General features: G+C 67.5%; 40 protein-coding genes and 1 pseudogene. 33 read left to right on the top strand and 8 right to left on the bottom strand.

Annotated elements, in window-relative coordinates:
* The first annotated feature begins 549 nt into the window (after positions 1-549).
* Positions 550-2,568 carry a DUF7507 domain-containing protein gene (locus EGM46_RS11015; protein ID WP_164512877.1) on the top strand — a complete coding sequence of 673 codons (2,019 nt, stop codon included), beginning with the start codon at positions 550-552 and terminating at the stop codon, positions 2,566-2,568.
* 465 nt (positions 2,569-3,033) lie between these two features.
* On the opposite strand, the gene EGM46_RS11020 is transcribed toward EGM46_RS11015, so the two are convergent.
* The gene (locus EGM46_RS11020) at positions 3,034-4,602 is read right to left on the bottom strand and encodes an SLC13 family permease (protein WP_125100202.1); all 1,569 of its coding nucleotides are present in this window, start codon (positions 4,600-4,602) and stop codon (positions 3,034-3,036) included.
* A gap of 161 nt (positions 4,603-4,763) precedes the next feature.
* On the opposite strand from EGM46_RS11020, the gene EGM46_RS11025 reads away from it, so the two are divergent.
* The 21 genes from EGM46_RS11025 (at position 4,764) to EGM46_RS11130 (ending at position 26,768) form a co-directional block, all read left to right on the top strand.
* A complete protein-coding gene (locus EGM46_RS11025) occupies positions 4,764-6,419 on the top strand; it encodes an AbgT family transporter (RefSeq protein ID WP_046453922.1) in 1,656 nt (551 codons plus the stop codon).
* Positions 6,420-6,459: 40 nt separating this feature from the next.
* The gene (locus EGM46_RS11030) at positions 6,460-7,977 is read left to right on the top strand and encodes a leucyl aminopeptidase (protein WP_125100203.1); all 1,518 of its coding nucleotides are present in this window, start codon (positions 6,460-6,462) and stop codon (positions 7,975-7,977) included.
* A gap of 19 nt (positions 7,978-7,996) precedes the next feature.
* Positions 7,997-8,422, top strand: coding sequence for a hypothetical protein (locus EGM46_RS11035; RefSeq protein ID WP_125100204.1), 426 nt, complete (start codon positions 7,997-7,999; stop codon positions 8,420-8,422).
* A gap of 9 nt (positions 8,423-8,431) precedes the next feature.
* Complete coding sequence (locus tag EGM46_RS11040; protein WP_125100205.1) at positions 8,432-8,722, top strand: SHOCT domain-containing protein; 291 nt, start codon at positions 8,432-8,434, stop codon at positions 8,720-8,722.
* Between the two features lie 58 nt (positions 8,723-8,780).
* Complete coding sequence (locus tag EGM46_RS11045; RefSeq protein WP_125100206.1) at positions 8,781-9,182, top strand: SHOCT domain-containing protein; 402 nt, start codon at positions 8,781-8,783, stop codon at positions 9,180-9,182.
* Between the two features lie 938 nt (positions 9,183-10,120).
* Complete coding sequence (locus tag EGM46_RS11055) at positions 10,121-11,836, top strand: leucine-rich repeat domain-containing protein (protein WP_052961215.1); 1,716 nt, start codon at positions 10,121-10,123, stop codon at positions 11,834-11,836.
* 1,182 nt (positions 11,837-13,018) lie between these two features.
* A complete protein-coding gene (locus tag EGM46_RS15205) occupies positions 13,019-13,375 on the top strand; it encodes a helix-turn-helix transcriptional regulator (protein WP_369699845.1) in 357 nt (118 codons plus the stop codon).
* A gap of 308 nt (positions 13,376-13,683) precedes the next feature.
* Positions 13,684-14,796 (top strand): ImmA/IrrE family metallo-endopeptidase, encoded by a 1,113-nt coding sequence (locus EGM46_RS11065; RefSeq protein WP_046456943.1) that lies wholly within the window; start codon positions 13,684-13,686, stop codon positions 14,794-14,796.
* Positions 14,793-15,692 carry a bifunctional DNA primase/polymerase gene (locus tag EGM46_RS11070; RefSeq protein ID WP_125100209.1) on the top strand — a complete coding sequence of 300 codons (900 nt, stop codon included), beginning with the start codon at positions 14,793-14,795 and terminating at the stop codon, positions 15,690-15,692. Before EGM46_RS11065 ends, EGM46_RS11070 begins: the two co-directional genes overlap by 4 nt.
* The gene (locus tag EGM46_RS11075) at positions 15,689-16,459 is read left to right on the top strand and encodes a DUF2637 domain-containing protein (protein WP_125100210.1); all 771 of its coding nucleotides are present in this window, start codon (positions 15,689-15,691) and stop codon (positions 16,457-16,459) included. Before EGM46_RS11070 ends, EGM46_RS11075 begins: the two co-directional genes overlap by 4 nt.
* Positions 16,456-16,944, top strand: coding sequence for a hypothetical protein (locus tag EGM46_RS11080; RefSeq protein WP_052961598.1), 489 nt, complete (start codon positions 16,456-16,458; stop codon positions 16,942-16,944). The genes EGM46_RS11075 and EGM46_RS11080 overlap by 4 nt, the downstream gene beginning before the upstream one ends.
* 93 nt (positions 16,945-17,037) lie before the next feature.
* Positions 17,038-17,922, top strand: coding sequence for a hypothetical protein (locus EGM46_RS11085; protein WP_241156296.1), 885 nt, complete (start codon positions 17,038-17,040; stop codon positions 17,920-17,922).
* Positions 17,909-19,033 (top strand): ParB N-terminal domain-containing protein, encoded by a 1,125-nt coding sequence (locus EGM46_RS11090; protein WP_125100211.1) that lies wholly within the window; start codon positions 17,909-17,911, stop codon positions 19,031-19,033. The genes EGM46_RS11085 and EGM46_RS11090 overlap by 14 nt, the downstream gene beginning before the upstream one ends.
* A 52-nt stretch (positions 19,034-19,085) precedes the next feature.
* On the top strand, positions 19,086-19,748 hold the full coding sequence (locus tag EGM46_RS11095) for a hypothetical protein (RefSeq protein ID WP_125100212.1): 663 nt from the start codon (positions 19,086-19,088) through the stop codon (positions 19,746-19,748).
* A gap of 16 nt (positions 19,749-19,764) precedes the next feature.
* Positions 19,765-20,931 (top strand): M23 family metallopeptidase, encoded by a 1,167-nt coding sequence (locus EGM46_RS11100; RefSeq protein ID WP_241156297.1) that lies wholly within the window; start codon positions 19,765-19,767, stop codon positions 20,929-20,931.
* Positions 20,928-21,194 (top strand): DUF6112 family protein, encoded by a 267-nt coding sequence (locus tag EGM46_RS11105; RefSeq protein WP_125100213.1) that lies wholly within the window; start codon positions 20,928-20,930, stop codon positions 21,192-21,194. The genes EGM46_RS11100 and EGM46_RS11105 overlap by 4 nt, the downstream gene beginning before the upstream one ends.
* Positions 21,195-21,278: 84 nt before the next feature.
* The gene (locus EGM46_RS11110) at positions 21,279-21,551 is read left to right on the top strand and encodes a DUF6112 family protein (protein WP_125100214.1); all 273 of its coding nucleotides are present in this window, start codon (positions 21,279-21,281) and stop codon (positions 21,549-21,551) included.
* A 19-nt stretch (positions 21,552-21,570) separates the two neighbouring features.
* Positions 21,571-22,905 (top strand): conjugal transfer protein TrbL, encoded by a 1,335-nt coding sequence (locus tag EGM46_RS11115; RefSeq protein WP_125100215.1) that lies wholly within the window; start codon positions 21,571-21,573, stop codon positions 22,903-22,905.
* Positions 22,906-22,911: 6 nt separating this feature from the next.
* Positions 22,912-24,369: an SCO6880 family protein gene (locus tag EGM46_RS11120; protein ID WP_125100216.1), complete on the top strand. Its 1,458-nt coding sequence runs from the start codon at positions 22,912-22,914 to the stop codon at positions 24,367-24,369.
* Between the two features lie 81 nt (positions 24,370-24,450).
* Positions 24,451-25,269 (top strand): hypothetical protein, encoded by an 819-nt coding sequence (locus EGM46_RS11125; RefSeq protein ID WP_125100217.1) that lies wholly within the window; start codon positions 24,451-24,453, stop codon positions 25,267-25,269.
* On the top strand, positions 25,266-26,768 hold the full coding sequence (locus EGM46_RS11130) for an ATP-binding protein (RefSeq protein WP_125100218.1): 1,503 nt from the start codon (positions 25,266-25,268) through the stop codon (positions 26,766-26,768). Before EGM46_RS11125 ends, EGM46_RS11130 begins: the two co-directional genes overlap by 4 nt.
* 121 nt (positions 26,769-26,889) lie before the next feature.
* Here EGM46_RS11130 and EGM46_RS11135 read toward each other — a convergent pair.
* Together EGM46_RS11135 and EGM46_RS11140 are read right to left on the bottom strand one after the other, a co-directional pair.
* Positions 26,890-27,390, bottom strand: a pseudogene (locus EGM46_RS11135) (GNAT family N-acetyltransferase); the annotation flags it as partial.
* A complete protein-coding gene (locus tag EGM46_RS11140) occupies positions 27,390-27,743 on the bottom strand; it encodes an ArsR/SmtB family transcription factor (protein ID WP_125100220.1) in 354 nt (117 codons plus the stop codon). The gene EGM46_RS11140 and the pseudogene EGM46_RS11135, both read right to left, overlap by 1 nt.
* Positions 27,744-27,829: 86 nt before the next feature.
* Between EGM46_RS11140 and EGM46_RS11145 the strand changes: the two genes are divergently transcribed.
* The 5 genes from EGM46_RS11145 to EGM46_RS11165 are packed head-to-tail and all read left to right on the top strand — an operon-like array spanning position 27,830 to position 32,316.
* Positions 27,830-29,149, top strand: coding sequence for an NAD(P)-binding domain-containing protein (locus EGM46_RS11145; RefSeq protein ID WP_125100221.1), 1,320 nt, complete (start codon positions 27,830-27,832; stop codon positions 29,147-29,149).
* Positions 29,150-29,197: 48 nt separating this feature from the next.
* Positions 29,198-29,557 (top strand): Cd(II)/Pb(II)-sensing metalloregulatory transcriptional regulator CmtR, encoded by a 360-nt coding sequence (gene cmtR, locus EGM46_RS11150; protein WP_125100222.1) that lies wholly within the window; start codon positions 29,198-29,200, stop codon positions 29,555-29,557.
* Positions 29,554-31,467 (top strand): heavy metal translocating P-type ATPase, encoded by a 1,914-nt coding sequence (locus tag EGM46_RS11155; RefSeq protein ID WP_206427561.1) that lies wholly within the window; start codon positions 29,554-29,556, stop codon positions 31,465-31,467. The genes cmtR and EGM46_RS11155 overlap by 4 nt, the downstream gene beginning before the upstream one ends.
* Complete coding sequence (lspA, locus tag EGM46_RS11160) at positions 31,464-32,018, top strand: signal peptidase II (RefSeq protein WP_125100223.1); 555 nt, start codon at positions 31,464-31,466, stop codon at positions 32,016-32,018. Before EGM46_RS11155 ends, lspA begins: the two co-directional genes overlap by 4 nt.
* Positions 32,008-32,316: a hypothetical protein gene (locus EGM46_RS11165; protein WP_125100224.1), complete on the top strand. Its 309-nt coding sequence runs from the start codon at positions 32,008-32,010 to the stop codon at positions 32,314-32,316. Before lspA ends, EGM46_RS11165 begins: the two co-directional genes overlap by 11 nt.
* A 134-nt stretch (positions 32,317-32,450) precedes the next feature.
* On the opposite strand, the gene EGM46_RS11170 is transcribed toward EGM46_RS11165, so the two are convergent.
* Genes EGM46_RS11170 through trxB form a run of 5 tightly spaced genes read right to left on the bottom strand, consistent with a single transcriptional unit; the run spans position 32,451 to position 36,271 of the window.
* Positions 32,451-32,858 (bottom strand): arsenate reductase ArsC, encoded by a 408-nt coding sequence (locus EGM46_RS11170; protein WP_125100225.1) that lies wholly within the window; start codon positions 32,856-32,858, stop codon positions 32,451-32,453.
* Between the two features lie 11 nt (positions 32,859-32,869).
* Positions 32,870-33,880, bottom strand: a complete 1,011-nt coding sequence (locus tag EGM46_RS11175; protein ID WP_125100226.1) for a metalloregulator ArsR/SmtB family transcription factor — start codon at positions 33,878-33,880, stop codon at positions 32,870-32,872.
* Complete coding sequence (gene arsB, locus EGM46_RS11180; protein WP_125100227.1) at positions 33,877-34,977, bottom strand: ACR3 family arsenite efflux transporter; 1,101 nt, start codon at positions 34,975-34,977, stop codon at positions 33,877-33,879. Before arsB ends, EGM46_RS11175 begins: the two co-directional genes overlap by 4 nt.
* Positions 34,974-35,300 carry a thioredoxin gene (gene trxA, locus EGM46_RS11185; RefSeq protein WP_125100228.1) on the bottom strand — a complete coding sequence of 109 codons (327 nt, stop codon included), beginning with the start codon at positions 35,298-35,300 and terminating at the stop codon, positions 34,974-34,976. Before trxA ends, arsB begins: the two co-directional genes overlap by 4 nt.
* Complete coding sequence (gene trxB / locus EGM46_RS11190; RefSeq protein ID WP_125100229.1) at positions 35,297-36,271, bottom strand: thioredoxin-disulfide reductase; 975 nt, start codon at positions 36,269-36,271, stop codon at positions 35,297-35,299. The genes trxA and trxB overlap by 4 nt, the downstream gene beginning before the upstream one ends.
* A 532-nt stretch (positions 36,272-36,803) precedes the next feature.
* Between trxB and EGM46_RS11195 the strand changes: the two genes are divergently transcribed.
* The 6 genes from EGM46_RS11195 to EGM46_RS11220 all read left to right on the top strand — a co-directional run bounded on the left by EGM46_RS11195 (position 36,804) and on the right by EGM46_RS11220 (position 44,025).
* On the top strand, positions 36,804-39,389 hold the full coding sequence (locus EGM46_RS11195; protein WP_241156298.1) for a hypothetical protein: 2,586 nt from the start codon (positions 36,804-36,806) through the stop codon (positions 39,387-39,389).
* A 125-nt stretch (positions 39,390-39,514) separates the two neighbouring features.
* A complete protein-coding gene (locus EGM46_RS11200; protein WP_241156299.1) occupies positions 39,515-40,519 on the top strand; it encodes a DNA-processing protein DprA in 1,005 nt (334 codons plus the stop codon).
* A 69-nt stretch (positions 40,520-40,588) separates the two neighbouring features.
* Positions 40,589-41,134, top strand: coding sequence for a hypothetical protein (locus tag EGM46_RS11205; protein ID WP_125100231.1), 546 nt, complete (start codon positions 40,589-40,591; stop codon positions 41,132-41,134).
* 26 nt (positions 41,135-41,160) lie between these two features.
* The gene (locus tag EGM46_RS11210; RefSeq protein WP_125100239.1) at positions 41,161-42,936 is read left to right on the top strand and encodes a TraM recognition domain-containing protein; all 1,776 of its coding nucleotides are present in this window, start codon (positions 41,161-41,163) and stop codon (positions 42,934-42,936) included.
* A 43-nt stretch (positions 42,937-42,979) separates the two neighbouring features.
* Positions 42,980-43,441, top strand: a complete 462-nt coding sequence (locus tag EGM46_RS11215; protein WP_125100232.1) for a single-stranded DNA-binding protein — start codon at positions 42,980-42,982, stop codon at positions 43,439-43,441.
* Entirely contained in the window at positions 43,438-44,025 is a 588-nt protein-coding gene (locus EGM46_RS11220) for a hypothetical protein (RefSeq protein WP_125100233.1), read from the top strand. Before EGM46_RS11215 ends, EGM46_RS11220 begins: the two co-directional genes overlap by 4 nt.
* Positions 44,026-44,159 lie beyond the last annotated feature (134 nt).

Consider the following 44,159-nt stretch of genomic DNA (forward strand, 5'->3'; position numbering starts at 1 on the left):
CCCCCCCCCCCCCCCCCCCCGTGCGCGCGTAACTTCCCCATGAGCCTGGGCCATCACAGGATAGGCACCTCGACGTCAGGGAAGAGGGCCTGTGACGATAGTCCGGCCAACCTCAAGCACGAGGCAATGCCATGGCAGCCCTAGCCTCATGCGCCTGAGCGAACTATGATCACTCCAACTAAGCGGCGGTCCGGCGCTGCACACGAGTTCAGCCCTGACTTGAAAGAAGCTACACAGCACATGAAACCCGAACCCTCTATGCCCCGCCGCAAGAAAAGCTTCGTCTCGACCCTGTTGGTCCTCGCTGGAGTTGCACTGGGGCTATCAGTTCCCTCCGCAGCCGCTCAGGCGTCGGTCGTCCTGCCTCTCGAATCCGTGTACTCCGACACGGTCTACGGTTCAGTGCTCTCAGTGGGCAACGGGAGTATGCGATGCCCGACGGCGTCCGATGGAGTCAACCTGCGAGCTGGCACGAGTTTCGAGGCATGCGCCCAAGCACAAGCCGGTACGGTCCCTGCCGGCACCTACACGAACAACAACGACTACTCAATGCGCTGGAACGACACCGACGGGCGAAGCGATACCTTTAACAACTCGTCCGCGCAGTTCACGATCCCGGCCGGAGCTTCGATCAAGTACGCCATGCTCGAATGGGCGGGCCATACGGGAGAGTTCAGGACCTCCGGGGGTACTACCTCATCGATCAGGTCGTGCAACATCGTAGGGCAGCAGTATGCGACGCAATTCCCCACGACAATGCCTTCATCGCCGGCGGCGGCGACTCCAGAGACTCAGTCTCCTGGCATCCAGATCAACGGTTCAGCACCCACCTGGGTGACGCCGCATGTGACCCGCGACACCGGAGCCGGCTGGCCCAACAACAGCGACCGCATGTACACGGGCTGGTCGGACGTGACCGGCTTGCTGGAGAGTTCAGGGCTCTCCGGCGTCACAACAGTGACCGTCTCGAACATCTGGGCACCCGCTGGCGTGAACTGCACCGCAGGCTGGGGCCTCACGGTGGTATGGGCTTTCGACGGCCCCGTTGCCGGGGTCGCCGAATACCAGAACGCCATCAATATCTCTCAGGGACACGTCCGGCAGGGCTCGGCCGATCTTCCCTCTACCGCCGTATTTACCGGATTCGAAGCGGTTTCATCGACCAATAGGCTCGGGCTCGTCGCCTACGAAGGCGATCGAGGCACCGTCGGGGACCGTTTCTCAATCAACGGGACCGATGTTCCTGAGCCGACTGGCTATGGCACCCTCAACGATTTCTTCGTTTCTTCCGCGACCGGAGCAAGTGATCCGGCCTGGGGCGTGAACTTCAGCGTCGACGTGAACGACTTCACGACCAACCTCATCCATGCTGGCGATACGCAGGCGACGCTGGGGTTCCGGACGAATGGAGATGGCTACTGGCTGCAGTCTGCCTGGCTGGAGGCGCCCGTTGCGAGCGTGCACATCGAGAAGACCGCGAATATCTCTAAGGGCAGACCTGGAGACCCGGTGGTCTGGACGATCACCGTATCAAACCCCAGCCCTGCTGAGATCCACGACGTTACTGTTACCGACCCGCAAGAAGCGAGCTGCGACCGCGAGATTCCATCGAGCTTCCTGGTATCCGATAGCTATACCTACACCTGCCAGGGCGTGCTCCCGGAGCAGACTGTGACCAATACCGCTACCGTCACGGCTCGCACCGAACTCGGCACTGAACTCAGCGACGAGGACAGTGCCACGGTCGAGGTCATCCATCCGGCACTGTCGATCACCAAGTCCGCGGACAAGGCCCTGTATCTGGACGGGGAGACGGTGAACTTCGCAATCATCGTTGAGAACACCGGCGACGTCGAACTGAGCGATGTCCATGTCGAGGATCCCAAGGCACCGGGCTGCTCCGCGGAACTTGGAACGCTTGCCGCCGGAGCACAGCACTCCCTCAGCTGCTCTGCGACTGCGCCGATCGCCGGAAACGAGAACACGGCGACGGTCACCGGAACCGACCCGCTCGGGAACACCGTCGCAGAGGACGACACGGCCCCGGCAATTGCCGCGCGTCCCTCGCTCAGAATCGAGAAGTCCGTCTCCCAGCAAGAAGTTCACGTAGGAGACACCGTAACCTTCACGATCAAGGTCACGAACGACGGCAACGTACGCCTCGACCAAGTCGCACTCGAAGACCTCGACGTCACCAGCTGCTCCCAGCAGATCGGTACACTTTCGCCAGGGGAGACGCGCACCAGCACCTGCACGTGGAAGGCTGAGCAGGCCGAGAAGTTCGTCAACACCGCGCACGCCAGCGGAATCGCAATGCGCTGCACCGGTGAAGAGGCGCCGGGGACTTGCACGGAAGAACTTGGGGTCGATCCCCTCGTCCGCGTGGATAGCGCCAGTGTGGCGGCTTCTGAGAAGCCCGCAGTTCCGCCGGGGAACGGGGATGGAAATGGCGCCGACAATCTGAGCGTGACCGGCGGACAAGGCCTGGGCATCTTGGCCGGTCTTGGACTGCTCAGCACAGCAGCAGGTGTTCTCCTCGTGCTGCGCAGAAGAGAGCAGAAGCGATAGCAGCAGGGACCCACGAAGGGCGATCATCGATGGTTGTGGCATCGGTTGAGGACCAACTACGCCACAACCTTCGATCCCACGACATGGCTGGGAACTCATCGATTCCTCAAACTGCTTGGCGCAATGTGAACGACATCTGTAGAGGTTTTCTGCGCAATCAGCAGACGGATCAGGAAGAGGTCTTGCACACCGACTAGTAGCAGGATTGGACTTCTCACTCTTGCGGTCGGTTTCCGGTTGTCTTATCGCGCAAAGCCCTTCTTGCCTTCTCTACCTGCTCGCATGACCTTGGTCTACAAGACTGGGACTACTAGGCAACGCTTTGCGCGGCGAGGAAGGAGACGTTCTCGATCACTTTCGGCTGGGCCATTCGCGTGTTCAGATATGCCCGTCATCGGGCGGCGTTGAGTTTCTTGGAGAGGGTTGCATGAAGAAATGAGGAACTAGGCGGAAGTAGTTGCTCTCTTACGCTCTGAATGGCCAGATGAGGGGCACCCAGAACACAGCGACCGCGAAGAACAGCACCACGAACGGCAGCCCGAACTTCGCGTAGTCGCCGAAGCGGTACTGACCAGGTTGCATCACCATGAGATTCGCCGGAGTCGCGACCGGGGTGAGGAACGCCGCAGCACCTGCCACGGTCAGTCCCATCAGGAACGGCAGCGGTGAGACGTGCATGGCGTCGGCGAGCGCGAGCGCGATGGGGATCATGATCAGCACGGTGGCGGTGTTGCTGATGAGTTGGCCGAGGATCAGCGTGACGATCGCGATCGCGGTGAGCGCCGCGGTGGGGCCGAACCCTCCGACCGCGGTCAGGAGCCAATCGGCGATCAGCTGTGCGGCTCCGGTCGATTGGAATGCGGTCGAGAGCGGGATCATGCCGGCGACGAGCACCACGGTGGTCCACGAGATCGAGCGGTAGGCCTGGGTGGGAGAGACGACCTTCATGAGGATGAGCGCGCATGCCGCGAGCAGGCCGGCGACCGCTGCGGGAACGATTCCGGTGACCAGCAGCACCAGCATCGCGGCGGTGACGACTAGTGTGCGCTTCGCCCCCTGCCCCAGCGGAATGCTGCGGCGAAGCAGATCGGGGCGATCGACCACCAGCACCTCGCGGTCGTCGGAGGTGTGCCGGCTGAGATCGTCCCAGCTGCCGTCGAGCAGCAGCGTGTCCCCCGTCCGCAGCGTCGACTTCGGTCCGTCGAGGTGCTCGTCTCCACGACGCGCGGCGAGGATCACCAGGTCGCCGCTGGGCGTGCACATGCCGGGAAACACGTGCATGCCGATCAGTTGCGAACGCGGTGGGATCACCACCTCGGTCACCCCGCGGCTCGCGCTCACCGCGATGTCGGCGGGTGCCAGGTCGTAGTCGCGGCGCAGCAGTTCCGCGAGCCGCAGCACGTCCATGGGCGCCGACGGCGCGTGCCGCTCAGGCAGCAGTCGCGGGCCGAGCAGCACCACGATCGCCACCGTGCCCGCGAGCAGCGGGAGCCCGGCCAGCGCGAACTCGAAGTAGCCGAACGGTCGCGCGCCGGCATCCGCCGCCGCGTCTGAGACGAGGATGTTCACCGGGGTGCCGGTGAGCGCGAGCATCGATCCGGCGTGCGCCGAGAACGCCAGCGGTAGCAGCATCTGCGACGGCGCGATGCCGGCGCGCATCGCTACTACCACCACCAGAGGCAGGAACGCCGCGACCGAGCCGTTCACGCTGATCAGCGAGGTGATGACCGCCGTGAGCAGGCAGAGCACGACGATCAGCGGCACGCGCCTGGTGCCGGCCCGCGAGACGACCTGCTGGCCGGCCCAGGCGATCACGCCCGAGGACTGGAGCGCTTCGCTAATCACGAAGAGCGAGGCGATGAACAGCACGGTGGGATCCCCGAACCCGGCGAGAGCCTCGCCGAGATCCAGCACGCCAGAGAGGAACAGCGCCAGAGACACCCCGATGGCGATCACGCCCAGCGGAATCCGGTTCGTCACGAATGCGACGACGGCCACCGACAGGATGATGAAGACGATGCCGATCGGATCCATATAAGCGAGCGTAGTCCGCGCGCGGATTCTCGTATAGCTTGGGCAAGGAACAGCGATATGATCTGGCTAGGTTCTCATTGTTGATGGCCCGCCCTCGGAATCTAGTAGGCCTGTTCTTCAGTGGCGTCAGTGTCGTTTTCGCGAGTGTAGGAGTAGTAGACATGAAAGCAGCTGCCAGCGTTGTTCCAGCACCGCGCCAGAAGGGGTTTCTGAACTGGATCGAGCGGGTGGGGAACAAGGTTCCCGACCCGACGATCATGTTCCTGTATCTGATCGGGTTCATCGCCGTGCTCTCGGCGATTCTCAGTTGGGTGGGGGTTTCGGTCTCCGACGAGGTCGCGACTCCGGTGAACACCGATCAGGTCTCGCAGCTGAACGACCAGTTCGGCACGAACTGGCAGATCTACGACACCGCGACGGGCGAGCCCGCCGATGTCCCGAAGTACGTCGTCGAGACCCGTACGTTCGAGGTGAAGAACCTCATCTCGGTCGATGGCCTGCGTTTCTTCTTCACGTCGTTCGTGGACAATTTCGCCGGATTCAGCGTCGTCGCCACCGTACTGATCGCCATGGCGGGCGTGGGCGTCGCCGAGCATGCGGGTCTCATGGGTGCGCTGATCCGCCGCGTGGTGAAGGTCGCTCCGAGGCGCTGGCTCGCCGCCATCCTTCTCTTCGTCGGTGTGCTCTCCTCGGTCGCCACGGATGCCGGCTACCTGATCCTGGTGCCGTTGGCCGCCGCCGCCTTCCTCACCGTCGGCCGTCACCCGCTCGCTGGTCTCGCAGGGGCGTTCGCCGCTGTCGGCGCGGCATTCGGGGCGAACCTCATCATCACTCCGAGTGACAGCATGCTCACCGAGGTGACCAACGGCGTGCTGGCCGCTGCGGGGATGAAGCCGTTGCAGGTCACCCATAATCTCTACTTCGGCATCGTCTCGACGTTCCTACTCACACTCGTCGCACTTCTCGTGACCATGTTCGTCACCGAGAAACGACTCGGCGGCTACGACAAGTCCGAGATGACCGTCGCCGACGATGGCGACAGCATCGACCACGATGCCGAGGCGCGCGGACTGAAGTTCTCCGGCTGGGCCCTGCTCGGTTTCGTCGTCGTGATCCTGGCGCTCACGCTGCCCCCTGGGGCTCCGTTGCGCGCCCCGTCGAACGACGAGATCGTAGGGACTTCGCCGTTCATGGCGAGCCTGGTGTTCATCATCTCGTTGGCCTTCCTGGTCTGCGGAGTCGCCTACGGGGCCGGAGCGAAGACATTGAAGGGCGGTTCGGCTGCCGTCGCCGCGATCGCCAAGACCTTCGGGAGCCTGGGCGGGCTGCTGGTCATGTTCTTGATGATCGCCCAGTTCATCGCCCTCTTCAACTGGACGAATCTACCCACCGTTGCGGCGATCTCCGCCGCGGAGGCGCTTCAGCATGCGAACGTGCCCGCCATCGTCCTTCTGCTCGCGTTCATCCTGGTGATCCTGGTGCTCGACTTCATCCTGCCCGGGCTGGTGCCGAAGTGGGTGATCTTCGCGCCGGTGTTCATCCCCATCTTCGCGTCGCTCGACGTCGCCCCGCAGACGCTGCTCGCCGCCTACCGTGTCGGTGATTCGCCGGTCAACGTGCTCACGCCGCTCATGGTGTATCTGCCGTTCATGGTCACCGTGGCGCAGCGGTACAAGAAAGACGCGGGCATCGGCACGATCATCGCCCTGATGATCCCGTACGCGCTGTGGATGCTGCTGGCATGGACAGCGCTCTACGTCGTCTGGTTCCTCACCGGCATCCCGTGGGGGCCGGGATCGCCCGTGCAAATCGGGTAGCGCTCGTCCTCTCTCCCCTCCCGTGAAAGGAAACCGGATCATGACCCGCAGTCCGAACAAACTCATTCCCGAGGACTTCGCCACCGTTCCCGGTCTGGCCGCGGTAGAAGCGACTCGGATCAGCCTCGGAGACTCCACGTCCGATGTCGACCTCATCGCGGTCGGCATCCCGGAGTCGGGCGACGTACCGGTCCTGATCGGCCTCGAACGCGACGCGCTCGTGGCCGCCGGGTTCGAGGCCAAGCCCGGCCAGACGCTGCTGCTGCCCAGGGCGAGCGGCCCCGACCTGCTGGCCGTCGGCCTCGGCGACTCCTCGGCCGCCACCCCGGCTGAGCTGCGCGATACGGCGGCCGCGGTCGTGCGCGCGGCGGCCTCGCGCGAACGCGTCGGCCTGAGCCTCGACCTGCCGAGCGACGACCGATCGACCGCGATCACCGCGCTGGTGGAGGGCGCGCTGCTCGCCCGCTACCGGTACACCGAACTGAAGAGCGAGCCGAAGCACGCACCCCTCGTGGAGCTGGCGATCGATGACACCTCCGAGGAGGATCGGCCGGCCGTCGAAGCCGCCCGGATCAACGCGCGCGCAGCGGTCGTGGCGCGCGACCTGGCCAATACACCGCCGGGCCACCTCACCGCGACCGATCTCGGCGAGATCGCCGTCGAGCTCGGTCACCGGTTCGGCTTCGACGTCGAGACGTTCGACAAGCAGCAGCTGATCGAGCTCGGCTGCGGTGGCCTGCTCGGCGTCAATCAGGGCTCCGTCGAGGAACCCCGAATGATCGTGCTGCGCTATCGCCCGGAGGACGAGCCGGCCGGCCGGCTCGGGCTCATCGGCAAGGGCATCATGTACGACTCCGGCGGTATCAGTCTGAAGCCGTCCGACCCGATGCACCTGCTCATGAAGATGGACATGGGCGGTGCGGCGGCCGTGCTGGGCGCCTTCACGGGACTGCGGGATGCGGGGGTGCGCGCGGAAGTGCTCGGCTGGCTCATGTGCACCGACAACATGCCCTCCGGCACCTCGTACAAGCTCGGCGACGTGCTCACCGCACGGGGCGGCACCACGATCGAGGTGAAGAACACCGACGCCGAGGGTCGCCTCGTGATGAGCGACGCATTCTCGTTCGCCAACGAGGAGGGGGTCGACGCCATCATCGACATCGCGACCCTCACGGGAGCCGCCCTCGTCTCGCTCGGCGGCCACGTGGCCGCGCTGCTCGGCAACGACGAGCGGGTGATCGACGCAGTGAACCGCTCGTCGAGTTCGACCGACGAGCAGGTGTGGCAGTTGCCTCTGGTGCGCAAGTATCGGAAGCAGCTCGATTCGGACATCGCCGACATCTCGAACCTCGGCGGCCCGTTCGGCGGCACCATCACCGCGGCGCTCTTCCTCGACCATTTCACCGCCGGCACCCCATGGGCGCACCTCGACATCGCGGGCACGATGCAGGTGGACGCCGATGATTCGTGGCGCACCAAGGGCGCGACCGGTTTCGGCGCGCGCCTGCTGCTCGATCTCGCAGGCGACTTCGCCGGCATCCCGGCGAGCTCGGCCTGACCTGGAGAAGGAGAACCATATGTCCGACGCCCAGTACACCGGACCCTTGAACTTCGCGGTGTTCGCGCTCCCGCACGCAGCGCGGCTCGCGGAGATCGCGGCCGAGATTCGTGAGCTCGCCCGCGGAGGCCGGGCCGAGATCCTCGATGTGGAGCTGGTCTCGCGCACCGCCGCCGGCCACGCGCAGCTCGAGTCGCTGCCGCACGACCTCGCCCCCGCCGAGACAGACCTCCTGCGGCCCGACGACCTGACGACGATCGCCGCGGATCTCGGCGATGACGAGATGGCCCTCGTCGTGGTCTACGAGGATCGGACACTCGCCACGGTGGCGGGCAGCGTCTCGGCCGTCGCAGGTCGCGAGCTCTGGTCCGGCGGCATCGACGCCGCGGATCTCGATACCGACAACGCAGATGTCGAGGTCGCCGACCCCGACGCGAAGAACTGAGGGAGCATCATGGGTCTTCTCCGCACCGCCGCTCGCGCATCCGTCGCCGCCCGCGTCGTCGGGAACGTGCAGCGACGCCAGCAGACGCAGTGGGCAGCCCAAGACGCGGCCCGGGCGCAGAGCGCACCGGCGCAGAACGTCCCGGCGCAACCCACGGCCCCGCCCTCAGCGCCGGCAGCCGCACCCGACACGCAGGCCCTCATCGACCAGCTGACCCAACTGGGGCAACTGCGCGATGCCGGGGTGCTCACCCCGGCGGAGTTCGATGCGCAGAAGCAGCGACTCCTGACCTCCAGCTGACCCGACCGCCCGTTTCCGACAAGCAATTCGATCTGCTCTGCAGCGAAAGGAACACCCCATGTCATTCCTCTCCAACATCTGGGACGCCATCTGGTGGATGCTCACGATATTCGTGTTCATCGCCTACCTGATGGCGCTCTTCTCGATCATCGGCGATCTCTTCCGCGATCGGAAGCTGAACGGCTTCGCGAAGGCCGTCTGGCTGCTCTTCCTCGTCTTCCTGCCCTTCCTCACCGCCTTGGTCTACCTCATCGTTCGCGGGCGCGGCATGGGCGAGCGCGCGGCGGCCCAGGCGCAGCAGACGCAGGATGCCGCTGAGTCGTACATCCGCTCGGTGGCGGCCGAGGCCACGCCGACCGATGAGATCGTGCGAGCGAAGCAGTTGCTCGACGCCGGGGCGATCACCGACGAGGAGTACGCGTCGCTCAAGGCGGCCGCGCTCGCCAAGGTCCAGGCGTGAGGCTGGGGCGCGCGGTCTCGCTCGGCGGCCGCGTCCCTCTTCCCGATATCTCCTCGGTGGGAGCCCGCCGCGATCGGCCGCACCTGATCGAAACCGCGCCTTCCCGGATCGGCTGAAGCGCGCCCCGACGCGGAGGGAGAACACCGTGACGTCCACCGGACCCGGGCGAGCCTCTTGGCGGTTCGAGGATCTCGCATCCTCCGCCGGTCATCGTGGACAAGGCCCACCCCGCCGAAGTCATCCGCAAGGGCCTACACGCCCGCGGCATCGAGGCCGTGACCCCGAGAAGAGCAACCAGATCGCCGCCCGCAAATGGCGAGGACGGCGCGGCGTCCGACCACCCGGCCAGGATACCGCCGTGTACAAGCGCCGTGACGTCGTGGAACGCGGCTTCGGCCGGAACAAGCAATGGCGGGCGATCGCCACCCGCTACGACGAACTCACCATAATGTACCGCGCAGCCGCCGTCCTCACTCAGCTATAGGAGATACTCACTAGCCGCCCCTCCTGGAACCAAGACTGAAAGCTCACGTCAGACTGTCGACGAGAATTGGAGCAGACCCCTGGATACTGCGCCCTGGGTACGCAGTCACGGATCCAACAACTGATCATTCTGAATCTCGAACCGATCAGCACGCAAAGCGCTTCCTGCCCCACTCAATCTCACCCATCACCCCGTACTATCGAACTCAATCGTGCCCACGCGGCCACGATGTATGATCTTCTATCAGCGAGCAGGAACATATCCACTATGCACCCTTCAAGACTTCCAGGCCTGTCCGGGCCAGATCGATCAGCGGCAGGAGCCAGGAGCTGGTGGAAACGAGGCCTGGCTCTGGCCGCGGTTGCGTCGGTGCCGGTTGTTTGGCGTAGTTGCTCCCGCCCAGGCAGATCCGGGTGATACCGTGCTCTTTCCAGACGCAAACCTGGAATCCTGCGTGAGGGATGCCCTCGATATCGCTGATCCCGCCCCTGTGACTGAGGGCGATATGGCGACGGTGACTTCACTGATATGCGAAGGGCTCGAGATCGTCGATATCAGTCCCCTTGCTTACGCCACAGGGCTGACAGATCTCTACTTGGGCGAGAACCAGATCGCAGACGTGACTCCGCTTGCGAGCGTAACCAACCTGCTGGTTCTGCAGCTTGGAACCAACCAGGTCACGGATATCGGGCCGCTCGAGGGCCTGACCGACTTGCAATGGGTTGAGCTGGACCACAACCAGATCTCCGATCTGGGCCCGCTGACGGAACTCACAAACCTGGACTATCTCGACGTGTCCAGCAATGCGATCATCGATCTCGGACCGCTCTCCAGCCTCACAGCATTGGACAGCCTGGACGTTTCCGACAACCAGATCTCCGCCATCTCACCGCTGGCCGATCTCACGAGCCTCACCAGCTTGGGCCTGTCACATAAACAGATCGCTGATGTTTCCCCGCTGGAAGAACTGACTGGCCTGACAGCACTCACCCTCGACAACAACCAAATCGCAGACATCGACCCGCTCGCCGGTCTCACCGATCTGGTTGGTCTCGATCTCAGCACCAACCAGATTGTGAGTGTCACTCAGCTCGCGGGTCTCGAGGATCTCGAACAATTGGATCTCGACTACAATCAGATTTCCGATACTACCCCGCTCGCTGGTCTCACGAACTTGGAAGATTTGCATCTTGACGGCAACCAAGTTTCCGACCTGTACCCGCTCGCCGGCCTGTCGAGCCTGGATTTTGCAACCGCCTGGGATCAGCATCCTGCTCGTTCCGCAGTGGTGAACGTTCCTCAGGCAATCGCGGTAATCAATTCTAACCAAGCACTCGTGCCCGTATGGGTGGTGGGCGGCGTCGGTATTCTTTCCGGGACTGACGTAACTTGGACCGAGCCTGGGACCTGGAATCTCGCCTGGAGCGAGACTATCTCGCTTCCCAGCGGAGGAATCAGCATGTTTTCGGGAACAGCCGCCTACACCGTAGTGCCGTTCGCAGAAATCCCCGCGATCACCGGCACGCCAGGGAATGGAGTTGTGGGTACTCCATATAATTTCGCCTTCGCGGTGACTGGGACTCCATCGCCGGAGGTGACCATCACCGACGGGAAGCTGCCGGACGGGCTCACGCTGAGCAATGACGATGTGACTTCCGGCACGCCGACCCAGGTGGGCACCTTCATCTTCACCGTGACCGCGACCAACAGCGAGGGCGAAGCAACGCTTACTGACCAGAGCATCACGGTCGCATCAGCCGAGACTGGTGCGACCGCACCAACCATTGCCGGCAAGCCGGGTGCTGGGGTCGTCGGCGCCTCATACGACTATGCGTTCACCGTCACCGGGAATCCGGTCCCGACTGTGAAAGTCACCGCGGGCGCACTGCCGGACGGTCTTTCACTGAGCAGCACGGGCAGGATCAAAGGCACCCCGACCCAGGCGGGTACCTTCATCTTCACCGTGACCGCGACCAACAGCGAGGGCGAAGCAACGCTCACTAACCGGAGCATGGCGGTCAGCAACGCTGACGCGAAGAACCCTGAAAGCAACCTGCCGACCACCGGCGGCGAAGCGTTCTGGAGTCTGGGAGGGGCCGCGCTCCTGATGCTCCTTGCTGGCGCATCACTGGTGCTCGTTCATGCGAGACGGTCACGCCACGCTAGCTAGAACCGAATGCGAAGCGTTGTGTGGGTGCTCGATCAACTGGCACCCACACAACGCTTTCTTGTGTACTGACCAGATTTGCATTTCAGTCACCTGTAGCTCTCGTCAATTGTCGAATACGCAGTCACGTCTTCTTAAAAAGGGCCATGTGTCTGTGCACGGTTTCGCTCCAATCATCATGAGCCTCATCTTCGGTCTAACGATTGACGCCCCACAGGCGAACGTTTCGCGAGTGGGTTCAGAATCTCGCCAGCGACAGCCTCGCGTCCGAAGCGGTGCCGTCAGTTGTCAGTATTTCCGGAGCATACTTGCGAGCGTCGCCAGCCTGATCATCTCCGGTTTCGAGAGGTCCATATCCAGCGATAGGGCGATGATCCGCTCTCTCGGTATTTTTTTAACCGCTGCGATCTTTGACGGCTTCATCTTACGAATGCTGCTGCTTAAGGACCGTAGATGATCCCACTTGACGCGATCGGGCTTGCCACGCGAAGAACCATACCTGCATCGAGCAGCGCGGCTCGCAGGTGTTGGAGGCCTGCTGGGGATGATCATTGATTGAATCCCTCAGCGTTCATTCTGGTCTTCTCGCGACTGTCGTACGCGGAATTGTCTTGCCGGTGTTCGGGGGGGGGAGCTGACGTGAACCGCACAGCGAACATGGTTCAGCCTCGCCTGCGGGAGCTTGCGCCGCTGCTCGGGCCATTGGCTGCTATCGAGTCGGTGCGGAGCGCACCTGTGGGGCCTGTCGCATTCGGGCACGCGAAGCTGGTGCATGTCATGGCCGGCCAATCCCGTATCGTCACCCCGACCGGTGAGCATTTGCTCACTACGGGTGACGTACTAGTACTTGGTGCCGGAGTATGGTATTCGGCTGTGCCCGCACCTCGGGTGCGAACATGGACGATCTACCTTGACCAAGAGTTCCTGCGATCTCATATGATGTGGGCGCTGCCTGAACCGGACCGCGTACGGCCCGGGTTTCATCCTGCGGGATGGGATGGCCGCGCGCTCGTCTTCCGGGCCGGTCGCGAACGGCTCGCCCGGTTGGAGCCCCTATTGCGGCGAATGAGCGTGATCCCTCAGCGAGGAGGAGCAGCCGCAGTGGCCGCGCTGATGTCACTATTCGCTCAGACCGCCGAGCACATCGTTCCCGTGCTCGTTTTGGGAAGCAATCCGCCCCACCCTATGACGCTGATACCAGCAGGGAAGCTCACTGGCCCGATTCCTGCTGCCGAGGCGCAACGTGCAGCCAGACTGCTACGAGCAGGGTTGGCACATCCCTGGACGATGGACGAGCTTGCCCGAACGGTCGCGATGTCAAAGTCGCAGCTCACAAGACAGTTCACGACCGCATTCGGGGTAGCGCCAATGCGCTGGCTCGCTGAAACTCGGTTGACGGAGTTTGCCCGTTTGCTTGAGGAAACAGCTCTGCCAGTGGTTGTCGCTGCACGGACAGTGGGTTGGCAAGATCGGCGTATCGCTGCCGCATGGTTCCGGCGCCGCTACGGGGTCTCCCCGCTGCAGTTTCGGAGGCTCCCCTAAGAGCAAGGCGTGCGCGATCTCACAGAGGGTTCTCATTCAGGCCGTCCGTGTGTTCATCTTCCTGGTTCAGGGCAGACAGCGTGATTTAACTCGGGAACGGCGGCCTTTCAACCGTCCTTCTCGAATTCTCTGGTGAACCAGCCCACCCATCGGGTAAGCCGGATTAGACAGGTCGGGTTTATCGGAGCCTGACGGTGACCCGTACATTTCGACGTCCGTCCCTACCTCCTGATCTCCCCGGCGCACCTGAACTTCGCAAGGGTCACCGGCGCATGCCTCTGACCTCCGAACGGGAGGAGCGCAGAATCATGACAAGACAAATAAACAGACCGGAGCTTCGTGCTGCGCGGGAAGCGCAGGTTGAGGAGCTGCAGGAGACGCTGACCTCGTCGGTAGAGGCGTTGGTCACGGGCGAGGACTGGAAGCGGGCGCTCACGTTCGTGGCACAGTTCCGCAAGCGCAGCGTGAACAACGTGCTGCTGATCTTCGCTCAGCACGAGGCCGCGTTCGCTGCCGGTCTGGTCGCCGATCCGTATCCGACGTATGTGGCTGGGATGAAGCAGTGGCAGTCTCTCGGGCGTGAGGTGGTCGACGGGCAGAAGCCGTATGGCATCCTCGCGCCGTTCAAGGCGCGGTTCGCGTCGGCGACGCCGGGCAACCCGGATTCGTGGCGCAGGCTCAAGCCGCGCGAGCGGCCGAGGCCGGGCGAGTCGGTGCGGGAGCGGATGATCGGCGTCACGCCGGCCCGAGTGTTCGACATCTCCCAGACTAAGGGTGCGGAAGTGCCGCTCCCGCCGCGCCCGAAGCTCCTGGAAGGCGAGGCACCTGCCGGGCTGCGCGAGGGCCTGATCGCGCAAATCGTTGCGGCGGGATACGAGTTCCGGCCGGTGCCGCATGAGCGAGAGATTCGCGGCGCGAACGGGCTTACGCACTGGAACGAGAAGTGGGTGGCGGTGCGCACGAACATGGACGATGCCGCGCAGGTGAAGACCCTGGCGCACGAGCTCGCCCATATCCGCCTGCATGACCCCGAGGATGAGGACGCGACCCGGCATCGCGGGATCGCGGAGGTCGAGGCGGAGTCGGTGGCGCTGATGATCGGTGCCGCGCACGGCATGGACACCGCCGCCTACACGATCCCGTATGTGTCGGGGTGGGCGGCGACGGTGGACGGGAAGGATCCGGTGGCGGTCGTGAAGCACACCGCCGAGCGGGTGCGGCAGATCGCCGTCTCGATCCTCGGCCAGCTCGACACCGTGCAGCTTGGCACTGGGGAGCCTCCCGGTCTTGTCCGCGAGCCTCCTGCTCGTGCTGCGTCGAAGCAGCCGACACGCACCGGACGCACCTCCACCCCGAGGTCGCGCCCCGCACGGGCTGCAGAACCGGCGCACAAGGCAGTCGAAGCACGGGGCCTGTCATGAGCGCCGGCCAGCTCCTCGCCCCGGTCGCGGGCATGACGCTCGCGGACGCCGCCCAGCACTATGCGAGCCAGGGCGTGCCGGTGTTCCCCTGCGTGCCTGGCGAGAAGCGGCCGCTTGTCGCGCACGGCTTCCATAATGCGACCGCCGACCCCGGGCAGGTTGCGGCGTGGTGGCAGAGATGGCCGGAGGCGAATATCGGCATCCCGACCGGCCCCGCGTCGGGGCTCGAGGTCGTCGATGTCGACGCGAAGGGTGATCCGCCGCGCGGGCCCGAGTCCTGGCAGCGCGCCACCCGCGCCGGCTTCCTCGATGGCTGGGTCGCGCACGTCGTCACCCCGTCGGGCGGGTTGCACGCCTACTATCCGGTGGCGGAGGCCGAGCAGCGGTCGTGGGCATCCGGTGCCGCGCAGCTCGACTTCCGGGGCACCGCCGGCTACATCATCGCCCCACCCTCCCGCACGCTTGTTGGCGGTGAGGTGGCGGCGTATCAGCTTCTCGAACTCTCGCCTGATCCCGCGAAGCCGGTGGATGCGGGAGCGTTGCGGGAGTTCCTGGACCCAAGGCCGCCGCGCGCACCCTGGCAGTCGCGCCCGTTCCGTGGGAGTCTCGAAGAGCGCACCGCGCATATCGCGGCCTGGCTGAGCGGGCGGAGCGAGGACCGGAACGTCGGCCTGTACTGGGCGTCCTGCCGTCTCGCCGAGAACGGGGCCACGCTCGCGGAGGCGTTCGATGCGCTCGGGCCGGTCGCCGAGGACATCGGCCTGCCGCCGAGGGAGATCGAGCGGACGATCCGCTCCGCCTACCGCGGCCCCGCACAACAGACCCAGACACAGGGCAATGCGCGGCAGTCGCAGGTGCGACGGGAACCGGCGAGCCGAGGGCGGGTGCTCGCATGACGACGACGGCGGTTCGAGGAGATGGCCGGCTCGCGGTCGTGACGGCGGTGGCGGGCACGGTGCTGATCGCGGCGGGAGCGTTCTGGTTGAGCTTCACGGCGCTCGCGGACTTGGCGCGCCGTTCGGGGATCGATGCGGGGCAGGCTTGGGCGTGGCCGTTGATCGTGGACGGGATCATCGTCGTCGCAACGGTCTCGGTCGTCGCGCTCGCGGGCACCCGGCAGGCGTGGTATCCGTGGCTGCTGCTGATCTGCGGGGCCGGCCTGTCGGTCACGGCGAACTCCATTCACGCGCTCGTCGCCGCCGATGCCGATGTGCCCGGCGTGCTCGCCGCATCGGTCGCAGCGGTGCCGCCGGTGGTGTTGCTCGCGATCACGCACCTCACCGTCATCCTCACCCGCCACCACGCCGTCCAGGCACCCCCGGACGAGAACGTGGAGATCACCGAGGAGCGGGCGCTGCCGGTGTCGTCGGCGGTGACATCGGGGACGTTCCCACTGCCCTCGATCATCGAGGCCCGCCCGACTGCACCGGGGCCTCCCCGAGCCGTGCCGGGGGGTCGGGGTGTGGCGGAGGCATTGCGCGCGGAGGGGTGGTCGAACAAGAAGATCGCCCGGCATCTCGGCGTCCATGCCTCGACCGTCGGCCGCTGGTTCGCCCCCGATCAGCACGCCCCCGCCAGCCAGGTGCCTGAGCTGGTCGGAGACGATCTCGAACCTGAGCTTGACCCTGAATCCGATGTTGACGAGGAGGAGGAACCCTCATGAATCCCGATGACCAGGCCCCGGAGCTGGGGCCGCCGGAGTCCGCGCACTCGCGGCTGCACCCGGCACTTGCGGCGGCGATGGCCGCCGAACGCGCACGACCGGCCGAGGAAGCCTCGGCGGAACGGTCGATGCTCGCCACGCACCGCGACCCCACCCTCACCCAGCCGGACGCCACCACGACGCGCACCGAAACCCCGGATGCTGAGACCCCGGAGGCGGAGGGGTGGCGGCGCACGCAGGTGCGGTGGGTGCGCCCGACCGAGCTGATCGCCGGCGGCAGCGCACGGGCTACCGGCTGGGGCGTGGACCTGCGAGCCGAGCTGCTGCGTCGCGCCCGCGAATCCGTGCACGAGCGCCGTGCTGTCCGGGCGGAGCGTCCTGAGCAGAGCGAGCGGGTGAGACGGCTGCCTGATCTGTCGATCGGCGGGCGCCGGAGAACCCCCGCCCGCCGCGAGGTCGAGCGTGCGGGGATGGGGCTGAGGTGAGCTGCCATGTCCGCACGCATCGACTTGCTCGCGCAGGACCTTCCCGGCCCCATGCAGCCCGGGAGCACCACTCCGATAGGAGGTGCCATTACCATGACCAGCAAACACACGAAGAGAACCCCCGCGACCGCGCCCAGAACCTCGGGCGGGGCGCGGGGGTTCGAGCATCCCGAAGGACTCCGCGCCCTGCTGATCCGCCTGCACGAGCAAGGCCAGTGGGCGTGGCAGCACGACTCCGAAGTCGCGGAGCTTATGCGGCATGCCGCCGACCGCTACGCTGCGCTTGCCCGTCGGCACGGCCTCGACCCGTGGGAGGCCGCCGCTGCCGCGTTTGATGCGATGCGGACGGGGGCGGTGCGCCGAGCCGACGATCCCTGGGCGGTCGTCACCCGCGCCGTGCAGGTGACCTGCATCGCCGAGGAGCGCGCGAACGGGCTGCTCTGCTCAGTGCATCAGGCGCGCCGTCCGAAGTTCTCCGCGCACCACGACGCCGAACGCTTCTCCGACCGAGAGAACCCGCTCACCGACTACCACCCCAGCTTCCGCGCCCCAGACCCCTTCGCCGAGGACACCGAAGCGGAGGCGGATGAAGCCGCCGGCCGGCTAGCACCGGCGATCGAGGACACTGTCGCCTTGTTCCACTTCCTCGGCTGGCCGGAAGAGACGGCACGTGCCGGAATCGAGTACATCGTGACCCGGCTCGCCGAGTGCCCGTCCCGCGCTTCGGCGTTCGAGTCGCTGCGCCGCGACTACCACGCCCGCGCCCTCCTCGACCTGCCCGCCGGGTCGTGGCTGTCGATGCTCAGGGTCGTGCTCGGCAACCCCGACCCGATCCACGCGCACACGAGGATCGCGCGCGGGGTGCTGCACCGGCTCGTGAACGAAGAACCCCTCCGCTCCCTCCTCACGGATGAAGCCGTTCTGTCGGAGGTGGTGCTCACAGCGCCCCCAGGGGGTGGGTGCCATGGCTGGGAGTAGCCCTGGGCATATCGAGCTGGAACGCGCCCTCGACTCCATCGTCGTCGGCACCCGGCACCGCACCGATCTCGGCGACATCGACGCCCTCATGGACTCGATCAGCCGTGTCGGCCTGTTGCAGCCGATCACCCTCACCCCGGACGGGGTGCTCGTGTGCGGGTGGCGCCGCTACCATGCGCTGCGCCGGCTCGGGCATCGCACGACGAACGTGTGGATCAGGTCGGGTCTCACGGACCGGCTCAGCCAGCTCCTCGCCGAGCAGGACGACGCCGCGATGCACAAACCTTTGTCGTTGATTGAGGCGGAGTCGCTGTACCGGGAGCTGAAAGCTGTCATGACTGAGGATGCGGCGCGCCGGCAGGAAGCTTCACGCTTCGGCAGCGCGACCCGGGAAGCCGGGGATGCTGCGGAGGTCTCCGGTGCCGTCGAATCGACGGCACCGCGCTCGGCCGGGGAAGCCAGGGTGCAGGCCGCGCGCATGGTGACCGGGCGCGGCTCGCAGACGATGCTCGAACAGATCGGCCGCCTCAAGGACCTCGCGAACGACGACACCCGTCCTGAGCACATCCGCGCCCAGGCCGCTGAGGAGCTGGCGCGGATCGAGGCCGGCGGGAAGGTGTATGGCTCGCACTTGCGCATGAACGCCGCCCTCTCGCTCGATGAGCTCGACCGTCTCGCCGCAGACCCGGACACGCCGGAGATGGTGCGGGTGCAGGCCGCGACCTCCGCAACGGAAGTGAGGGCGGCAGGGCGGGAGGCGCGCACGGCGGAGCTTGCGCAGCTCGCCGCCGACGCTGTGGCCCGGATCACCGCGGCGAAGCGGGCCGGGAAGAAGAGGGGGAAGCCCGAGGCGCGGCCGCGGCTGGCGCGGGTGATGCTGCCGCCGCGGGCGTTCCTCGCGTTGTGGGCGGACCTGGACGGGTGGACGACCCGGTACGACGCCGCCGAGATCGCCCGCACGCTCACCGCGCCGGAGTGGGAGCGGGTCGAGCGGGTGCTCGCCGAGACCGTCGCGTTCCTCGCGATCATCCGCGACCTCCGCACCGAAGCTGCCGAAGCCGCCAACGATGCCGCCGCTGAGCCGCGGCGGATCGGAGTGCGGGCGGGCTGACCCAGGGCGCGGGGTGTGCACCTCCTGAGCATCGACTTCCAGGAGGTTCCGCATGGACCCGAACGCTGACCGCCCGCCCCGCAGGCTCTTCATCGCCGCCGCAGCCGGCGCGGCCGTGTTCCTGCTGCTGATCGGCGTCGGCGTCTACGGCCTCCTCCGCGGCCCCGCCACCCCGGACACCCCGCACGCTCCGGCCACGCCGACAAGCCCCGCCGAGGAGACGCGGCAGCCGAGCTTCACGCCGCGCCCGGTGGCCGAGACCTCGGATGCGGAGGCGTTCGCGCGGGCGGTGGCGGAGCGGTTGTTCGGGTGGGATACCGGCCTCGAGTACGGGCCGGCCGACTACATGCAGCGCCTCGTCGATGTCGCCGACCCGGCAGAAGCGCCGGGCCTGGCGGCGGATGTGCGCGGCTACTTCCCGGAGGCGCGGGCCTGGGGTGAGCTGCGGCAGTACGAGACACGGCAGTGGATCGAGATCGAGAGCATTGTCGTGCCTGGGGATTGGGCGGCGGCAAAGGCGCAGGCCGGTGCCGGGCAGCTCCCGCCCGGCGCGATCGCCTACACGATCACCGGCACCCGCCACCGCACCGGCGTCTGGGATGGGCGGGAGACGTCGGATGCGCGCCCGGTCGCGTTCACGATCTTCGCCGCCTGCACCGAGCAGGACGGGTGCCGGCTGCTCCGGCTTTCCACCGTCAATCAGCCGCTCCGCTGAACCCAGGCCTCTGATCGTGAAGAAGCTGCTGATCCTCGGCCTGGTGCTTCTGTGCCTGGGCCCGTCGGTTGCGATCGTGAGCGTCGGCGCGCTCCTCGGCCCGGTGCTGTGCATCACGGGATCGCTCACGGTCGGGCCGATCCCGGATTCCCTCACCGCGACCACCGCCGACGGCACACAGGTCACGCTCGACCGCAAGCAGCTCACCCATGCTGCGACGGTGATCACGACCGGGGCGGGCATTCCTGGCGTCGGCCAGCCCGGCGTGCGTGTCGCGCTCACGGCGGGGCTCACGGAGTCGCGGTTGCGGATGCTCGCCAACACCGGCGCCTACCCCGAGTCGGGGTCGTTCCCGAACGATGGCGACGCCTCCGATCACGACTCCCTCGGCATCTTCCAGATGCGCCCGCAAGCCGGATGGGGCACGGTCGCGGAACTGATGGACCCGGTGTATCAGTCCCGAGCGTTCTACGGTGGCCCCGACGGACCCAACTTCCCGACACCGCGCGGTCTGCTCGATATTCCCGGCTGGCAGCAGATGGACCCAGGAGCCGCGGCGCAGGCGGTCGAAGTGTCCGCGTACCCGGATAGGTACCGGAACTGGCTGCCTGTCGCCGATGCAATCCTCACCGCCCTCACCACTCCCGCCAGTAGCGGCGGAGGGAGCACGAACGGCCCAGGCCCGGTGCCGGAGACTTCGCGCATCGTGTTCCCGCTGCCGGAGGGCACCTACACCAGCACCGACTCCTTCGGATGGCGCACTGACCCCTTCACCGGGGAGCGCGAGTTCCATTCCGGCAGCGACCTCGCCGCCGCCGACGGCACCCCCATCTCGGCGATCGCCGACGGGCGCGTGACGGTCGCCGAGTTCTCCGCCGGGTGGGGCGGCCTCATCATCCTCGAGCACACGGTGCAGGGTGAGCGGGTCGCGTCCTATTACGCGCATATGTGGCAGGACGGCATCTACGTCACCGCCGGGGAGACCGTCGGCGCGGGGCAGCACATCGGCGATGTAGGCTCCTCGGGCCGCTCCACCGGCGCGCATCTGCATATCGAGATCCGGCCGGGCGGGCAAGGCCAGCCGCCCGTGGACGCGGTCGACTGGCTCGCGCAGCACGGAGCCGTCGCCACCGACAGCAGCGCGCCCCGGCAGGGCGGCTGCCAGATCGGGGCCGGCTCGTGAACGTGTTTCCCGACTTCGGCGCAGTCAGCGGCGCGGACGGGCTGACCGAGGCGATCGGGGCGATGTTCACGATCGTGCTCATCGCCGCCGTGCTGACGCTCCTGATCTCTGCGATCGCGTGGGCGATCTCCTCCTCGACCGGGAACCCGTACACCGCGCAGAAGGCCCGCATAGGGGTGTTCGTCGCGCTCGGCACGGCCGCCCTCGCCGGGGCCGCCGTCGCGTGGACGAACTTTCTCATCACCGTCGGCGACACCCTCTGATCTCGCCGCGTTTCGCCGGATCGCTGGGGCGCACCTGCCTGCTGGTGGACGAGTCGCGTCCCCGCATCGACAGGAGGACCACCCGTGATTGACATTGACCCGAACAGCGACGGGCTCCCCGGGATCGCGCAGCTCCGCGAGATCGTCGGCGCGGTCATGACGGCGGGGCTCATTCTTGCCGTCCTCGCACTGATTATTTCCGCGATCATCTGGGGTTTTGGTGCGAACAGCAGCAATCCCCACTTGGCATCGAGGGGAAAGACGGGCGTCCTCGTCTCCTGCGGCGCGGCCATCCTGTGCGGCGCGGCGGTCACGCTCGTGAACTTTTTCTGGACTGTCGGCCAGGCCGTCAACTAGCGAAGGTCGGTGAGTCACGGTGAGCATCTGCGACGCCCCGATCATCTCCACCGTCTGCACCGCCGTCGGCGAAGGCCCAGCCGGGCTCTTCTTCCGCTGGGTTGCCGACGCGATGGGGCTGGCCGTCTCCACACTGTTCCAGGGCATGTGGGAGGTGTTCTCCACCACGACCGCCGTGGACATCACCTCCGACGGGTACCTCCGGGTCTACAACATCCTCTTCGGCATCGCCGTCGTCGTGACCCTGCTGCTGTTCTGCTTCCAGCTCATCGCAGGTCTCGCCCGCCGCGACCCCTCCGCCCTCACTCGCGCCGGCATCGGGATCGCCAAGAGCGTGCTCGGGTCATTCGTGCTCATCACCTGCACCGCCCTGCTCCTACAGGTCACCGATCTGCTGTCGGTCGGGATCATGCAGGCCGCCGGCGAGACCATCGAGAGCATGGGCGGCAGGCTCGCCCTCCTCATCGCCGGCCTCACCGTCGTGGGTTCCACCACAGGGGCCGGGGCGCTGCTGATGATCTTCCTCGCCGGCCTCATGATCGCCGCGATCTTCATCCTGTGGTTCTCGCTCCTGATCCGCAAAGCCCTGCTGCTGGTCGCGATCGTGCTCGGCCCCATCGCGCTCGCCGGCCTCACCTGGGAAGCATCGCGCGGATGGTTCGCCAAGTGGGCGACCTTCGTGATCGCCCTGATCGCCTCGAAACTCGTGGTGACCGTCATATTCCTCGTGGCACTCACGCAGGTGGCGACCCCGATCACGCTGGATCTCGCCGTCCTGTCAGAGCCCATCGCCGGAATAGTTCTGCTGTTCATCGCCAGTTTCGCCCCCTACATGGTCTACAAGTTCCTCGCGTTCGTCGGTTTCGACATGTACCAGGCGGCATCGATGGAGCAGGAGGCGAAGTCGGCCCTCAACCGCCCTATTCCGATTCCATCGAAGCCGAAAGCCGCCGACGCGAAGCAGGTGCTCGACGGTGGTGGCGACGCGAAGGGCACGCCGTCCGCGCCCGAGTCCGCGCCGGCACCCGCCCCGGTAGAGACCCCCACGGCCAGCGCACCTGCTGCGGAAGGGGCTGCCGCCGGAGGCACTGCCGAGGGTACGACGGCCGCGGCGTCGAGTGGTGGTGCGGCGGTGCCGGTCGTCGGCGGAGTGATCCTCGCGACGGAAGCCGTCAAGGAGGCCGCGACCGCAGGTCCTGCGCTCGGCGGGGCGATCGGCGAGGTCGCCGACGGGCACGCCGCGTCGGCAGGCGAGAGTGCAGCCCCGCCGCCGGCGACTGCGCAGGCGCAGCAGCCGCCCGCCGTGCTCCCGCCACCCTCGACGCGGCCATCCGGCACAGGTTCGGAGGGGTGAGCGGTCATGTCCAGCACCAGCACCCCGTTCGAGTTGCAGACGATCCAGTTCTCAAGGCTCACCCGTCGCGGCATCTTGCTCGGATTGTCGCTCTCGCAGTTGATCGTGCTCGCCTGCGCGCTCCTCATCGTCGTCGTCGCCTTGTACACGAGTGGCGGTGCGGGGCTTGCCTGGTCGTCGCCAGCGTGGCTGACGCTCGCGGCGATCGCGTGGGTGCCCGTCTCGGGGCGCAAGCTTATCGAGTGGGCGCCGATCATCACCCGCTGGCTGATGCGCACCCGCGCGAAGCAGACCCGCTACCGTCGCCGCATGATCCGGCCCCGCCCGGCCGGCACCCTCGCCCTCCCCGGCGACCTCGCAGCCCTGCGCGAGTGGCATGACCCCGAGACGGGGGCGGCGATGATTCACGACCCGCACGCGCAGACGTTGACGGTGGTGCTGCGGGTGCAGCATCCGGCGTTTGTGCTCCTCGACCCGGCCGAGCAGCAGCGCCGGGTCACCGGCTGGGGCCGGGTACTTGCCGCCGCGTGCCGGTCCGGCAGGATCGCCCGCATCCAGGTCATGGAGCGCACGCTGCCCGATTCGGGGTCGGGGCTTGCCGAGTGGTGGCGGCAGCACGGCACCGACGATGGCTCCTGGGCGGCCACCACCTACCGGGAGCTCATCGAGCGCGCCGGCCCCGCCGGCGAACGCCACCAGACGACCCTCTCCCTCGCACTCGACCTGCGGGCCGCCACCCGGCAGATTCGCTCCGCAGGAGGAGGCATGGCAGGGGCGGCGGCGGTGCTCAGGCAGGAGATGCAGTCGCTGCAGACCGCGCTGCGCAGCGCGGAACTCGCGTTCGCGGGCTGGCTCACCCCGGGCGATGTCGCCCTGATCCTCCGCACCGCCTACGACCCCGCCGCAGGGCCCGCCCTCGAACGCCACGGAGCCCTCGGCCGCCACCTTGCCACCGCCGGCCCGGTCGCGGTGAACGAGGCGTGGGACCGGCTGCGCTCCGACAGCGCCCACCACGCGGTGCTGTGGATCAGCGAATGGCCCAGGGCGCAAACCTTCCCCGGATTCCTCGCCCCCTTGGTCCTCAACGGCGGGGTACTCCGTTCCCTGTCGCTCCACTATCTCCCGGTCAGGGCTGACCAGGCGGCGCGGGATCTCAGGAAGAAGAAGACCGAAATGATCGCAGACGCAGCCCAGCGTCGGAAGATCGGGCAAGTCGAAGACACCCAGGCCTCGGCGGAGTTCCAGGACGTGCTCCAGCAGGAGTCGGAGCTGACCGGGGGGCACGGCATCCTCCGCGTGATCGGCCTCGTCTCCGTCTCCGCACCCACCCCGGGAGAGCTCGATGCGGCGGTCGCTCAGATCGAGCAAGCCGCGATCCAGTCCTCCTGCGAAACAAGGAGGCTCGTCGGCCAGCAAGCGCAAGCGTTCACGGCGGCCGCTCTCCCGCTCTGCCGCAGCATCTGATCCTGCAAGGGAAACATCCCGGTGCACCTGGCACAGCTGGCGCACCTGGGAGAAGACCCCGTTCTCTGAAAGGAGCCGATCATGCCCACCCTCCTCGAAGATGCGCAGGATGTTTCTGCTGCGGTGCGGAACTTCGCCGCTTCGCTTCGCGACGCCGCAGAGCCCCGCGATATCTACCCGATGCTCGGGGAACTCCTCGGCACCTCCCGATCTCTCACCGCGGTCTTTGGCAGCATCTCGGCCGCACTCACGGACCATCACCCGCAAGCAGCCGACGACCAAGGCAACCCGGAAGCCGGGGCGAATGCCGTGCAGCAGACGCTTGACCGGTTACGGGAAGCGAGAAGCCTCGCCGTCCAGATGGAAGCCGCACTCGACCAGGCCCTGCAATCGGCAGGCACCATCGCCTGGCGCGCCCCAGCACCAGCCCCCGCCCCGGCCCCGGCCCCGGCACCCCAATTTCCCCGCTACGTCAACATCGTGTTTCTCCAAGGCGAGGACGCCGACCGGATCATCGAGACGATCACCCTGCACGACCCGAATGCAGCGTTCACAGAACTCGCCGGATACGACTGCGGCGACGAGACCGTAGAGGCGGCGCTCGAGAACGGGTACGTCTACGACAGGCCCCCGATCGGGCAGCTCGACCAGGCCCTGACCCGCGACGTGTACACGATGGTCTACAACCCCTTCATGGGGCACGTCGGCCTCTACCGGGAACACGACGCCCTCCCCGATCCCGCACTCCTCGGCATCGAAGGTCCACCCTCGCACGCCGCACCCGCCCCGGCTGGTGCAGTGCCAGAGTGTGAGGTGTCACGGGCGGATCGTCTCGGCACCCCGCGAGTGAACCGGGCGACCTATCCGACGCGGGCGAGCCTGCGGGGGCTGGGCGCGTGACCGGCCGCCACGCCAGCCCCCACCCGTTTGATGAGGGGCAGCTGCATACCTCGGTACTCGTCGGGCCGGAAGGCGAACGTCGCGCCCAACGCCATGCGCGTCGGCAGGCCGCCGCCAGGTTGCGCGCCGAAGCCCGCACGGCCCAGGCGGCAGCGGCACGAGCCGAGCGAGAAGCAGCGAAGAAGGAGTGGCGTGCGACCAGCTATCTACCCCGAGCCGGTGAGTCCGGGGCTGCGGCACTTCGCACGCCGGGCAGGTTCCGGCTACCGAGACATCAGGACACCTCGGCGACGCTCGCCGGGCACTACCCGTTCCTCGCCGAGGGCGGCCTCGGCTCAGCCGGCACCTTCGTCGGGCAAGACCTCTACTCCGGCGGCTCCTTCGTCTACGACCCCTGGGAGCTATACCGGCAGGGCGTCATCACCGCCCCGAACATGATCCTCGCCGGCATCGTCGGCTCAGGGAAGAGCTCGCTCGCGAAGGCGCTGTACACGCGGGGGCTGCCGTTTGGGCGGCGCGTTTACGTCCCCGGGGACCCGAAAGGCGAACACACCGCCGTCGCTCGCGCCGTCGGAGGGCGAGCGATCCTCCTCGGCCCTTCTCTGCCTGCACGTTTGAACCCCCTCGACGCCGGGTACCGGGCTACGGGAATCGCGGACGAGGACTGGAAAGCGCAGGTCGCCGCGCGCCGCCGCGACCTCATCGGCGCACTATCGGAGACGGTGCTCGACCGCCGCCTCTCGCCGGTCGAGCACACCGCGATCGACGTGGCACTCGCCGACGCCGTGCGCTCCGCAGAGGTGCCGATCCTGCCGATGGTCGTCGACCGCATCCTCGAACCCTCACCCGACGACGACCCCGACGGCAGGCTCGCGGAAGACGGCCGCATGGTCGGGCACGCACTCCGCAGATTGGTCGCCGGCGACCTATCCGGGATGTTCGACGGGCCGAGTACCGAGACCTTCGATCCGACGCTGCCGATGCTCTCCCTCGACCTCTCCCGCGTCGCCGAGAACTCCGCACTGCTCGCCGTGCTCATGACGTGCAGCTCGGCATGGATGGAGGCCGCCCTCCAAGACCCGAACGGCGGCAGGCGGCTCGTTGTCTACGACGAAGCATGGAGGCTGATGTCGTACCCAAGTTTGCTGGCCAGGATGGACGCTCAATGGAGGCTGGCACGTCATTTCGGGATCAGCAACCAGCTCATCTTTCACAAGCTGACCGACTTGGAGAACGTCGGCGATAGCGGGTCAAGGATGCGCGCCCTCGCTTCCTCACTGCTCGCAAATGCGGAAGTGCGGGTGGTATACCGGCAGGCGAGCGACCAGCTCGGCACGACCGCGGAAACCCTCGGCCTCACCGGCACCGAACGATCCCTCCTCCCGACCCTCGGCATCGGGCAGGGCCTGTGGAAGATCAAGGACCGCAGCTTCGTCGTGCAGCACCAGCTCCACCCAGCAGAACTCGAGCTCTTCGACACTCGCGGCCGGATGCTCTAGGAAACCCGCAGGTTCAGGATTCCTGAAGACGATTCGTCGTGAAGGTGCGGTTCGACGGGGCGCTGGACTGGGTGTGAGGGTGCATGTTCGCGGGAGAAGCACCCTCACTTCGTTCTCCAGCGGTGCGGCGTTCGACGAGGATCGTGTCGCGCCATTGGCCGGCGTGCGGCCCGTAGGTCATGCGGGCGATGCGCTCTCGTCGTCCGACAGCGCGGAACCCAGCGCGCTCGTGCAGGCGCAGGCTCGCGGTGTTCTCCGGGAAGATCGATGACTGGACGGTCCAGATCCCGTGCTGGTCGGTGAGATCCAAGAACGCTGCGAGAAGGCGACGCCCGACTCCGTGACCTGCCGCGTCGGGGTGGATGTAGATCGAGTGCTCGATAACGCCCGCGTACGCGGCTCGCGCCGATACGGGGGACGCGGCGGCCCCTCCGAGGACCTGGCCGGTGGAGTTGACGGCGACGAGGCTGAGCTCCGGGCGTTTACTCGCGGTGAATGCGGCCCAGGTTGCAGGTGGGGCGGTTTCGAAGGTGGCGTGCCCGGTGGCGATCCCGGCCCGGTAGATGCTCTCGACCACGGGCCAGTCGGGCTCGGCCATGGCCCGGAACCGGAGTGGCTCCATCAGGCTGTGAGAGCTCGGGCCGCGGCGGCGAGGGTGCCGGTCGTGGGCTGGTAGTACGCCCATTTGCCGCGCTGCTCACGGGTGACGAGCCCAGCCTCGACGAGGAGTTTCATGTGATGCGACACCGTTGGCTGCGACAAGCCGACGGGTTCGGTGAGATCGCACACGCACATCTCCCCGCTCGCACTCGCGGTGATCAGCGAGAACAGCTTCACTCGGTTCGGGTCGCCGAGCGCTTTGAACACCTTCGCGAGTTGATGCGCGGTCGCGTCATTGACCATTGCGTCGGCCGCAGGGGCACAGCACAACGCCTCCGCAGGTGTCGCGTCGATCGTCACGGGGAGAGTGGTCATGCTCCCATTCTGCCCGACGCATTGACAGATGTCGATACGTCGGGCAGGCTCTTCATATCGAAGAACGTCAATGTGTGGAGGTTGGTATGAATTCCGTCGTCGTCATCGGTGCGGGCCCGCAGGGGCTCGCGGCGGCTGCGCACCTGATTGAGCGCGGCCTGAACCCGTTCGTCCTGGAAGCAGGTGCTGGTCCGGCGGCGGCGGTGGCCGAATGGGGGCATGTGCGCCTGTTCTCGCCGTGGACGGAGCTCACCGATGCGGCGTCTCGTCGCCTGCTGGAACGCACCGGGTGGGTGGCGCCGACGCAGGGGTATCCGACTGGGGCGCAGTGGATCGAGGGGTATCTCGCACCGCTCGCGGAGGCGCTCGGTGACCGCATCCAGTACGGGGCGCGGGTCGTCGGGGTCGGGCGCAAGGGCCGGGATCTCTCGGTCGATGCCGGACGAGCCGGGCAGCCGTTCGTCGTACACCTCCGCCGCACGGACGGCACGGAAGCGCGGATCGAGGCGGCTGCGGTGATCGACGCGTCGGGCACCTGGACCACCCCGAGCCCGGCCGGTGCCGACGGCCTCCCCGCGCTCGGGGAACGGGCCGCCGCCGAGGCAGGGCTGGTGGAGCACCGGATGCCCACGATCGAGGACGCCACGGGTCTCGCCGGACAGCATGTGGTCGTGGTCGGCAACGGGCACTCTGCCGCGACGACGATCGGGATCCTGTCGCGGGTGGCGAAGCGAGAGCCCGGGACGCGGATCAGCTGGGTGCTGCGCCGCGGCACGGTCGGCAACACCTTCGGCGGAGGGACCGCCGACGAACTCCCCGAGCGTGGGGCGCTGGGCCAGCGAGCCAAGAAGGCAGTCGAAGACGGGCTCGTGGACCTCGTCACCGGGTTCCGCACCGACCAGGTCATTCTTGAGAAGGGGCAGGCGGTTCTCGTCGCGGAAGATGGACGCCGGCTTGCTCCGGCGTCCCGGGTGTTCGTTTCGACCGGGTTCCGCCCTGATCTGTCGTTCCTGTCCGAGGTCCGTCTCGACCTCGACGTGCGGTTGCAGGCGCCGGTGAAGGTCGCGGTCGAGGTGGACCCGAACCTGCACTCCTGCGGCTCGATCCGCGCGACCGGGGCCGCGGACCTGGAGCATCCGGAGCCGGGGTTCTACATCGTGGGCGCGAAGTCGTATGGGCGTGCGCCGACGTTCCTGGCTCTGACCGGGTTCGAGCAGGTCCGCAGCGTCGTCGCCGCGATCGCAGGCGACCGCGAGGCCGCCGAGCGGGTCGACCTCGTCCTGCCCGATACCGGCGTGTGTGGCGGCTCGGGACTCTTCGACGCGCCGGACGAGACTGCCAGTGCGGGATCATGCTGCGCGCCTGTCCCGCAGCTCATCCAGCTCGGTGTGGGACCGGCGTCGTAGGGTCACCGCTCGCTCGCTTTGCGTCAGTCCTGACTGTATAGTCAGTGTGTGCTGACTATTGCTTCTCGTCTTGACGTCATGAACCGGCTCGGCCGGGCGATGGCGGACCCGACGCGCTCCCGGATCCTGATGACCCTGCTCGGCGGCCCGAGCTACCCCGCCGTGCTCTCGCGCGAGCTGGAGCTGACGCGTTCAAACGTGTCGAACCACCTGACCTGCTTGCGCGACTGCGGGATCGTGGTCGCGGAGCCCGAAGGGCGGCAGACGCGGTACGAGATCGCGGACCCGCACCTCGCGGCGGCGCTGACCGCGCTGGTGGACGTGACGCTCGCCGTCGACGAGCACGCTCCGTGCATAGACTCTTCGTGCACGGTGCCGGGCTGCTGCGGGACCGGAGTGGGCGCGTGAGCGCGGCGTGCGGCTGCGAGCACGACGAGCCCGAGACCACGGCCGCCGAAGAAGCCGAGGATGCGGAGCGCCCCTGGTGGCGGGACCGCGGGATCATGGTCCCGGTCTTCTCCGGCATCTCGTTCCTCACCGGCCTGGCCCTGGAGTGGTCTGGGATGGAGATCCCGGCACTGGTGGCGTTCTGGATCGGCCTGCTCCTCGGTGCGTCGACCTTCACCCCGGGCGCGATAAGGAAGCTGTTCAAGGGCAAGCTCGGCATCGGCCTGCTGATGACGATCAGCGCGGTCGGCGCGGTGATCCTCGGGTATGTCGAGGAGGCCGCTGCCCTGGCGTTCCTGTACTCGATCGCCGAGGCACTGGAAGACAAGGCGATGGATCGTGCCCGTGGCGGACTCCGGGCGCTGCTCAAGCTCGTCCCCGAGACCGCGACCGTCCGCCGCGACGGCGCGTCGGTCGAGGTTCCGGCGAAGGATCTCCAGGTGGGGCAGCTGATGTTGGTGCGTCCGGGTGAGCGGATCGCGACCGACGGCATCGTCCGCACGGGGCGCTCGAGCCTGGACACCTCCGCGATCACCGGTGAGTCGATCCCTGTCGAGGTTGAACCCGGCGATGCAGTCTCCGCGGGTGCGATCAACACCGCGGGTGCGCTGGAGGTCGAGACGACCGCGGCAGGCACCGACAACTCGCTGACCACGATCGTCGACCTCGTGGAGAGGGCCCAGGCCGAGAAGGGCGACCGGGCCCGTCTCGCCGACCGCATCGCCCGCCCCCTCGTCCCGGGCGTGCTGATCCTCGCCGCCCTCGTCGCGATCATCGGGTCGCTGCTCGGCGACACGGAGCTGTGGATCACCCGCGCCCTCGTCGTGCTCGTGGCGGCGTCGCCGTGCGCGCTGGCGATCTCCGTGCCGCTGACCGTGGTGGCCGCGATCGGCTCGGCGAGCAAGTTCGGCGTGATCATCAAGTCCGGTGCCGCGTTCGAGCGGTTCGGAGTGATCCGCCACGTCGCCGTCGACAAGACCGGAACCCTCACCCTGGGCGAGCCCGCCGTCACCGCCGTACTCACCGCTGACGGCGTGACCGAGGAGCAGGCACTGGCCTGGGCGGCCGCGCTCGAACAGCACAGCACCCACCCGCTCGCCGCCGCGATCACCGCCGCCGCACCCGGCGCGCCAGCGGCGGAAGGTGTGACTGAGCGGGCCGGGCACGGCATCGAAGGCGAACTCGACGGGGCCCGGATCACGGTCGGCAGCCCGCGCTGGCTCGACGCTGGGGCCCTAGGCGACCGGGTCGCCGGGCTCGAGGAGCAGGGCATGACGGTCGTGATTGTCCACCGCGACGACGTCTCGGTCGCCGCGATCGGCGTCCGCGACGAGCTGCGCCCCGAAGTTCCCGAGGTCGTGCGCACGCTCGCCGCGCAAGGCGTCGGGGTCACGATGCTCACCGGCGACAACGCCCGCACCGCCCTCGCCCTCGCAGCCCAAGCAGGGATCGGTGACGTGCGCGCCGAGCTGCGCCCGGAAGACAAAGCCGCCGCGATCGGCGAGCTCAGCACGAGGGGGGCGGTGGCGATGATCGGCGACGGCATCAACGACGCCCCCGCCCTCGCCGCAGCGGACATCGGGATCGCGATGGGCGCGACGGGTTCGGATGCGGCGATCGAGTCGGCCGATGTTGCGTTCACTGGCCACGACCTGCGCCTGCTGCCGCGCGCGTTCGACCACGCCCGCCGCGGACGCCACATCATCAACCAGAACATCATCCTGTCGCTGCTGATCATCACCGCCCTTCTCCCACTCGCCCTCTTCGGCATCCTCGGGCTCGCCGCAGTGGTCCTCGTGCACGAAATCGCCGAGGTCGTCGTGATCCTCAACGGTCTGCGAGCCGCCCGGACACGGAAGAGCGCCGCGTGACCGCGCAGGACGTCGTCGGGGAGAGCCGCGGTGCGTACACGGGGAGCAGGCGGGCGCTCGGCGTCGCCCTCGTCGTGGCTGTGCTGGCTGTGGTGTTCGACCAGGGCTTGAAGGCTCTCGCCGTGGCGCAGCTGACCCCGGGTGAACGGATCCCGCTGGTCGGGGACCTGTTCGGTCTGTCTCTGGTCTACAACCCCGGGGCCGCGTTCTCGATCGGTTCCGGGGCCACCTGGAGCTTCACGATGATCGGCCTCCTCGCAGCCGTGGCGGTGGTCGTGTTTGCCGCACGGCTGCGCGGGGCGAGGTGGGGCGTCGCGCTGGGGCTGGTCCTCGGCGGCGCGGTCGGCAACCTGGTTGACCGGCTCGTGAACCCGCCCTCGTTCGGGCAGGGTCACGTGACCGACTTCCTCGCCTACAGTGACCTGTTCGTCGGGAACGTCGCGGACGTCTTCGTGGTCGTAGGCGTCGGCCTGGTCTGCCTGAACCTCTTGACGCCAAGCACTCGCACGACAGGTGGCGGCGAACGAATGGAAGTGTCTCGTGAAGATTGAACTGCTGCACATCGTCGACTGCCCGAACACGGACATCGCCGAAGCCAACGCACGCGCAGCGCTGGATACTCTTGGGCTCGGGGCCGTGGCTGTCGAGGTGGTGACGATCCGGACGGAGGCAGAGGCAGCGAGCACTCAGTTCGGAGGCTCGCCCACGATCCTCGTCGATGGTGTCGACTTGTTCCCGACGGCCCCGGTTCGCGCGCTCGCATGCCGGGTCTACGCGACCGAGAGCGGGATTGCCGGAGCGCCCACGCAGGAGCAGATCGAAGCAACGCTGCGAGGCGCATCTCGATAGAGAGAGCGACCGGTGACGCGATGGATGGGGCACGCCTCACAGCACACCGGTGTTCGCCGCAGGGACCAAGAAACCCGAACCGCGGCGGAGGGGGCAGGGCCAATGGCCGCCGCCCCTCCCGTGCTCGCAGTCCCTCAGACGAGCAGTTCTGCGAGGAGGGTCTCGATGCGAGCCTTGATGTCGTCGCGGATGGGGCGAACGGCGTCGATGCCCTGCCCGGCAGGATCGTCGAGCTTCCAGTCCTCGTATCGCTTGCCCGGGAAGAACGGGCACGCGTCCCCGCAGCCCATCGTGATCACCACGTCAGAGTCCTGCACCGCTTCGGTGGTGAGTACCTTGGGCTGTTCGGCGGTGATGTCGATGCCCTCTTCGCGCATCGCCTCGACCGCGACCGGGTTGATCTGGTCGGCGGGCATGGACCCTGCCGAGCGGACTTCGACGCGGTCGCCCGCGAGGTGGCGGAGGTAGCCGGCGGCCATCTGGGAGCGGCCGGCGTTGTGGACGCAGACGAACAGGACGGATGGCTTCTGGGTTTCGGTCATGACGGGCTCCTTCAAGCCTTGCTGGTGAGAGTGGCGAGGAGGCCGCGGACGCGGCCCTCAATGTCGTTGCGGATCGCGTCGACTCCTTCCGGGGATGCGAGGGCCGGGTCGCCGACGGTCCAGTCTTCGTAGCGGACGCCGGGGATGATCGGGCACACATCCCCGCAGCCCATCGTGATCACCACGTCGGCCGCGCGCACGGCGTCATCGGTGAGCGGCTTCGGGAACGCCGTCTCGGCCTCCTGCTCGCCCTCGATCTCGGTGAGCAGAGAGCGCACGTGCGGGTGCACGTCCGACGCAGGGGTGGAGCCTGCAGAGCGGGCGACGACGCGGCCGCCTGCGAGCTGGTTGACGATCGCGGCGGCGAGCTGGGAGCGGCCCGCGTTCTGCACGCACACGAACAGCACCTGCGGCACCCCGGCCGTCCGATCACGGGTCAGATCGGCCAGGCGCTGCCGGGCGAACCGCTCGGTCAGCGGGATCATGTGCGCCGTCAGCTTCGCCGAACGCACCAGGCCTGCGTAGGACTCACGCACGATCGCGATCACGAGATCCCGGTTCAGCCCGGTCAGCTCGTCCGCGAGCTCCTCCGCGAGGCGGGTTACTCGGGCGTCCATCTGCTGCAGTGCCTCGGCCCGTGCTGCGGTGTCTTCGGGTTCGTCGGTGACAGCGGCGGCGGGAGCGAACGCGTCGAGGAGGGCCGCGACGGCGCGCTGCTTGCCCGGGGCGATGCGGTAGTACACCCAGGTGCCGCGTCGCTCGGACAGCAGCATCCCGGTCTCCTTCAGCACCTTCAGGTGGTGGGAAACCGTCGGCTGGGACACCTCGGCCAGCTCGGCGAGGTCACACACGCAGGACTCGCCCCGAGGGTCGGTCGCGATCGCGGACAGCATCCGCAGCCGCAGAGGGTCAGCGAGCGCTTTCAGCGCGCTGGCCACGGTGGTGGCGGCTTCGGTCCCGATGGCGTGTGCCGTGGACGCTGCGCACGCGTCTGCGTCGGTGATGACGGTGGTATCGGTCATGACGTCCTCGATTCAGTGGCAGTGGCAGTGGCGTAGGGGTTGGTGTGGAACCAGGCCTTCGCGGCCCAGAGCGAGACGTAGACCAGGCCCACGAGCACCGGCACTTCGATGAGCGGGCCAACGACCCCGGCCAGCGCCTGACCGGACGCCGCGCCGAAGGTGCCGATCGCGACCGCGATCGCGAGCTCGAAGTTGTTGCCCGCCGCGGTGAACGCCAGTGTCGTCGACCGGGCATAGCCGAGACCGAGCCCCTTGCCGAGCAGAATGCCGGCAAACCACATCAGCGCGAAGTAGACCAGCAGCGGCAACGCGATGCGGGCAACATCCATCGGGTGGGAGGTGACCTGCTCGCCCTGCAGCGCGAACAGCAGCACGATCGTGAACAGCAGCCCGTAGAGCGCCCACGGCCCGATCTTCGGGAGGAACTTCTCCTCGTACCAGTCGCGCCCCTTGCGCCTCTCACCGATGAAGCGGGACGCGAAGCCCGCGATAAGCGGGACGCCGAGGAACACGAGCACGTTCAAGGCGATCTGCCAGACCGAGACATCCAACCCCTGCGCATCCAGCCCCAGCCAACCCGGCAGCACGGTCAGGTAGAACCAACCCAGCAGGGAGAAAGCGACAACCTGGAACACGGAGTTGATCGCGACCAGCACCGCGGTCGCTTCCCGGTCACCGCAGGCGAGATCGTTCCAGATCACGACCATCGCGATGCAGCGGGCGAGCCCGACGATGATCAGCCCGGTCCGGTACTCGGGCAGATCCGGCAGGAAGATCCACGCAAGCGCGAACATGACCGCAGGCCCCACGAGCCAGTTCAGCACGAGCGAAGAGATGAGGAGCTTCTTGTCACCCGTGACGGCGGCGACCTTGTCGTAGCGGACCTTCGCCAGCACCGGGTACATCATCACCAGCAGGCCCAGCCCGATCGGGACCGAGATCCCGCCGACCTCCATCGCAGAGAGCGCGTCTGAAAGTGCGGGCACGAAACGACCGAGCAAGAGGCCCGCGACCATCGCGAGGCCGATCCACAGCGGCAGCCACTTGTCGAGGGTGGAGAGCCGCTTCGGGGCGGTGCGGGTCAAGGTGTCAGTCATGCGATCAGCCCCTCGATCTTCGCGACGTAGACGGGTTTCGGGTGCGCTCCGATCAGCACGTCCACTCGTTCCCCGTTCCGGTAGAAGCCGAGGGTCGGGATCGAGGTCACGCCTGCTGCGGTCACGGTCTCGGGGTTCTGGTCGGCGTCGACCTTCACGATCTTCACCCGCCCCGCGTACTCGCCGGCGAGCAGGTCCAGGATCGGAGCGATCGCCTTGCACGGGCCGCACCAGGTCGCCCAAATGTCGACCACGACAGGCAGCTCGGACTCGAGCACCTCCGTCCGGAAGGTGGCGTCGGAGACGGGAGTGACGATGCTCATGCGGAGACCTCCAGAACAGGTGCGGAAACGGTGGTGGGTGCGAGGTTCGACAGGTAGTGCTGGGCGTCCTGCGCGGCCGCACAACCGGTGCCTGCGGCGGTGATCGCCTGCCGGTACGTGTGATCGACGAGATCCCCAGCCGCGAACACCCCGGCCAGATTCGTCCGCGTCGACGGATGCGCGACCCGCACATACCCATCCGCGTCAGTGTCGACCTGCCCGGTCACGAGCTCGGAACGCGGGTCGTGCCCGATCGCGACGAACACCCCCGTCGCGTCGAGCGTGCGCTCGGCCCCGGTGATCGTGTCGCGCAACGTGAGCCCGGTGACCTGCTCGCCGCCGAGGATCGCAGCGACCTCGCTGTTCCAGGCAACCTCGATCTTCGGATCGTCCAGCACGCGCTGCGCCATGATCCTCGACGCCCGGAACTCATCCCGGCGGTGCACCACGGTCACCTTCGATGCGAACCGGGTGAGGAACAGGGCCTCCTCCATTGCCGAGTCCCCGCCGCCAACCACGACGATCCCCTGCTCCCGGAAGAAAAACCCGTCGCAGGTCGCACACCAGGACACACCGTGCCCCGACAGCCGTTCTTCCTCGGGGAGGCCAAGGTTGCGGTACGCGGAACCCATCGTCAGGATCACCGCCCGCGCCCGGTACGTCACCCCGGCGCCGGTCTCGATGGTCTTCACATCGCCGTCGAGATCAAGGCGGGTCGCATCGTCGTAAACGATCTCGGCACCGAACCGCTCAGCCTGCACCCGCATCGACTCCATCAACTCAGGCCCCTGCACACCATCGACGAAACCCGGGAAGTTCTCCACCTCGGTCGTCGTCATCAACGCACCACCAGCCGTCACCGAACCCGCGATCACGACCGGCGCGAGACCAGCACGCGCGGCATAGACCGCCGCGGTGTACCCCGCGGGACCGGACCCGACGATGACTAACTCAACCTCTTGATTCGACATGTATCTATATTGACGCATATCGAAACAGTAGACAAGCCGATCGGCCGCACGTGGGCCGGTGTTTGCCGAAGGTTCACCTTCGGCAACGGCTACACGCTGTCCACAGTGGTGCTGGGCGGGTCCGCAACGGCGCGGGCGTAGTGAAGGGCAGTGTCGATGATGATGCCGAAGAGGTCGCAGACACGACGGACGTCTCCACCGGCCTGCTCAACCTCATAGAGGATGCGGTCGGCACGGAGCGACTGAGCGGAGATCCCGGCCTTCTTCCATGGGAAGTCGCGGCCGGGCAGGGTGACTCACACACCATCCGAGCTCCCTCCCTCGCTTCGCTCGCGGCTGTGGCTTCTCAGCCCGGCTCGGGAAGACGAGAGGCAGGCGAGAACCCGGCGGACGGGTGGGTCGGTGGCGCACCTGACTGTTGGCCGTCGTCACCCCTGACGGCGGCGCTCGTTCTAGTCAGGAGTTCACTATGTCGCCTACCGCTCTCATGCCACCCGATACCTCGCCACCGCCGGGCCGTACTGTCGCTCGCATGGCGGCGATTCTCACCGTGCTGCTGATGCTCTTCGGCGGCCTGTTCTTCACCCCGGCCCCCGCGCAGGCGGCAACCCTCGGGGTCGGGTACGGCAACGAGGACCTGTGGCTCGGCAGCTTCTCAAGTCACGGCCGGCAGGCGTACTGCATGGACCTGGACGCGCTGCCCCCATACGGCACGACCGAGCATCCCGAGCTCAAGACCACGCTCGATGAGCTCAGCGACACGCAGCTCGCCCGGCTGAACTATGTGCTCGGCCGGTGGGGCGAATCGCAGGACCCGAACATCACCTCGGCGGTGCAGCTCTATGTCTGGGATGTCGCCGACCACGGCAACTACACGAGCCGGGGCGGCGACGGGCACTTCATCACCCGCGTTCCCGCGAACATGCAGGCCACGGTGCTCGCGAACCTCGCCGCGATGCGCGATACCGCGGCGGCGAACGCGGTGCCGAATCCGTCGGTGTCGATGTCGATTCAGATGGACGACCAGTACCACGGGCAGCTCACCATCAGCACGAACCCCGCTACCGCGACCGGCACCGTCACCCTCACCGGCGGCACCTTCACGAACGGCTCCGCGACGGCGACGCTCGGCGCGGGCACGCATCAGATCGTCGGCACCCCCGCCGAGGGCGCGCCCGAGTACCGGATCGAGGCGAAGATGTCGGCGCACGCGCTCGGCTACGGGGCCGGCGTCGACCTGTTCTACACCCCGGGCGAGCAGCGAATTCTCGCCGCCGCATCCTTCGAGCCGCTGACCGCTACCGTGCAGTCCCCGGTGATCCCGCTGGACTTCCAGCCGATCATCGAAACGCAGGTGTCCTCGAAGTTCGTGCAGGCCGGCGATCCGATGCTGGACGACCTCACCGTGACGGTGATCAAGCACTCCTGGATCAAGGTCGACGGCCAGCCGGTGCCGGTGGTTGCGGAGGGTCGCCTCTATGGCCCGTTCGACGCTCAGCCGGCCGAAGCGAACGCGCCACCTGCGGGTGCGCCGCTCGCCGGCACCGAAGAGCTCACGCTCACCCATGCGGGTCACTACACCTCGCCGGGTACGATCATCGCGCCTGAGTCGGGCTTCTATACCTGGGTGTGGTCGATCGACAAGACCGCGCAGGGCGACTGGGCGAAGTACCTCACCGACAGCTTCACCGATCGCTTCGGCCGGGTCGTAGAGACTTCGGTGGTGCCGTTCCAGCCGGAGGCGGTGTCGCAGGCGAACGGGCGGCTCGTGAAGCCGGGCGATGAGGTGACCGACACCATCACCGTCGCATCCACGAACGGGGCCTGGCTGAAACAGAATAGCGAACCGATCCCCGTGATCTTCGAGGGCACCGCCTACCAGGTGCCCGGCACCCTCCCCCCGACACGAGGTGCTGCGATCCCCGTGGATGCGGTGCCGCTCGGCACCGTCACGGTCACGGCGACCGGGCCGGGCACCTACACCTCGCCGAAGGTGACGCTGCCGGATGCGGGGTTCGTCACCTGGGTGTGGGAGGTCAAGAAGAGCAGCCAGCCGGAATGGGTGCGACCGTTCATCGCCTCAGATTGGCGCGACAACTACGGCATCAACGTCGAGACGCACAGCGTCCGCTGGCCCCTCACCATCACCTCGGAAGTCCGGGAGTACAACGTCCACAAGAACGGGCGGGCGTTCGACCGGATCACCGTCAGCGAGTTCCCCGAGAACCACCCCGGTTTCGAGGGCGACGGCTACTGGCAGCCCGACGCCAAGGAGCTCACGCACACCGTCTACGGCCCCTTCGCCACAGATGCGGAGCTGACCGAGGACATGGCATTGGACGATGCGCCGGTGCTGACCCGGATCACGACCCCGGCAAGAAATGGGGTCTACGACATCGGCTACGGCGAGGACGATCGGATTCAGCCGACGGAGCCCGGCTACTACGTCGTGGTGACCCGCTTCGAGGGCGACGACCGGGTGCAGCCGTTCACATCGTCGCCGGCTGACATCTGGGAACGGTTCTTCGTACCAGGTCCCGAGCAGCCGCTGTCGGTGGTCACGCAGGCCCAGGCATCGGCGTTCGTCGGCGACCCGTTCGAGGACACCGCACTCGTACAAGGCAGCCACATTCCCGAGGGCGCGTACCTGGTGTTCCGGGCCTACGGGCCGCAACCTGCGGGCGAGGATCCCGTGTGCGAGGTGCCGTTCTTCACCTCGGAGCAGATCGCGGTGACTGAGGCGGGCCACTACCGTTCCGGCACGACGAGCACTGATGAGGCCGGGAACGTGTACTGGGTCGAGACCTTGTACGGGAAGGACGGGAAGGTGCTCTCCGAGGGCCGCTGCGGTGCCCCGGGCGAAACGACCGTCGTGAGCGTACGCCCACCGGGTACCCCGGAGACGCCGACGCCGGAGCAGCCGGAACTACCTGAACTGCCGCCGGAGCTCGCACTCACCGGCGGCACCGCCTGGGGCGCCTGGGTCGGCGGTATCGCGGCCGTCCTGCTCCTCGCGGCCGGGGCGACGCTCTGGTTCGGCCGCAAGCTCGCGCTCCACCGTGAGCGCATACAGGACGAGGGCGAGGAGGTGACGATCGAAGAACTCATGAACCAGTAACGCACCCCCAGGACGGGCGGAACCCGCAGACCCCTTACCCCCAGGTCTGCCGGCTCCGCCCGTCTCTCATGTAGCCCCTGACGCACCTCACTCCTGTAGACGACCACACAGACCAGGGAGGGCCGATGATGGCGACGTTCTCGGAGGACATGCTCACCCGGATGGAGCTGACGGCGCTCACAGAGCCCGGCAATCCGGTCACGGGGCAGCTGGTGCGCGCGATCGGCCTGACCGAGACGCTCGCCCTGATCCGCGACCCGGGCGCGGCGATCCCGGCTGCGGTCGATCCGCTCCAAGGGGTCCGGTGGCGGCAAGCTGCCGCAGCCCGGCAGCGCGACGCGCTCCGGGATCAGGTCGCCGAGCTGACCGAGCGGCACGGGTTCCGGGCGCTCACTCCGGGGGCTGCGGGGTGGCCGGTCGCGCTGAACGATCTCGGGGATCGGGCACCGCTCCTGTTGTGGGCGCGCGGGAACCCGGAACTGCTCACCGCCTCCGCCTCCTCGCGGGTGACGATCACCGGAGCCCGAGCCGCAACCGCCTACGGCGTGCACGTCACGCAGGAACTCGCGGAAGACCTCGCCGCACTCCCGCGCATCATCGTCTCCGGTGGCGCCTACGGCGTCGACGCCGCCGCGCACCGCGCCGCCCTCACCACGGGCCCCGCATCCACGATGGTGGTCTCTGCCAGCGGCCTCGACCGCCCCTACCCGCCGAACAATGCTGAGCTGTTCGAGCGGATCGTGGTGCAGGCCGGCATCCAGATCAGCGAGACCCCGCCCGGGCAGGGGCCGTCGCGGGAACGGTTCGTCGCCCGCGCCCGGCTCCTCGCCGCGCTCAGCGGGGCGACGATCATCACCGAGGCCGGGGCGCACTCGGGGTCGCTGCTGGTCGCGGCGCGCGCGTTCGAGCTCGGCCGTGCAGTCGGTGCGGTTCCCGGGCCGGTCACCTCGGCGTCGTCGGTGGGCTGTCACCGGCTCATGCGGGAAGGCATCGCCGAGACCGTCACCCGTGCTGGTGAGGTCGCCGAGCTCATGGACCCCTCGCCCTTCCCGCTCGGCCCCGCCTACCAGCAGGTCGCCCGCCGTGCCGCGCCCGATCACAGCCGCGCCGCACGCCGACTCGCACTCTGACCCACCCCCTCAGCCACCCATGCCCTCGGGCGGCTGTTCTTTCATCCACTCGATAGGAGAACTTTGCCGATGTCGAAGCGTGCCCGCTCGAAGACCGACCCGACCGCCGTGGTGATGGTGCGCATCGTCGTCGCCGAGGACGGCACCCTGTCGGTGACGGTGGACGGGGCGCCGTATCTGCCGCCGGAGTTCTCGCCGCCGTGGCGGCGCTCCGCCTACCCGCACATCGTGGATGCCATCAGCCAGCACACCGGCCAGACGCTCCGCGTCGATGTCATCGAGATCGACGGACGGGTCATCACCGACTACCGCACCCCACCCAAACCCAGACCTGTGATCCCCGAGCCCGCCGCAGCCCCCGTGGCGGCAGCACCCCAGCCTGCCGCGCCGGCCGCGCCCGTGCCGGCGGTGCCACGGTTTGCGCAGCTCGCGGGCAGCGGCTTCGTTCCCGGCGAGGATGTCGCAGTCGCGGTCATCATCTCCCACACAGAGACCGCACCGAACGGGGTCGCCCGCGCGCTCATCGATTCCCGGTATCTTGCGGCGTGCCCGACGGGCGAGGCGATCCTCGTGGGCCGCATCTCCGGCACCCTCGTACTCGGGAGGCCCGAGTGAGCGGGCAGCTTCGCCCGACCGGGTCGATGGGTGACGAACTCACGAACGCCGCGCTCGTCGCCCTCGCGGCACTCGGCGTGGCCGCGGTGCTGCTGCGCGTCGCGGGCAGCATCGCCGCGTTCCTCACCGGCACCCCGCAACCAGAGGCCGGCCTCGGCGCCGGGGCAGCCGTGCTCCTCAACCCCAGCGACCCCACCAACGCGCTCGACGCTCCCGGCCTCAACGTCGCCGCCTACTGGATCGTCGCGGGGCTCCTCATCACAGGCGCGAGCGTTGGAGGCTGGTGGGTATGGTCAGCGATCCGGCACCACTCCCGACAGCAGGCGCTCGACCCGTACCGGATCGTCGGTATCGCGACCCGCCGCGAGGTCGCACGGGCCGGCTCCATCAAGGCGCTCCTCGCAAGGGCCCGGAACCTCCGCCCTTCACTCGACCATCCCGAGCCGGTGGAGGTGGGCTACCGGATCGGCAGCTCGCGCGGGGTCGAGGTGTGGGCGTCGGTCGAGGACTCGATGCTGCTCATCGGGCCGCCCCGCTCCGGCAAGGGCGTGCATATCGTCATCAACTCGATCCTCTCCGCACCCGGCGCGGTCATCACGACGAGCACACGCCCCGACAACGTGACCGCCACGATCAAGGCCAGGCAACGTGTCGGCCCGGTCGCGGTGTTCGACCCGCAGCACCTCGCAGACGGCATCCCCGCAGGACTGCGCTGGTCACCCGTGCGCGGCTGCAGCGACCCGCTGACCGCGATGATCCGGGCTTCCGGCCTCGCCTCCGCGACCGGGCTCGGGAAGGGCGGGGTCGAGGGCGGCGACTTCTGGGAAGCAAAGACAAGGGTCGCGCTGCAATGCCTCCTCCACGCCGCAGCCCTCGACGGGAGGCAGCCGGCCGATCTGTTCCGGTGGACGCTCGACCCGGCAGCGGCCGGAGATGCCGTGTCGATCCTCGCCGCCCACCCGATGGCGGCCGGCGGCTGGGCGGAGGCCTTGCAGGCGATGCTCGAATCCGACCCGCGCACCATGGACTCGATCTGGCAGGGCGTCTCCCTCGCACTCGCCGCGCTCGCCGACCCGCGCGTGCTCGACGCCGTGAGCCCAGGCCCCGACGAAGTCTTCGACCCCGAGGTGTTCCTCGCGCAGAAGGGCACCCTCTACCTGCTCGCGACCGCAGCCGGGGCGAACAACAGTGCGCCGCTGGTGGCGGCGCTCATTGAGGACGTGGTCGAGGCGGCCCGTCGCCTCGCGGCACGCAGTCCGGGCGCGCGTCTCGATCCGCCCCTGTTGCTCGCGCTCGACGAGGTGGCGAACCTGTCGCCGTTGCCGTCCTTGCCGACGCTCATGGCGGAGGGTGGCGGGTCGGGGATCACGACCATGCCCGTTCTGCAATCGCTCGCGCAGGCTCGGGAGAAGTGGTCAGAGAACGCGGCCTCGGCGATCTGGGATGCCGCAATCGTGAAGATCATCCTCGGCGGAGCTTCGAACTCGAAAGACCTCCAAGACCTCAGCACCCTGATCGGCGAGCGCGACGAGATCACCGACTCCACCACCGTCGGCGACCACGGCTCCCGATCCGCGCAACGCTCTATCCGCAGAGTGCCCGTCATGCCGCCCGACGTGATCCGCCGCTTCCCATTCGGCACCGGCCTCATACTGCTGCGCTCCGCACCGCCCATCGTCGCGCACCTCCGCCGCTGGACCGAACGCACCGACGCCAAGCAACTCACGCAGGATCGGGCAGAGGTCGAGGCCCAGCTCCACCGCCGTCAGACCCCAGGTCCGGCGGGAGCACCTCCCGAATAGAGGCGGCACACCAGGTGCCGCAATGAGCGAGGAGGTCGTAACGATGGAGATCCGTTCAGAGCCGTCGATCCAAGGGTTTCTGTCCCGAGCACCGGAGCAGAAGTCGAAGCCGGGAGAGGTCTTCCTGCTGGTCGCGCAGATCGGGCAGAAGTTCCGTCGCCACGAGGAAGACGGCACCTTCACCCTCATCGGCTCCGCATACATCGACCTGATCATGATCGGAGACAAGGCCGAGGAGGCCTTCGCAGATTTCGTCAAGGGCGATGATGTCGTAGCGATCGGCGAGTTCACGAAGCGACAGTACGAGCAGGACGGGCAGCGAATCGAGCGCCCTCAGTTCCGCGCCTCACGGCTCCTCTTCGATACCTCCCGTGCCCGATACGCCGTCGAACGCACCCCGCGCCAGATCGCGCCCAAAAGGTCTACTGCGGCGGAGGTTACGGCGGTGGAGTTCCACTCGCCCGAGCCTCGGCGTGCGAGCGGGCTGGGGAGGTGGACACGATGAGCGACGACCCCACTCAGGCGGACCCCGAGGCCGAAGTCGAGATCGAGGACATCGACCTGTACGACGAGCTCATGGCCGGGATGGCGCTTCCCGAGCCGCCGCGTCCGATCAACTGGAATCTCCTGACCGCCGGAGACGCCGAAGCAGAATGGCTGGCGCTGAACCAATGGGTGGACTGGCTGCGGAAGACCTACGGGCTGCCCGCCTCCGTCGTGCCGCCGTTCTGGCACCGGCATCCCGAACTCGTCCTCGAACTGTCGGCGCTGCACCTACACTGGTGCGCGAGCTACGATCCCGAGCAGTCTGGGTCTGGGCCGATTGCCTGGCATACGGACTTCGCAGCGGCACGCGACCGGCTTCGTGAATGGGTCGTCACCTCTGGTACACGGCTCGATCGCGACCGTCCGACACGGCAGACAGTCTGGCCCGGCGAGGAACCGCAGCCGCCGCTCGAGGACGAGACGATCCCGAACCGGACCGAGGACTTCGTCGCGTTCGTCGCCGCCGACGTGCAGGCACGCCAGGACATCGAGGACGCGTTCAATCGGGCGAGACGAGCCGCAGATCATGTCCACGACGATTGACGAAGTCGAGCCACTGTGGAACTCGCGCGAGGCATCCGAGTTCCTGAACGTGTCGCAGGCCACCCTCTCCCGCTGGCGGCGCGAGCAGGAAGGCCCGCCCTGCGTACTCGTTGGCGGCATCGCCCGCTACAACC

Source organism: Leucobacter chromiireducens (assembly GCF_003917135.1).
Taxonomy (GTDB): domain Bacteria; phylum Actinomycetota; class Actinomycetes; order Actinomycetales; family Microbacteriaceae; genus Leucobacter; species Leucobacter chromiireducens_A.

Coding starts and splice junctions, on each gene's coding strand:
- EGM46_RS11120 (WP_125100216.1), top strand. CDS start 22,912: ATGTCCAGCACCAGCACCCCGTTCGAGTTGCAGACGATCCAGTTCTCA.
- EGM46_RS11020 (WP_125100202.1), bottom strand. CDS start 4,602: ATGGATCCGATCGGCATCGTCTTCATCATCCTGTCGGTGGCCGTCGTC.
- EGM46_RS11030 (WP_125100203.1), top strand. CDS start 6,460: ATGACCCGCAGTCCGAACAAACTCATTCCCGAGGACTTCGCCACCGTT.
- EGM46_RS11200 (WP_241156299.1), top strand. CDS start 39,515: ATGATGGCGACGTTCTCGGAGGACATGCTCACCCGGATGGAGCTGACG.
- EGM46_RS11015 (WP_164512877.1), top strand. CDS start 550: ATGCGCTGGAACGACACCGACGGGCGAAGCGATACCTTTAACAACTCG.
- EGM46_RS11210 (WP_125100239.1), top strand. CDS start 41,161: ATGGGTGACGAACTCACGAACGCCGCGCTCGTCGCCCTCGCGGCACTC.
- EGM46_RS11215 (WP_125100232.1), top strand. CDS start 42,980: ATGGAGATCCGTTCAGAGCCGTCGATCCAAGGGTTTCTGTCCCGAGCA.
- EGM46_RS11170 (WP_125100225.1), bottom strand. CDS start 32,858: ATGACCGAAACCCAGAAGCCATCCGTCCTGTTCGTCTGCGTCCACAAC.
- trxB (WP_125100229.1), bottom strand. CDS start 36,271: ATGTCGAATCAAGAGGTTGAGTTAGTCATCGTCGGGTCCGGTCCCGCG.
- EGM46_RS11220 (WP_125100233.1), top strand. CDS start 43,438: ATGAGCGACGACCCCACTCAGGCGGACCCCGAGGCCGAAGTCGAGATC.
- EGM46_RS11175 (WP_125100226.1), bottom strand. CDS start 33,880: ATGACCGATACCACCGTCATCACCGACGCAGACGCGTGCGCAGCGTCC.
- EGM46_RS11095 (WP_125100212.1), top strand. CDS start 19,086: ATGGACCCGAACGCTGACCGCCCGCCCCGCAGGCTCTTCATCGCCGCC.
- EGM46_RS11065 (WP_046456943.1), top strand. CDS start 13,684: ATGACAAGACAAATAAACAGACCGGAGCTTCGTGCTGCGCGGGAAGCG.
- EGM46_RS11205 (WP_125100231.1), top strand. CDS start 40,589: ATGTCGAAGCGTGCCCGCTCGAAGACCGACCCGACCGCCGTGGTGATG.
- EGM46_RS11045 (WP_125100206.1), top strand. CDS start 8,781: ATGTCATTCCTCTCCAACATCTGGGACGCCATCTGGTGGATGCTCACG.
- EGM46_RS11090 (WP_125100211.1), top strand. CDS start 17,909: ATGGCTGGGAGTAGCCCTGGGCATATCGAGCTGGAACGCGCCCTCGAC.
- EGM46_RS11140 (WP_125100220.1), bottom strand. CDS start 27,743: ATGACCACTCTCCCCGTGACGATCGACGCGACACCTGCGGAGGCGTTG.
- EGM46_RS11125 (WP_125100217.1), top strand. CDS start 24,451: ATGCCCACCCTCCTCGAAGATGCGCAGGATGTTTCTGCTGCGGTGCGG.
- EGM46_RS11080 (WP_052961598.1), top strand. CDS start 16,456: ATGAATCCCGATGACCAGGCCCCGGAGCTGGGGCCGCCGGAGTCCGCG.
- EGM46_RS11070 (WP_125100209.1), top strand. CDS start 14,793: ATGAGCGCCGGCCAGCTCCTCGCCCCGGTCGCGGGCATGACGCTCGCG.
- EGM46_RS11075 (WP_125100210.1), top strand. CDS start 15,689: ATGACGACGACGGCGGTTCGAGGAGATGGCCGGCTCGCGGTCGTGACG.
- trxA (WP_125100228.1), bottom strand. CDS start 35,300: ATGAGCATCGTCACTCCCGTCTCCGACGCCACCTTCCGGACGGAGGTG.
- EGM46_RS11035 (WP_125100204.1), top strand. CDS start 7,997: ATGTCCGACGCCCAGTACACCGGACCCTTGAACTTCGCGGTGTTCGCG.
- EGM46_RS15205 (WP_369699845.1), top strand. CDS start 13,019: ATGACGCTGATACCAGCAGGGAAGCTCACTGGCCCGATTCCTGCTGCC.
- EGM46_RS11085 (WP_241156296.1), top strand. CDS start 17,038: ATGACCAGCAAACACACGAAGAGAACCCCCGCGACCGCGCCCAGAACC.
- EGM46_RS11145 (WP_125100221.1), top strand. CDS start 27,830: ATGAATTCCGTCGTCGTCATCGGTGCGGGCCCGCAGGGGCTCGCGGCG.
- EGM46_RS11195 (WP_241156298.1), top strand. CDS start 36,804: ATGGCGGCGATTCTCACCGTGCTGCTGATGCTCTTCGGCGGCCTGTTC.
- EGM46_RS11025 (WP_046453922.1), top strand. CDS start 4,764: ATGAAAGCAGCTGCCAGCGTTGTTCCAGCACCGCGCCAGAAGGGGTTT.
- EGM46_RS11040 (WP_125100205.1), top strand. CDS start 8,432: ATGGGTCTTCTCCGCACCGCCGCTCGCGCATCCGTCGCCGCCCGCGTC.
- arsB (WP_125100227.1), bottom strand. CDS start 34,977: ATGACTGACACCTTGACCCGCACCGCCCCGAAGCGGCTCTCCACCCTC.